Origin of the sequence: Sphaerisporangium melleum, assembly GCF_014646695.1 — a bacterium.
GTDB classification, from domain to species: domain Bacteria; phylum Actinomycetota; class Actinomycetes; order Streptosporangiales; family Streptosporangiaceae; genus Sphaerisporangium; species Sphaerisporangium melleum.
This window is the reverse complement of record NZ_BMNT01000025.1, coordinates 77,603-134,270: the sequence shown is the minus strand read 5'-3', so window position 1 is coordinate 134,270 and position 56,668 is coordinate 77,603. Positions and strand designations below refer to the sequence as shown.

At 72.1% G+C, this 56,668-nt stretch carries 50 protein-coding genes (2 of these 50 cut by a window edge); 18 read left to right on the top strand and 32 right to left on the bottom strand.

The window, feature by feature from the left end:
• Positions 1 to 319 carry the beginning of a helix-turn-helix domain-containing protein gene (locus IEY93_RS22500; protein ID WP_189165086.1) on the bottom strand. The gene continues 521 nt to the left of window position 1, outside the view, so the window shows 319 of its 840 coding nt (coding positions 1-319); its start codon is at positions 317 to 319; its stop codon lies off the left edge, out of view.
• 257 nt (positions 320 to 576) lie between these two features.
• On the opposite strand from IEY93_RS22500, the gene IEY93_RS22495 reads away from it, so the two are divergent.
• Both IEY93_RS22495 and IEY93_RS22490 read left to right on the top strand, forming a co-directional pair.
• Positions 577 to 903 (top strand): hypothetical protein, encoded by a 327-nt coding sequence (locus IEY93_RS22495; protein ID WP_189165085.1) that lies wholly within the window; start codon positions 577 to 579, stop codon positions 901 to 903.
• The gene (locus tag IEY93_RS22490) at positions 900 to 1,406 is read left to right on the top strand and encodes an ATP-binding protein (RefSeq protein ID WP_189165084.1); all 507 of its coding nucleotides are present in this window, start codon (positions 900 to 902) and stop codon (positions 1,404 to 1,406) included. The genes IEY93_RS22495 and IEY93_RS22490 overlap by 4 nt, the downstream gene beginning before the upstream one ends.
• Here the strand turns inward: IEY93_RS22490 and IEY93_RS22485 are convergent.
• A complete protein-coding gene (locus tag IEY93_RS22485) occupies positions 1,376 to 2,533 on the bottom strand; it encodes an alkaline phosphatase PhoX (protein ID WP_189165083.1) in 1,158 nt (385 codons plus the stop codon). The two genes, IEY93_RS22490 and IEY93_RS22485, sit on opposite strands and share 31 nt — an antisense overlap.
• 334 nt (positions 2,534 to 2,867) lie before the next feature.
• Here IEY93_RS22485 and IEY93_RS22480 point away from each other — a divergent pair, with 334 nt between their 5' ends.
• Complete coding sequence (locus IEY93_RS22480) at positions 2,868 to 3,707, top strand: alpha/beta fold hydrolase (protein ID WP_189165082.1); 840 nt, start codon at positions 2,868 to 2,870, stop codon at positions 3,705 to 3,707.
• A gap of 66 nt (positions 3,708 to 3,773) precedes the next feature.
• On the opposite strand, the gene dnaE is transcribed toward IEY93_RS22480, so the two are convergent.
• Together dnaE and IEY93_RS22470 are read right to left on the bottom strand one after the other, a co-directional pair.
• A complete protein-coding gene (gene dnaE, locus IEY93_RS22475) occupies positions 3,774 to 7,295 on the bottom strand; it encodes a DNA polymerase III subunit alpha (RefSeq protein ID WP_189165081.1) in 3,522 nt (1,173 codons plus the stop codon).
• Positions 7,296 to 7,385: 90 nt separating this feature from the next.
• Positions 7,386 to 8,525: a chorismate mutase gene (locus IEY93_RS22470; protein WP_189165080.1), complete on the bottom strand. Its 1,140-nt coding sequence runs from the start codon at positions 8,523 to 8,525 to the stop codon at positions 7,386 to 7,388.
• 305 nt (positions 8,526 to 8,830) lie between these two features.
• On the opposite strand from IEY93_RS22470, the gene IEY93_RS22465 reads away from it, so the two are divergent.
• The 3 genes from IEY93_RS22465 to IEY93_RS22455 all read left to right on the top strand — a co-directional run bounded on the left by IEY93_RS22465 (position 8,831) and on the right by IEY93_RS22455 (position 14,639).
• A complete protein-coding gene (locus IEY93_RS22465) occupies positions 8,831 to 11,281 on the top strand; it encodes a serine/threonine-protein kinase (protein WP_189165079.1) in 2,451 nt (816 codons plus the stop codon).
• Between the two features lie 201 nt (positions 11,282 to 11,482).
• The gene (locus IEY93_RS22460) at positions 11,483 to 13,090 is read left to right on the top strand and encodes a serine/threonine-protein kinase (protein WP_189165078.1); all 1,608 of its coding nucleotides are present in this window, start codon (positions 11,483 to 11,485) and stop codon (positions 13,088 to 13,090) included.
• A gap of 37 nt (positions 13,091 to 13,127) precedes the next feature.
• On the top strand, positions 13,128 to 14,639 hold the full coding sequence (locus IEY93_RS22455; protein ID WP_189165077.1) for a serine/threonine-protein kinase: 1,512 nt from the start codon (positions 13,128 to 13,130) through the stop codon (positions 14,637 to 14,639).
• Between the two features lie 225 nt (positions 14,640 to 14,864).
• On the opposite strand, the gene IEY93_RS22450 is transcribed toward IEY93_RS22455, so the two are convergent.
• The 4 genes from IEY93_RS22450 to IEY93_RS22435 all read right to left on the bottom strand — a co-directional run bounded on the left by IEY93_RS22450 (position 14,865) and on the right by IEY93_RS22435 (position 17,313).
• The gene (locus IEY93_RS22450; protein WP_189165076.1) at positions 14,865 to 15,794 is read right to left on the bottom strand and encodes an RluA family pseudouridine synthase; all 930 of its coding nucleotides are present in this window, start codon (positions 15,792 to 15,794) and stop codon (positions 14,865 to 14,867) included.
• Positions 15,787 to 16,461, bottom strand: coding sequence for a signal peptidase II (gene lspA / locus IEY93_RS22445; protein ID WP_229691363.1), 675 nt, complete (start codon positions 16,459 to 16,461; stop codon positions 15,787 to 15,789). Before lspA ends, IEY93_RS22450 begins: the two co-directional genes overlap by 8 nt.
• A gap of 86 nt (positions 16,462 to 16,547) precedes the next feature.
• Positions 16,548 to 16,958, bottom strand: a complete 411-nt coding sequence (locus tag IEY93_RS22440) for a TraR/DksA family transcriptional regulator (RefSeq protein ID WP_189165099.1) — start codon at positions 16,956 to 16,958, stop codon at positions 16,548 to 16,550.
• Between the two features lie 85 nt (positions 16,959 to 17,043).
• Positions 17,044 to 17,313 (bottom strand): DUF167 domain-containing protein, encoded by a 270-nt coding sequence (locus IEY93_RS22435; RefSeq protein WP_189165075.1) that lies wholly within the window; start codon positions 17,311 to 17,313, stop codon positions 17,044 to 17,046.
• A 350-nt stretch (positions 17,314 to 17,663) separates the two neighbouring features.
• On the opposite strand from IEY93_RS22435, the gene ileS reads away from it, so the two are divergent.
• Positions 17,664 to 20,822, top strand: coding sequence for an isoleucine--tRNA ligase (gene ileS / locus IEY93_RS22430; protein WP_189165074.1), 3,159 nt, complete (start codon positions 17,664 to 17,666; stop codon positions 20,820 to 20,822).
• Between the two features lie 356 nt (positions 20,823 to 21,178).
• Here the strand turns inward: ileS and IEY93_RS22425 are convergent, their stop codons facing one another.
• Both IEY93_RS22425 and IEY93_RS22420 read right to left on the bottom strand, forming a co-directional pair.
• Positions 21,179 to 21,382 carry a DUF397 domain-containing protein gene (locus IEY93_RS22425; protein WP_189165073.1) on the bottom strand — a complete coding sequence of 68 codons (204 nt, stop codon included), beginning with the start codon at positions 21,380 to 21,382 and terminating at the stop codon, positions 21,179 to 21,181.
• Between the two features lie 13 nt (positions 21,383 to 21,395).
• Positions 21,396 to 22,256: a helix-turn-helix domain-containing protein gene (locus IEY93_RS22420; protein ID WP_189165072.1), complete on the bottom strand. Its 861-nt coding sequence runs from the start codon at positions 22,254 to 22,256 to the stop codon at positions 21,396 to 21,398.
• A gap of 204 nt (positions 22,257 to 22,460) precedes the next feature.
• Between IEY93_RS22420 and IEY93_RS22415 the strand changes: the two genes are divergently transcribed.
• The 6 genes from IEY93_RS22415 (at position 22,461) to IEY93_RS22390 (ending at position 25,301) form a co-directional block, all read left to right on the top strand.
• On the top strand, positions 22,461 to 22,895 hold the full coding sequence (locus tag IEY93_RS22415) for an ATP-binding protein (protein ID WP_189165071.1): 435 nt from the start codon (positions 22,461 to 22,463) through the stop codon (positions 22,893 to 22,895).
• Between the two features lie 37 nt (positions 22,896 to 22,932).
• A complete protein-coding gene (locus tag IEY93_RS22410) occupies positions 22,933 to 23,142 on the top strand; it encodes a hypothetical protein (protein WP_189165070.1) in 210 nt (69 codons plus the stop codon).
• Positions 23,143 to 23,172: 30 nt separating this feature from the next.
• Positions 23,173 to 23,541 (top strand): hypothetical protein, encoded by a 369-nt coding sequence (locus IEY93_RS22405; RefSeq protein ID WP_189165069.1) that lies wholly within the window; start codon positions 23,173 to 23,175, stop codon positions 23,539 to 23,541.
• A 176-nt stretch (positions 23,542 to 23,717) separates the two neighbouring features.
• Positions 23,718 to 23,906 (top strand): hypothetical protein, encoded by a 189-nt coding sequence (locus IEY93_RS22400; protein WP_189165068.1) that lies wholly within the window; start codon positions 23,718 to 23,720, stop codon positions 23,904 to 23,906.
• Between the two features lie 328 nt (positions 23,907 to 24,234).
• A complete protein-coding gene (locus IEY93_RS22395) occupies positions 24,235 to 24,516 on the top strand; it encodes a hypothetical protein (protein WP_189165100.1) in 282 nt (93 codons plus the stop codon).
• Positions 24,517 to 24,692: 176 nt separating this feature from the next.
• On the top strand, positions 24,693 to 25,301 hold the full coding sequence (locus IEY93_RS22390; RefSeq protein ID WP_189165067.1) for a hypothetical protein: 609 nt from the start codon (positions 24,693 to 24,695) through the stop codon (positions 25,299 to 25,301).
• A gap of 73 nt (positions 25,302 to 25,374) precedes the next feature.
• Here the strand turns inward: IEY93_RS22390 and IEY93_RS22385 are convergent, their stop codons facing one another.
• Both IEY93_RS22385 and IEY93_RS22380 read right to left on the bottom strand, forming a co-directional pair.
• Positions 25,375 to 26,601, bottom strand: a complete 1,227-nt coding sequence (locus tag IEY93_RS22385; RefSeq protein ID WP_189165066.1) for a beta-ketoacyl-[acyl-carrier-protein] synthase family protein — start codon at positions 26,599 to 26,601, stop codon at positions 25,375 to 25,377.
• Positions 26,602 to 26,753: 152 nt separating this feature from the next.
• Entirely contained in the window at positions 26,754 to 28,274 is a 1,521-nt protein-coding gene (locus IEY93_RS22380) for an alpha/beta fold hydrolase (RefSeq protein ID WP_189165065.1), read from the bottom strand.
• A 288-nt stretch (positions 28,275 to 28,562) separates the two neighbouring features.
• On the opposite strand from IEY93_RS22380, the gene IEY93_RS22375 reads away from it, so the two are divergent.
• Positions 28,563 to 29,366 (top strand): SAM-dependent methyltransferase, encoded by an 804-nt coding sequence (locus tag IEY93_RS22375; protein WP_203968786.1) that lies wholly within the window; start codon positions 28,563 to 28,565, stop codon positions 29,364 to 29,366.
• A gap of 184 nt (positions 29,367 to 29,550) precedes the next feature.
• Here the strand turns inward: IEY93_RS22375 and IEY93_RS22370 are convergent, their stop codons facing one another.
• Positions 29,551 to 29,958, bottom strand: a complete 408-nt coding sequence (locus tag IEY93_RS22370; protein WP_189165063.1) for an amino acid-binding ACT domain-containing protein — start codon at positions 29,956 to 29,958, stop codon at positions 29,551 to 29,553.
• 127 nt (positions 29,959 to 30,085) lie between these two features.
• Positions 30,086 to 30,430, bottom strand: a complete 345-nt coding sequence (locus tag IEY93_RS22365) for an antibiotic biosynthesis monooxygenase family protein (protein ID WP_203968785.1) — start codon at positions 30,428 to 30,430, stop codon at positions 30,086 to 30,088.
• A 150-nt stretch (positions 30,431 to 30,580) separates the two neighbouring features.
• On the opposite strand from IEY93_RS22365, the gene IEY93_RS22360 reads away from it, so the two are divergent.
• Positions 30,581 to 31,282 (top strand): ArsR/SmtB family transcription factor, encoded by a 702-nt coding sequence (locus tag IEY93_RS22360; protein ID WP_189165061.1) that lies wholly within the window; start codon positions 30,581 to 30,583, stop codon positions 31,280 to 31,282.
• Positions 31,283 to 31,426: 144 nt separating this feature from the next.
• On the opposite strand, the gene IEY93_RS22355 is transcribed toward IEY93_RS22360, so the two are convergent.
• The 18 genes from IEY93_RS22355 to mraZ all read right to left on the bottom strand — a co-directional run bounded on the left by IEY93_RS22355 (position 31,427) and on the right by mraZ (position 53,006).
• Entirely contained in the window at positions 31,427 to 33,889 is a 2,463-nt protein-coding gene (locus IEY93_RS22355) for a hypothetical protein (protein WP_189165060.1), read from the bottom strand.
• 44 nt (positions 33,890 to 33,933) lie between these two features.
• On the bottom strand, positions 33,934 to 34,806 hold the full coding sequence (locus IEY93_RS22350) for a DivIVA domain-containing protein (RefSeq protein WP_189165059.1): 873 nt from the start codon (positions 34,804 to 34,806) through the stop codon (positions 33,934 to 33,936).
• A 48-nt stretch (positions 34,807 to 34,854) separates the two neighbouring features.
• Positions 34,855 to 35,145 (bottom strand): YggT family protein, encoded by a 291-nt coding sequence (locus tag IEY93_RS22345; RefSeq protein WP_189165058.1) that lies wholly within the window; start codon positions 35,143 to 35,145, stop codon positions 34,855 to 34,857.
• An 85-nt stretch (positions 35,146 to 35,230) separates the two neighbouring features.
• The gene (locus IEY93_RS22340; RefSeq protein WP_189165057.1) at positions 35,231 to 35,740 is read right to left on the bottom strand and encodes a cell division protein SepF; all 510 of its coding nucleotides are present in this window, start codon (positions 35,738 to 35,740) and stop codon (positions 35,231 to 35,233) included.
• 105 nt (positions 35,741 to 35,845) lie between these two features.
• A complete protein-coding gene (locus IEY93_RS22335; protein ID WP_189165056.1) occupies positions 35,846 to 36,556 on the bottom strand; it encodes a YggS family pyridoxal phosphate-dependent enzyme in 711 nt (236 codons plus the stop codon).
• A gap of 67 nt (positions 36,557 to 36,623) precedes the next feature.
• Positions 36,624 to 38,087, bottom strand: coding sequence for a cell division protein FtsZ (ftsZ, locus tag IEY93_RS22330; RefSeq protein WP_189165055.1), 1,464 nt, complete (start codon positions 38,085 to 38,087; stop codon positions 36,624 to 36,626).
• Between the two features lie 236 nt (positions 38,088 to 38,323).
• Positions 38,324 to 38,995, bottom strand: coding sequence for a cell division protein FtsQ/DivIB (locus tag IEY93_RS22325; protein ID WP_189165054.1), 672 nt, complete (start codon positions 38,993 to 38,995; stop codon positions 38,324 to 38,326).
• Between the two features lie 7 nt (positions 38,996 to 39,002).
• On the bottom strand, positions 39,003 to 40,412 hold the full coding sequence (gene murC / locus IEY93_RS22320; RefSeq protein ID WP_189165053.1) for a UDP-N-acetylmuramate--L-alanine ligase: 1,410 nt from the start codon (positions 40,410 to 40,412) through the stop codon (positions 39,003 to 39,005).
• A complete protein-coding gene (gene murG / locus IEY93_RS22315) occupies positions 40,409 to 41,500 on the bottom strand; it encodes an undecaprenyldiphospho-muramoylpentapeptide beta-N-acetylglucosaminyltransferase (RefSeq protein ID WP_189165052.1) in 1,092 nt (363 codons plus the stop codon). The genes murC and murG overlap by 4 nt, the downstream gene beginning before the upstream one ends.
• Positions 41,497 to 42,834 (bottom strand): putative lipid II flippase FtsW, encoded by a 1,338-nt coding sequence (gene ftsW / locus IEY93_RS22310; RefSeq protein ID WP_189165051.1) that lies wholly within the window; start codon positions 42,832 to 42,834, stop codon positions 41,497 to 41,499. The genes murG and ftsW overlap by 4 nt, the downstream gene beginning before the upstream one ends.
• Complete coding sequence (gene murD, locus IEY93_RS22305) at positions 42,831 to 44,216, bottom strand: UDP-N-acetylmuramoyl-L-alanine--D-glutamate ligase (protein ID WP_203968784.1); 1,386 nt, start codon at positions 44,214 to 44,216, stop codon at positions 42,831 to 42,833. Before murD ends, ftsW begins: the two co-directional genes overlap by 4 nt.
• A complete protein-coding gene (gene mraY / locus IEY93_RS22300; RefSeq protein WP_189165049.1) occupies positions 44,213 to 45,271 on the bottom strand; it encodes a phospho-N-acetylmuramoyl-pentapeptide-transferase in 1,059 nt (352 codons plus the stop codon). Before mraY ends, murD begins: the two co-directional genes overlap by 4 nt.
• Positions 45,268 to 46,641 carry a UDP-N-acetylmuramoyl-tripeptide--D-alanyl-D-alanine ligase gene (locus IEY93_RS22295; RefSeq protein ID WP_189165048.1) on the bottom strand — a complete coding sequence of 458 codons (1,374 nt, stop codon included), beginning with the start codon at positions 46,639 to 46,641 and terminating at the stop codon, positions 45,268 to 45,270. The genes mraY and IEY93_RS22295 overlap by 4 nt, the downstream gene beginning before the upstream one ends.
• Before the next feature lie 108 nt (positions 46,642 to 46,749).
• Positions 46,750 to 48,267: a UDP-N-acetylmuramoyl-L-alanyl-D-glutamate--2,6-diaminopimelate ligase gene (locus tag IEY93_RS22290; protein WP_189165098.1), complete on the bottom strand. Its 1,518-nt coding sequence runs from the start codon at positions 48,265 to 48,267 to the stop codon at positions 46,750 to 46,752.
• Between the two features lie 41 nt (positions 48,268 to 48,308).
• The gene (locus tag IEY93_RS22285) at positions 48,309 to 49,988 is read right to left on the bottom strand and encodes a peptidoglycan D,D-transpeptidase FtsI family protein (RefSeq protein ID WP_189165047.1); all 1,680 of its coding nucleotides are present in this window, start codon (positions 49,986 to 49,988) and stop codon (positions 48,309 to 48,311) included.
• 743 nt (positions 49,989 to 50,731) lie between these two features.
• Positions 50,732 to 51,313: a cell division protein FtsL gene (gene ftsL / locus IEY93_RS22280; protein WP_189165046.1), complete on the bottom strand. Its 582-nt coding sequence runs from the start codon at positions 51,311 to 51,313 to the stop codon at positions 50,732 to 50,734.
• Entirely contained in the window at positions 51,310 to 52,281 is a 972-nt protein-coding gene (rsmH, locus tag IEY93_RS22275; RefSeq protein WP_189165045.1) for a 16S rRNA (cytosine(1402)-N(4))-methyltransferase RsmH, read from the bottom strand. The genes ftsL and rsmH overlap by 4 nt, the downstream gene beginning before the upstream one ends.
• 293 nt (positions 52,282 to 52,574) lie before the next feature.
• Positions 52,575 to 53,006, bottom strand: coding sequence for a division/cell wall cluster transcriptional repressor MraZ (gene mraZ, locus IEY93_RS22270; RefSeq protein WP_189165044.1), 432 nt, complete (start codon positions 53,004 to 53,006; stop codon positions 52,575 to 52,577).
• A gap of 674 nt (positions 53,007 to 53,680) precedes the next feature.
• Between mraZ and IEY93_RS22265 the strand changes: the two genes are divergently transcribed.
• The 3 genes in view from IEY93_RS22265 to IEY93_RS22255 are tightly spaced (each overlapping or abutting the next) and all read left to right on the top strand, a layout consistent with a single transcriptional unit that may run on beyond the window.
• Entirely contained in the window at positions 53,681 to 54,685 is a 1,005-nt protein-coding gene (locus IEY93_RS22265; protein ID WP_189165043.1) for an AAA family ATPase, read from the top strand.
• Positions 54,685 to 55,965: a DUF58 domain-containing protein gene (locus IEY93_RS22260; protein ID WP_229691361.1), complete on the top strand. Its 1,281-nt coding sequence runs from the start codon at positions 54,685 to 54,687 to the stop codon at positions 55,963 to 55,965. The genes IEY93_RS22265 and IEY93_RS22260 overlap by 1 nt, the downstream gene beginning before the upstream one ends.
• Positions 55,962 to 56,668, top strand: partial view of a transglutaminase TgpA family protein gene (locus tag IEY93_RS22255; RefSeq protein ID WP_189165041.1) — the beginning only. Its footprint extends 1,771 nt past the window's final position; only the first 707 of its 2,478 coding nucleotides appear in the window; the start codon lies at positions 55,962 to 55,964; its stop codon lies beyond the right edge, outside the window. Before IEY93_RS22260 ends, IEY93_RS22255 begins: the two co-directional genes overlap by 4 nt.

The window sequence follows — 56,668 nt, the reverse complement described above, 5'->3', positions numbered from 1 at the left end:
GCAGAACATCTGCCTCCGGCTCGATCTCCTCTACCCAACGCAGATACCAACCCGGCCCGCTCGAGCGTGCGGTCATTCGCTCACGTAGACCAACAAAGTGCTTGCTATCGGTCAATCCGAAGAGCTGATCCAAGATTTCAGCCTGATCGGCCTGCGGTGTCCGCTTTCCCATCTCCAGACGAGATATGTGAGTTTGTGTCACTTCAAGCCTCGTCGCTATCGCATTCTGCGACAAGCCTGCCGCCTCGCGCAGACGCCGCAGCTCAGCACCGAATTTCCGCTTGGAGGAATTCACCTCGCAGACCGCCTCGTCCCTCACGCTTCCTCCCGCGCTGCGATTCCAGCCTTCCGACAGGGTCAATATATGCCAGCCTCAGTCCCGGCAGCCCAGGTTTCAGACATGATTTGACCTTGCAGGGACTCGCGTACGGCATCCCAATCGCCTGCAATACCGGCAGTCTGATGGTGCTCGCACGAACCACCTGGGGCATGCATGACCCGCATAGTCCTTTAAGCGGACAGCGGCACGCATAGCAATATCGTGAGTTCCTTCACTTCGGGCGGATCGGAGCCCATATGAGCGACAACACCCGTTCACGCAGTCACGGTGGACGGAACGGGAAGGCGACCGACGGCATCACACGTACTCCTCACCGCGAAACGCAGTACATCCATTTGGTGCGGTTGGCGTGGGACCTGCATCGCCGCGGGCTGGGAGCGGCGGTGGAGCTGGCAAGCGGACTGGAGCCGGTTCTGCTGGTTCACCGGCCGAACGACGCGCTGCGGGTGATGGCGCTGGCACGGGAGGGCACGTGGTTCTTCACCTGGGGACGGGGACGCGACCATCGGGTACGTGCCCTGGCGAACGACGCCGCCGAGCGGATCTGGGAGGTCGCGCGATGAGGGCACAGGCCGCGAGCCTCCTCGGCGCCGTGGACCTGCTCGGCACGGACGCCTCGGTCCCGCTCGCCCGGGCGTACGTGCGCGGGCTACTGCTGGCGGCCGGGCGGCAGGAACCCGGGGACGCCGAACTGCTGGTGGGTGAGCTGGTCGCGAACGCGATCAGGTACTCGGAGTCGGGACGCAGACCGGGCGGCATGGTGGGCCTGCGCGTGTACGACGACGGGGCGGCGGTGCGCGTCGAGGTGATCGACGAGGGGTCGCCGGAGCCACTCCCGCGGATCCCCGCACAGGTCGACCCGTTCAGCGAGAGCGGTCGCTGCCTGTGGCTGGTCCGGGAGCTGTCCTCGGCCTGGGGATCGACGCAGGACGAGAGAAGCCGGACCGTCTGGTTCGAGATGGAGCCGGTGGGTTCTGGGCTGGACGAAAGCGAGACGGCCCGCCACCTGGATGGCGGGCCGTCCTTGGGAGGAGGTCAGACGCGGAAGGGGCCGGTGACGCAGTAGGTGATGCCGCCGGAGGAGGAGCCGCTGGTGCCGCGCTGGGAGGAGAAGTACAGGCGGTCGCCCGCGGGGTTGAAGGCGGGGCCGGTGATCTCCGAGGAGCTCTGGCCGGTGACGCGCAGGAACGGGGAGATCTTGTCGTCCGGGGTGATCAGGCAGATCTCCATGTTGCCGCCGTCCTCGGCGACGTACAGGTCTCCGTACCTGGAGCCGGTGATGTTGTCCACCCCGGTCAGCGGGGCGGAGCCCGAGGTGACCAGGTTGTCGTCGTAGGCCAGCTCGTAGGTGCTGCCGGCCAGGTTGACCTGCCACACCCGGTTGTCGCCCTTGGTGGTGAACCACACGGTGTCGCTCGCGTAGTAGCAGCCCTCGCCGCCGTTGAACACCTTGGCGCCGGAGACCTGGCTGCGGGTGTAGGTCGGCGACCCGTCGGGGTCGGGGACGTTCGCCCAGGTGAACGAGCCGGAGGTGGCGGTGCCGGCGACCATCACCTGAAGCGTCCCGGCGGACAGGTCGCCCCAGGTGGCGGGGATGAACCGGTAGAAACGGCCGTCGGTCTCGTCCTCGGTGAGGTAGATGACCTTGCGCACCGGGTCGGCGGCGGCGGCCTCGTGCTTGAACTGGCCCATGGCCGGGCGGCGCACGGCGGTGCCGCCGAAGGGGTAGGTCTCGTAGACGTACCCGCGGCTGACCTCCTCGCAGGACAGCCAGGTGTTCCACGGCGTCGCGCCGCCCGCGCAGTTCTGCCGGGTGCCGGACAGGATCGAGTAGGCCGAGGTGACGGCCCCCGCCGAGGTGAAGCGGATGGCCGAGGCCCCGCCGCCCGGGTTGATCTCGGAGTTGGAGACGTAGATCCAGCCGGTGCCGTCCGCGAAGCAGGCGCCGCCGTCAGGGGCGCTGTGCCAGGTGTGGGAGGTGCCGGCGACCTTCTGGCCGGAACGGGCGACGACCTGGCTGGTGAACCCGGCCGGGAGCTGGATTCCGTTGGCGTCGGCGGAGCCGAGGGGGCCGTAGGGGCCGGTCGCGTTCTGGGCGGGCGCGGCCAGGGCGGCGCCCTGCCACAGGCTTCCGGTGAACGCGATGGTGCTCGCCCCGAGCACCGAGGCACGCAGGAATGTACGGCGTTGCATCGACGGACCTCCCTAACAAGGGGTCTTCATGATCAGTTGCCGCGGCCCCCCAAACGTAGGCGCGTAATCGGACCACCCGCTGAACGGCAGATGAGGCGATGCCGAACGCCCGCCCTCGCCCATCCCCGAATGCCGCATGCCACCGAGCCGCAGTACCGCCCGCGGTGGCCTCGCACGCCGCGGCGCACCCGCCGAAGCGGCGAGCCGGCCGACGTCCCGGTGTGCGGACACAAGGCGGGCGAGATCTTCGGCCGAGAGCCTTCGGACGTGGTGGGCGCCGCTGCGAGCGAAAGCGGGTTGCCCGGGCGGTGAGGGCGTTGACAGGATTCCGGGCATGCCTACCTTCGCCGCCGATGACGGGACCCTGCTCGCCTACCACACGTTCGGGGAGGGGAAGCCGCTGATCTGCCTGCCGGGCGGGCCGATGCGCGCCTCGGCCTATCTCGGCGACCTCGGCGGGCTGTCCGCCCACCGGCGGCTGATCGTGCTCGATCTGCGGGGCACCGGCGGGTCCGCGGCGCCGGCGGACGACACCTCCTACCGTTGCGACCGGCAGGTCGACGACGTCGAGGCGCTGCGCCGGCACCTCGGCCTCGACCAGATCGACCTGCTCGGGCACTCGGCCGGCGCGGCTCTGGCGGTGTTCTACGCGACGCGGCACCCCGGGCTGGTCGGCAGGCTGGCGCTGATCACGCCGAGCACCATGGCGGTGGGCATCCCGGTCACCCAGCCGATGCGTCACGAGGTCGCCCGGCTGCGCAGCGCGGAGCCGTGGTTCCCCGGGGCGTACGCCGCGCTGGAGGCGATCTCGGCGGGCACGGGCGGCGCCGCGGAGTTCACGGCCATCCGGCCGTTCACCTACGGCCGGTGGGACGCGGCGGCCCAGGCGCATTCGGCCGCCGGGGACGGGCAGCGGAACCCGGATGCCGGGGCGATCTACGCCTCCGAGGGCGCCTACCCGCCCGAGGCGGTGCGCGAGGCGCTCGCGACGTTCGGCGCGCCGGCCCTGCTGGTGGCCGGGGATCTGGACGTGTCCACCCCCGAACCGGCCATCGCCGAGCACGCCAAGCTGTTCCCGGACGCCACGTACGTCGTGCTGCCCGGGACCGGCCACTACCCGTGGCTCGACGACCCCGGCCGGTTCGTCGCCACCGTCGCCGCGTTCCTGGACTAGGACGTCAGAGGCGGCACCGGTGTCCACCGGCCCGGCCGGGTTCGGCCCGGCCGGGCCGCGCGGAGGTCAGCCGGCCAGGCAGGCGGGGCCGAGGAGTTGTTTGAGGTCGCCCATCAGGGCCGGGGAGGGGGCGACGCGCAGCCGGTCGTCCAGCCGCATGACCGTGGTCTTGCTGCCGTTGTGCAGTTGCAGGTGGACCTCGGTGGTGCCGCGGTGCGTGGTCAGCACCTCCTTGAGCCGGCCGATCACCGGAGGTGTGCAGCGGGTCAGCGGCATGCTGACGACCAGCGGGCCGCCGGCCTCCTGCGACAGGTCGGGCGCGGTGACCTCCATGGCGACGATCTTGGCGACGTCCTCGCGCTTGTCCAGCCGGCCCTTGACGAAGACGATGGCGTCCTCGGCGAGCACGGTGGCGCAGAGCTGGTAGGCCGACGGGAAGATCATCACCTCGATGGCGCCTTCGAGGTCCTCCAGGGTGGTGAGCACCCAGGTGTCGCCCTTCTTGGTGACCTTGCGCTGCAGGCCGGTGAGGATGCCTCCCACGGTGACGACCTGCCCGTCGGGGCGGTCCTCGGACTGCAGAGAGGCCACCGAGCAGTCGGCGCCGGCCGACAGGATGTGCTCGACGCCGAACAGCGGGTGGTCGGAGACGTACAGGCCGAGCATCTCGCGCTCGAAGACCAGCAGCGTGGACTTGTCCCACTCCCCCGGCGGGATCTGCACGTCGAAGGTCTGGTCCTCGGCGCCCTCGATCGCGCCGAACAGGGAGTCCTGGCCGATGGCCTCGTTCTTCTTGATGTCGATGATGGCGTCGACGGCCTGCTCGTGCACCATGACCAGGCCCTTGCGCTGGTGGCCCAGCGAGTCGAACGCGCCGGCCTTGATCAGCGACTCGATGACCCGCTTGTTGCAGACCAGTGCGGGCACCTTGCGCAGGAAGTCCTTGAAGTCGGCGAAGCGGGTCTTCTCCTTGCGCGCGCCGATGATGCCGTCGACGACGTTGCCGCCGACGTTGCGGATGGCCGACAGGCCGAAGCGGACGTCGGTACCGCGCGGGGTGAAGTCGAAGTCGGAGTCGTTGACGTCCGGCGGCAGCACCTTGATGCCCATGCGGCGGCACTCGTTGAGGTAGAGCGCCGACTTGTCCTTGTCGTCCTTGACCGAGGTGAGCAGCGCGGCCATGTACTCGGCCGGGTAGTTGGCCTTGAGGTAGGCCGTCCAGTACGAGACCAGGCCGTAGGCGGCGCTGTGCGCCTTGTTGAAGGCGTAGTCGGAGAAGGGGACCAGGATGTCCCACAGGGTCTTGATGGCCGCGGCGGAGTAGCCGTTGTCCTTCATGCCCTGCTCGAAGGAGGCGAACTGCTTGTCCAGCTCGGCCTTCTTCTTCTTGCCCATCGCGCGGCGCAGCAGGTCGGCCTTGCCGAGTGAGAACCCGGCGACCTTCTGCGCGATGGCCATGACCTGCTCCTGGTAGACGATCAGGCCGTAGGTCGTGCCGAGGATCTCGGCGAGCGACTCGCGGAACTCCTCGTGGATCGGGGTGATCTCCTGCTGGCCGTTCTTGCGCAGCGCGTAGTTGGTGTGGGAGTTGGCGCCCATCGGGCCCGGGCGGTACAGGGCGCCGACCGCGGAGATGTCCTCGAAGTTGTCGGGCTTCATCAGCCGCAGCAGCGAGCGCATGCCGCCGCCGTCGAGCTGGAACACCCCGAGGGTGTCGCCCCGCCCGAGAAGCTCGTAGGTCTTGGGGTCGTCCAGCGGCAGCTTCAGCAGGTCGATCATGTTGCCGGTGTTGGCCTCGATCATCTTCAGGCAGTCGTCGATGATCGTGAGGTTGCGCAGGCCAAGGAAGTCCATCTTCAGCAGGCCGAGCGTCTCGCAGGTCGGGTAGTCGAACTGCGTGATGATCGCGCCGTCGGAGTCGCGGCGCATGATCGGGATGTAGTCGGTGAGCACCTCGCGGGACATGATGACGCCCGCGGCGTGCACGCCGGTCTGCCGGATCAGGCCCTCCAGGCCGCGGCCGAGGTCCATCGCCGCCTTGACGTCGACGTCCTCCTCGTACAGCTTGCGCAGCTCACCGGCCTCGTTGTAGCGCGGATGATCTTTGTCGAAGATGCCCGACAGCGGGATGTCCTTGCCCATGACGGCGGGCGGGAAGGCCTTGGAGACCTTGTCGCCGAGGGCGTAGGGATAGCCGAGGACGCGGGCGGCGTCCTTGATGGCCGCTTTCGCCTTGATGGTGCCGAAGGTGGCGATCATCGCGACCTTGTCGGCGCCGTACTTCTCGGTGACGTACCGGATGACGTCGGCCCGCCGACGTTCGTCGAAGTCGATGTCGACGTCGGGCATGGAGACACGGTCGGGATTGAGGAACCGTTCGAAGATCAGGCCGTGCGGCAGCGGGTCGAGGTCGGTGATGCCGAGCGCGTACGCCGCCAGCGACCCCGCCGCCGACCCTCGGCCCGGGCCGACGCGGATGCCGTTGTTCTTGGCCCACATGATGAAGTCGGCGACCACGAGGAAGTAGGACGGGAACCCCATCTGCAGGATGACGTTCATCTCGAACTCGATCTGGCGCTGGTGCTCCTCGTCCACCCCCTCGGGGAAGCGGCGGCGCATGCCGGCCTCGATCTCCTTGCGGAACCAGCCCTCCTCGGTCTCCCCCTCGGGCACCGGGAAGGTCGGCATGAGGTTCTTGAAGGTGAACATGCCGGACGGGTCGACCTTCTCGGCGACCAGCAGGGTGTTGCGGCAGCCCTCGGCCCACAGCTCGGAGGAGTCGACGGCGCGCATCTCGTCGGCGGTCTTGATGTAGTAGCCGCTGCCGTCGAAGCGGAAGCGGTCGGGGTCGGACAGCTGCTTGCCGGTCTGGATGCACAGCAGCGCGTCGTGGGAGGTGGAGTCGGACTCGTAGGTGTAGTGCGAGTCGTTGGTCACCAGCGGCGGGATGCCCAGCTCACCGGAGATCTTGGTGAGGCCCTCGCGGACGCGGCGCTCGATGTCGAGCCCGTGGTCCATGATCTCCAGGTAGTAGTTGTCCTTGCCGAAGATCTCCTGGGACCTCGCCGCAGCCGCCAGCGCCTCGTCGTACTGCCCGAGCCGCAGGCGGGTCTGCACCTCGCCGGACGGGCAGCCGGTGGTGGCCATCAGCCCTTCGGCGTGCTCGGCGAGCAGCTCGGCGTCCATGCGGGCCCACTTGCGCACGAACCCCTCGGTGTAGGCGCGCGAGGAGAGCTTCATCAGGTTGCCGAGGCCGGTGGCGTTGCGCGCCCAGATCGTCATGTGCGTGTAGTAGCCGCCCGCGGACACGTCGTCCCGCTTCTGGTGCGGCTCGCCCCACAGCACGGGCTTCTTCTGGTGCCGCGAGGCGGGCGCGACGTACGCCTCGATGCCGATGATCGGCTTGATCTCGGCCGCGGTCGCCTGCCTGTAGAAGTCGTAGGCGCCGTGCATGTTGCCGTGGTCGGTGATCGCGATGGCGGGCATCCCGAGATCGCCGACCTGTTTGAACATCTGCTTCAACCGCGCCGCTCCGTCGAGCATGGAGTACTCGGTGTGAACGTGCAGATGGACGAACGAGTCAGCCATGCGGGCCGTCCCTCTCCCCTCGATCCGGTGCGGCGCAGAAGAGCCTACGCCGTCCCGGCGGCCTCTCGGGGCACAGGCGGCCCGCTGGTCTCAATCGTGATCCGGCGCGGGGGCGGCGAGCGCCTCCATGGCGGTACGCGAGCGGTGTCCACCCTGGTGGGAAGCCTTTTCGGCGCCGTGCGACGCGGGCTTGCCCCCATTGTCGCGCGTGTCGCGGCGTGTCTCCTCCGCGAGGTGCAGACCGGCCTCGATCACGGCGTTCATGATCGGCGCGAGGCGGTGCTCGCCGAGCAGCGGGGCGCGGCGGGCCATCGCGGCGACCAGGCGGCGTTCGCGTTCCATGTCGCGCCCGGCGAAACCGCCGACCGGCTTGAGCCGCTGGACGGTGCCGGCCAGGCGGGCCCGCCGCTCCAGCAGCACGGCGAGCGCCGCGTCCACCCGGTCGATGGCCTGCCGGGCGTCGTCGACCGACCCGGGGGCCTCCTCCCGGATCAGCGCGCCGACCAGCGTCACCGCCTCGCGGGCCGCCGTGAGATCGTCCGGCCCGGCCTCGGGCGCGAGCCAGAGCCCGTCCGCTCCGGCGGCCACGGTGGCGGCGGCGAGGTGGGGATCGTCACCGGGTGCGACCAGGACCGGCAGCCCCGACCTCGTACGGGCCGCGCGGGCGAGCCCCAGATCGGGCCCGGCCACTCCGGAGGGTCCGGAGGACGCGCGGAGCGCGCCGTCCTCGCACAGCACCACACCGGGGGCACCCGCCGCGGCGAAGGCGCCGGCGGCGCGCAGCCAGTCCTCCAGCGCGGCCGCGCCCCTGGCGAGGACGACCGGCAGGGCGAGCGCGCCCGCCACGGTGACCAGCGCGGGGTCGCCGGCCCAGGCGGGGCCGAGCACCAGCGCGTCGGCGTGCGCGGCGAGGGCGGGCAGGTCGTCCGGCGTGGCGGGCTCGGCGAGCAGCGGCCCGTCCCACCAGGCCCTGACCCGGGTCAGCTCGGCCGCGGCCCGGCCCGCGGGCGGGCGCAGCCACACTCCGTCCGCGTGCTTTCCGTCCGGCTCCCTCGCGGGGCCGTCCTGCCCGGCGACCGCACCGGAGGCCGGCCTCGACGCGGAACGCTCCGGGGCGGCCGAGGGTGTCGCAGCGGCGGACGCGCCGCGGAGCACCACGGCGGGCCCCGTGCCCACCGGCAGGCTCCCGATCGCGACGGGGCGCGTACCCTGCTGTCCGGTCGATGACATCTCGGCTCCCTCGCTGGGCGCCGGCCGCGTCACCGCGAGCCGGCGGGGGTGGCAATGACGAAGGGCGAAGACTCGTGGTCTCCGCCCCTGCCGGCTCCGGAAGGTCGCTAGATCGTGTCGGCGACCGGCCCTCCCGGAACCGGCCGGATGACCACGAAATAGCAAGTCATGCGGTTGACGATACCAGAATGCTCCACGTACTGGACATCGCGTCTCACATGCCGGACGGATCATGCGCCGCCGCGTTTGCACGTGCGCATCGCTATGGGACGATTCAGTGGCCTGGAAGGGGGTAGCGGCGGGTGATGTCGGAAGCACGGCCGGACGGACGGCGGCAGGGACGCCGCGTGGCCGACCGCTACCAGCTACTGGAGCCGATCGGCCGTGGCGGCATGGGCATCGTGTGGCGGGCGCACGACGAGCTGCTCGACCGGGCGGTCGCCGTCAAGGAGGTCCGCTATCCCGGTGACCCCCAGGACGACGAGGTCGCCGAGCTCAACCAGCGCACGCTCAGAGAGGCGCGGGCCGCGGGCCGGCTGGCCCACCCGAACGTCGTCGTGGTGCACGACGTCATCGAGGAGAACGGCCGCCCGTGGATCGTCATGCAGCTGGTCGACTCGCGATCCCTCGGCCAGGTGCTGCGCGACGACGGCCCGCTGCCGATGCGCATGGTGGCCGAGATCGGCCTGCAGGTGCTGGAGGCGCTGCGCAGCGCGCACGCCGCCGGGGTGCTGCACCGCGACGTCAAGCCCGAGAACGTCCTGCTCACCGATGACGGCCGGGTGGTGCTGACCGACTTCGGCATCGCCCGCATGGAGACCGACACGACGATGACCCGCACGGGGCTGGTGGGCACGCCCGCCTTCATCGCCCCCGAGCGGCTGCGCGGCTACCCGGCGCAGCGCGAGTCGGACCTGTGGTCCCTCGGCGCCACGCTGTACGCCGCCGTCGAGGGCCGGCCGCCGCACGACAAGGGCATGGCGATGGCCACGATGCACGCCGTGCTGAACGAGGAGCCCGAGCCGGCGCTGCGCGCGGGGCGCCTCGGCGCCGTGCTGTCGGGCCTGCTGGAGAAGGACCCGGACAAGCGGCTGGGCGCCGACCAGGCCGAGCGGATGCTGCGCAGCATCGCGCAGGACCGCTCCAGCGTGCCGACGGCCGCGCAGCACACGATGCCGGCGACGCCGCTGCCCGCGCCGCCCACCAGCCCGCCGCGCAAGCAGCCCAAGCCGCCCCGGCGCCCGGCGCAGGAGGAGGCCGCCGAGGCCGCCGCCCCCGCCGTTCCCGAGACCGGCGTGCGCGACCAGGGGGATGCGCTGCGGCAGGTGCGGTCGCTGCGACCGGCCCCCGGGGCCGGCCAGGCGCGGGCCGCAGCGGCCACCGAGCAGGACGACGACGCGCAGGCGAGCCCGGCGGACCCCGCGCCGGAGACGCCGCGCGCCGCGCGCCCGGCGACCGGCGCGGAGGAGCCGGAGCCGAGCGCTCCCGCGCATGAGAGCGAGGACGGCGACGCCCCGGCCGACGCGGGCCGCGCGGCGAGTTCTCCGGCCGGCGCCGGGAAGCCGGCCGGCGAGCGGCCCGAGCGGGGTGCCGGCGCCAAGCCGATCAAGGCACCCGTACAGCCTGTGCGGCCCGCCGCGCGCCCGATCAAGGCGCCGGTGCAGCCCGTCCGGCGCAGCGAACCGGCCGAGCGCACCGACCTCGCGGAGCTCGCGGAGCACGCGGAGCACGCCGGTGAGCGCCCCGCCGCGGCGCTCGCCGGTCAGGACGACCCGCAGCGTCCGACGCACGTTCCCCGGCAGCAGGCGGCGGCGGAGACCGAGGCCCGTACCCGGCCCGAGACCCGCAAACGTCCCTACGGCGGCGCGCCGTACGCCGCGCCGGCCGATCCGGTCGCGGCCTCCTACGAGGGCACCCCGGCCGGTGCCACCACCGTCGGCCCGGCCGTCGCCGGGGACGACGGCGCGGGGGCCTCCGGCGGCTGGTCCGGCTCGGGAACAGGCGGTGGCGAGCGGCCGCCCGCCCTGCGTGTGGCCTTGATCGCCGTGCCCGTGGTCGTCATCGTGGCCGCCGTCGCGCTGTGGCTGGGCACGCAGATGGCGTCCGACGGCTCCAAGGGCGGCGCCGCCTCCACCGGACAGGCCACCGCCCCCTCCAAGGGGTCGGACGCGCCGTCTTCTCCCGCGCCGTCCACCGGTGCGTCGGGTTCCACGGGCTCGGCGAGTCCTGCGGCGTCAGCGACCCCGTCCGCCTCGCCGGACGAGCCCAAGCCCTCTTCCAGCCCCAAGCCCGGCGACGACGCCGTCGGGCCGGGGGACGTCCCGAAGGGCTGGCACAAGTACAAGCACTCCAGCGGCTTCTCCATCGCACTGCCCAAGGGGTGGGACGTGGACGGCAGGGGCAACGGCGAGGTCCGCTTCCGCGGCGACGTGCACACCTACCTGGAGGTCCACCACACCTCCCAGCCGAAGTCCGACGCCCTGGAGACCTGGAAGCGCGACGCACCGGGCATGAGCGGCAACTTCCCCGGCTACAAGCTGATCGCCTACAGGGAGGTCAAGGGGTTCTGGAAGACCGCGGCCGACTGGGAGTTCACCTTCGGCGACAGCCGCTACCGTTCCCGCGTGATCGACCGCGGCTTCGTCACCGACAAGAACAACGGCTACGCGCTGCTCTTCAAGACCCAGGAGAAGGGCTGGAAGAAGAAGAAGGCCATGTTCGAGACGATGGCCGCGACCTTCGAACCCGCCAAGTAGGCGACGGGGCCGGGCCGCCCCTGGGCTCCCGGCCACCCGTCACCTCCTCCTGCCGGGAGCACGCGCCTCACCTCCGCGCCGCGGCGACCGTCCGGACGCCCCGCCGCTCCGGTGGGACGTCCGGTCTGGGCGGGCGGGCTCCCCGTGTCGTCCGGATATGGGACGATGCGGGGGCGAGAATGGAGGGGTGGGTGGGTCGAGGTGACCGCTGAGACGCAGCGCCGGGTCGCCGGCAGGTATCTCCTGCTCGAGCCGATCGGCCGCGGCGGCATGGGCGTGGTCTGGCGGGCCCACGACGAGCTCCTGGACCGCACGGTCGCGGTCAAAGAGGTCCTCTACCACGCGATGAGCGAGGAGGACCGCGTCGCCTTCAACCGGCGCACCATCCGCGAGGCCCGCGCCGCGGGGCGGCTGGATCATCCTTCGGTGGTCGTCGTGCACGACGTCATCGAGGAGGACGGCCGCCCGTGGATCGTCATGCAGCTCGTGCGGGCGCGCTCGCTGGGCGAGATGATCAGGTCGGCCGGGCCCTTCGAGGCGCGGCGGGTGGCCGAGATCGGCACGCAGGTGCTGGACGCCCTGCGCTCCGCGCACGCCGCCGGAGTGCTGCACCGCGACGTCAAGCCGGAGAACGTCCTGCTCACCGAGAGCGGCAGGGTGGTGCTGACCGATTTCGGCATCGCCACGATGCCCGAGGAGACGGCGCTGACCACGACCGGCAACCTGTCGGGCACTCCGGCCTTCATGCCGCCCGAGCGGCTCAAGGGCCGTCCCGCCGCTCCCGAGTCCGACCTGTGGTCACTCGGCGCGACGCTGTACGCCGCCGTGGAGGGCCGGCCGCCGTTCGACCGGGGTGCCCCGGTGCCCACCATGGCGGCCGTCCTCAACGACCGGCCCGAGCCCATGCGGCGGGCCGGGCCGCTGGCCCCGGTGATCGACGGGCTGCTGCACAAGGAGCCCGAGCAGCGCATGCCGGCCGCCGAGGCCGCCGAGGCGCTGCGTCAGGTGGCCGCGGGCGGCTCGGCCCGAGGGCCGCGCGGCAGGGCCAGACGCGCCCCCGCGCCGGGGTCTCCCGTCCCGCCCATGACACTGGCCGGGCAGGCGCCCTGGACGACGCTCGACCACCATCCGGCGCCGGCCGCGGGCGGTGGCCGGCCTGGCCCGGCCCGCGCCGGCCTGCTCGTGGGCGTGCCGCTGCTCGTGGCCGTGCTCGGCGTGGGCGGCTGGCTCGGCTACCGGCAGGTCGCCGGTGGCGTGACCGTCTCGCGGGACGGTCACGCCGGGGCCACCGCGTCGGCGGTGGTGTCGAATCCGCCGTCTCCCTCCGCCACGCCCAGCCCGTCGGGCTCCTCCTCCGGCCTGCCGGCGGGCTGGAGCACCCACGTGGATCGCCTGGGCTTCACCATCGGCCTGCCGGAGCGTGCGACCGAGTTCAACCGCGAGCCGTCGAGGGTGAGCTTCCGGCTACCGGGTTCACGCGGCTACCTGCTGGTGGACACCACCGCCTGGACGGCGCGCGACCCGCTTCTCGCACTGCGGGACGTCGAGGTGCAGGCTGTGGCGAAACGGCGGCTGCCCGGCTACGAGCTGCTGAGCCTGCGCGCGGTGACCTACCGCGCGCGCCCGGCCGCCGACTGGGAGTTCACCTGGCAGACCAAGGACGGGCGCGTGCACGTGCTGGACCGCGCGTTCGCCACGGCGGACGGGCGGCACTTCGCCATCTACTGGCAGACGACGGACGACCGATGGAAAGAGGAATATCCACTTTTCGAGGCGTTCGCCAGGACTTTTCGGCCATCCAAACCATAGAGGCATGTGACCGATTTTTCGGGGTAGCCCGCTTCACATGCCGGATTCCTCCCAGGTCACAGACCGAGTCGTGGCAGGCAGATACCGTCTGCTGAACCCCATCGGCCGAGGTGGAATGGGCACCGTCTGGCGCGCCCATGACAAGGTCCTCGGCCGCGAGATCGCCGTCAAGGAGCTGATCGCGCCACCGGAGCTCACCGGCCCCGAACGGGAGATCTTCGCAGCAAGAACGTTCCGCGAGGCGCGCGCCGCCGGCAGGGTGAGCCACCCGGGCGTGGCCACGGTCTACGACGTGTTCGACGAGGGCGGCCATCCCTGGATCGTGATGCAGCTGGTGCCCTCCGACACGCTCGGCGCCGTCGTCCGCGACCACGGCCCGCTGGACCCCGTCCGCGCCGCCGAGATCGGTCTGCAGGTGCTCGCCGGGCTGCGCGCCGCCCACCAGGCCGGCGTGCTGCACCGCGACGTCAAGCCGGACAACGTGCTGCTGGCCAAGGACGGCGGCCGGGCGGTGCTCACCGACTTCGGCATCGCCACCCTCGAAGACGACTCCCCGGTGACCCGCACCGGCACGCTCATCGGCACCCCGGCGTTCATCGCCCCCGAACGCGCCGCCGGCGGGCAGGCCACCCGGGCCTCCGACCTGTGGTCGCTCGGCGTCACCCTGTACGTCGCGGTGGAGGGCCGCTCGCCGTTCCAGCGCGGAAACCCGCTGGCCACGCTCGGCGCCGTCATGCACGACCCGCCCGCGCCGATGCGCCTGGCCGGGCCGCTGGCGCCGGTGCTGGCCGGGCTGCTGCGCAAGGACCCGGCCGAACGGCTCACCGCGACCGAGGCCGAGCGCTACCTGCGCATGGTCGCCGCCGGCATCCAGCCGGAGCCGACCGCACCGGTCCCCGCCGGCGAGCCGGCCAGGGTGCCCGCACAGGCACCCTCCCCATCCCGGGAACGGATGGCCGGCCCGCCGATCACCGAACCGGACGCACAGCCGCCGCAGGTGCGCCCGGCGGGCGGGCGCGGCATCGCGCTGGCCGGTCTGACGTCGCTGATCCTGTCGGTCGGGCTGGTCGCCGGCGGGCTCGCCTGGGTCACCGCCCGGAACTCCGGGCCCGCGACCCCGGCCACCTCCCCCACCGTCCGGGTCACGGTGTCGGTCACCCCGACCGCCGAACCGGTCACCCGGCGCACTGGCCAGGAGGGCCGCCCGCCCAGCGAGCAGCCGTCCTGGCAGGGGTCGCAGAGCGGCGGCGAGCCCGGGCCCACCGGCGACCGTCCGACGCCGGACCGCAGCAAGGACGCGCGGGACGGCGGCAAGTCGCCCGAACCCCGGCCCTCGCCCAAGCCGACCAAGACCAGGACCGACCGCTCGGAGGACAACACCGTCCCGCCCTCCAGGGACGAGAACGACGACCCGGGCGGCGGCAAGAAGGACCAGGACGGCCAGGACGACCAGAACCGCGTCAGCAACAGCGACGATGCCACCAGCGACCAGGGCGAGACCGGCGGCGCGGGGATGGTCCTCGACGGCGGCCCCATGCCCGGCGCCTGACGCCTCGCCCCGGGCACCCCGCCCGGCGGAGGCGATGAGGCCCCGTACGGCACGATACGACCTGGACCGATCTAGGTGCAGGACACGGCCTGGACCGCACGCGGCACGACCAGGTCCGGGACGCCACCCGCAAGGCAGGTGGTACACGACCCGAACCGGAGCGCGGCCGGCGCCGGGACCCCCGGCCGAGACCACGAGGGATCGGGAGCCGGGCGCGGGGTGTGGTCAGGACTCGGCGCGGACGATCTCCAGCGCCCGGGCCAGATCGGCGGGGTAGTCGCTGGTGAAGGTCACCCACTCGCCGCTCGACGGATGCTCGAACGACAGCGAGACGGCGTGCAGCCACTGGCGGGTGAGGCCGAGCCGGGCCGCGAGCGTGGGGTCGGCGCCGTAGGCGAGGTCGCCCACGCAGGGGTGGCGGGTGGCCGACATGTGGACCCTGATCTGGTGGGTGCGGCCGGTCTCCAGCTTGATGTCCAGCAGGGACGCCGCCCGGAAGGCCTCGATCGTGTCGTAGTGGGTGATCGAGGGCTTGCCCCCGGCCACGACCGCGAACCTGCCGTCGCCGGCCGGATGCCGGTCGATGGGCGCGTCGATGGTGCCGCGCAGCGGGTCGGGGTGTCCCTGGACGAGCGCGTGGTAGCGCTTGTCGACCGTGCGCTCCTTGAAGGCCCGCTTGAGGCGGGAGTAGGCCGTCTCGCTCTTGGCCACGACCATGACGCCGGTGGTGTTGGCGTCCAGGCGGTGGACGATGCCCTGGCGCTCGGCGGCACCGCTGGTGGCCACCCGGTGCCCGGCGCCGAGCAGACCGCCGAGGACGGTCGGGCCGGTCCACCCCACGGTGGGGTGCGCCGCCACGCCGATCGGCTTGTCCACCACGACGATGTCGTCGTCCTCGTACCGGATGCCCATGCCGGGCACCGGCTCGGCCACCGGCACAGGCGCGGCGGGCGGCGGCGGGATCACGACCTCCAGCCACGCGCCCGCGTGCACACGGTCGGACTTGGCGGTGGCGGCGCCGTCCACCTGGACGTCGCCGGCGGCGATCAGCTCGGCGGCCCGGGTGCGGGAGAAACCGAACAACCGGGCCAGGGCGGCGTCCAGGCGCTCGCCCTCCAGGCCGTCCGGGACGAAGAGGCTGCGCTGTTCACCCATGGCTGCGGCCCTCCCGCTCGCGGCCGCCCACGGTGCCCGGCGCGGGCTCGTGGTCATCGGTCTCGCCCGGGGCGCGCTCTCCGTCGCCCGAATGCCGGACCGCCTGCGCGGCCTGGGACTCGTGCGCGGTCTCGGACGCCTGCGCGGGCCGGGATTCCTGAACGGCTCCGGACGCCTCGGCGGCCGGCTCCTCGCCGGCGCGCGTGCCGTCGATCTGGTAGCCCCGCCAGGCGAGGAGGACGGCGAGGATGCCGCCGCACACGATCGCCGAGTCGGCGACGTTGAAGACCGGGAACCTGGTGACCGGGAAGACCTCGATCCAGTCGACGACATGCCCCTGGAACGGCGCGGGAGCGCGGAAGAGACGGTCGGTGAGGTTGCCGAGCGCCCCGCCGAGCAGCAGCCCCAGAGTGACCGCCCACGGCAGGCTGCGGAGCTGCCGCGCCGTACGCAGGATCGCGATGACCACGCCGACCGCGATGACGGTGAAGACGATCGTCATGCCGGTGCCGATGCTGAACGCCGCGCCGGAGTTGCGGATCACCCGCAGCCGCAGCACGTCGCCGATCACGGTGACCGGCTCGCGGCCCTCCAGCGTGCTCACCACGATCGTCTTGCTCACGAGGTCGAGCGCGTAGACCACCGCCGCGAGGACCGCGAGTGCCACGATGCGCTTCGAGCGAGTGGTCTCGTGCCCCTCATGTGCCGCCAGGCCGGTCGAGGCGGTCGTCTCCGGCTCACCTGACGAGTGGCTCAGCGGCGTTCCTCCCGCTGCTTGCACGACACGCACAGCGTCGCCCTCGGGAACGCCTGCAGCCGCTCCTTGCCGATCGGCTTGTGGCACGATTCGCACTCTCCGTAGGTTCCTGCGTCGATGCGGGCGATCGCCCGCTCGTTCTGCGCGATGAGGTCGCGCGCATTCAGGGTAAGGGCGATCTCACGTTCCCGCTCATACGTCTTGGCCCCGGCGTCGGCCTGGTCGTCGCCCGCGCTGTCGCTGATGTCGCCGGAGGCGATCTGCGACTCCGCGCGCGCGACCTCGGCGGTAAGTTCCTCGGTCTCGCCGAGCAGCCGGCGGCGGACCTCGGAGAGCTCCTCCGCGGTCCAGCCGGCGGCACCGCTCGCCTGAGTGGCGGTCTTGTCCGCCCGCGTAACTCCGGCCATGAAGGTCTCCTCGCAGATCCACCTGATGAGCAGTGCGGGAAGCATAGGTCGGCCATATCCGAAGAACAAACGACGCGCCGACCGTTTACGCCATCCGTAACGCCGCAGCCCTTTCGGTCAATTCCTGCTCGTTACCGGTTATCTCCACGACCTTGTCCCTGCTTGTCGCGCCGGTTACGAGGCGGACGTCGGCGCGCCGCACACCGAACGCCTCGGCCACCGCGCGGAGCGCCGCCTCGGTGGCCCGGCCGTCCACCGCGCGCGCGTTCACCCGCACCACGATGGCGTCCTCGCCGTAGGCGCCGCCGACGGACTCACGGGACGCGCCCGGCCGTACCCTGATGCCCAGCCTCATCAATGTGTCGGTCCTCTCCCCGTCGTCGGCTATCGTGTCAGTTTGCAAGGCGTTGATGGGGACGAGTAGCTCCGATCCCCCTCGCAGGAGCGACCCGGGGGCGGTGCGAGCCCGGGGCGGGGGCCGAAGCGAAGATCACCCCGGAGCCGCCGGAGGAACGGCCGCGCCCCTCAAGGTCACGCGGTCCAGTAGAACCGGCAGCAAAGACAAGAGTGGGCCTCTTTTCCGGAGATCCTTCCTCCTTTTCCGGGAGGAGGGCTTCCGCGGAGGCCAAGGAGGGTGGTACCGCGGGGCCTCGGCCTCGTCCCTCCACGCCATGGAGGAACACTCGCGTGGAGGCTGCCCCTACGATGTCCGCACCCTATTTCCGCCCGCTCCCCGCCCAGGTGAGCCTGCCCGCCCTGGAGGCGGAGGTCCTCGACCGCTGGCGCGACGGCAAGGTCTTCGAGCGCTCGCTGGAGCAGAACGCCGGCGGGCCGTCCTGGGTGTTCTACGAGGGCCCGCCCACCGCTAACGGCATGCCCGGCGTGCACCACATCGAGGCCCGGGTCTTCAAGGACGTCTTCCCACGCTACAAGTCCATGCGCGGCTTCCACGTGCCGCGCAAGGCCGGCTGGGACTGCCACGGCCTGCCGGTCGAGGTCGCGGTCGAGCGTGAGCTCGGCCTGTCCGGCAAGCCGGAGATCGAGGCGTACGGCATCGCCGCGTTCAACGAGCGCTGCCGCGAGTCGGTCGAGCGCCACGTGGACGCGTTCGAGGAGATGACCGAGCGCATGGGCTACTGGGTCGACATGTCCCAGGCCTACCGCACCATGGACCCCTCCTACGTGGAGGCCGTCTGGTGGTCGCTCAAGGTGATCTGGGACAAGGACCTGCTGTTCCGCGACTTCCGGATCACTCCCTACTGCCCGCGCTGCGGCACCGGGCTGTCCGACCACGAGCTCGGCCAGCCCGGCGGGTACGAGACCATCACCAGCCCGTCGGTGTACGTGCGGATGCCGGTCACCTCCGGGCGGTTCGAGGGCGCCGACCTGCTCATCTGGACCACCACCCCCTGGACGCTGGTGTCCAACACCGCGGTCGCCGTGCACCCCGAGGTGACCTACGTCGTGGCGTCCAAGGAGGGTGAGCGGCCGGTGATCGTGGCCGAGCCGCTCCTTGCGAGCGCGCTCGGCGAGGGCTGGACCGCCGGCGAGCGCTTCCCCGGCGCCGAGCTGGAGTACACCCCGTACGCGCGGCCGTTCGAGCTGGTCGACATCCCCGGCGCGCACTACGTGGTGCTCGCCGACTACGTCACCGTCGAGGACGGCACCGGCCTGGTCCACCAGGCCCCGGCGTTCGGCGCCGACGACATGACCGTGTGCAAGCGCTACGGCCTGCCGATCGTCAACCCGATCGGCCCGGACGGGCGGTTCCTGGCGTCCGTGCCCATGGTGGGCGGGAAGTTCTTCAAGGACGCCGACGAGGAGCTGACCGAGGACCTCCGCGCCCGCGGCGTGCTGATGCGCGGCGGCCACTTCGACCACTCCTACCCGCACTGCTGGCGCTGCCACACATCGCTGCTGTACTACGCGCTGCCCTCCTGGTACATCCGCACCACCGCGATCAAGGACCGCCTGCTCGCCGAGAACGAGCGCACCGCCTGGTACCCGGCCACCATCAAGGAGGGCCGCTACGGCGAGTGGCTGCGCAACAACGTCGACTGGGCGCTGTCGCGGTCGCGCTACTGGGGCACCCCGCTGCCGCTGTGGGTGTGCACCAACGACGAGTCGCATGTGACCTGCGTCGGCTCGCTGAAGGAGCTCGGCGCGCACGCCGGGCGCGACCTGTCGGCGCTCGACCCGCACCGGCCGTTCGTCGACGACGTCACCTTCCCCTGCCCGACCTGCGGCAACGAGGCCCGCCGCGTGCCCGACGTCATCGACGCCTGGTACGACTCCGGCGCGATGCCGTTCGCCCAGTGGGGCGCCCCGCACGTCGGGAAGGAGACCTTCGAGGCGTCCTACCCCGCGCAGTTCATCTGCGAGGCGCTCGACCAGACCCGCGGCTGGTTCTACTCGCTGATGGCCGTCGGCACGCTGGTGTTCGACAGGTCCAGCTACGAGAACGTGCTGTGCCTGGGGCTGATCCTCGCCGAGGACGGCCGCAAGATGAGCAAGCACCTCGGCAACGTGCTGCAGCCGATCCCGCTGATGGAGCGGCACGGCGCCGACGCGCTGCGCTGGTTCATGGCCAACTCCGGCTCGCCCTGGGCGCCGCGGCGGGTGGGCCACGCCTCGCTGGAGGAGATCGTCCGCAAGGTCCTGCTGACCTACTGGAACACCACCTCCTTCTTCACGCTGTACGCGGGCGCCGAGTCCTGGTCGCCGGCCGCGCTCGCCGAGGCCCCGGCGCCGGCCGACCGGCCGCTGATCGACCGCTGGGCGCTGGCGGAGCTGAACCGCACCGTGGCCGAGGTCACCGACGCCATGGAGTCGTTCGACACCACCCGGGCGGGCCGGCGGCTGACCGACTTCCTCGACGACCTGTCCAACTGGTACGTCCGCAGGTCCCGCCGCCGCTTCTGGTCGGGCGACACCTCGGCGTTCGCGACCCTGTACGAGTGCCTGGAGACGCTGACCCGGCTGATGGCGCCGTTCGTCCCGTTCGTCACCGACTACGTCTGGGACGTGCTGCGCGCCCCGGACGCGCCGGCGTCGGTGCACCTGGCCACCTGGCCGCAGGTGCGCGAGGAGCTGCTGGACCCCGCGCTGTCGGAGCAGATGGCCCTGGTGCGCCGCCTGGTCGAGCTGGGCAGGTCGGCCCGCGCCGGAAGCGGGGTCAAGACCCGCCAGCCGCTCGGCCGCGCGCTCGTCGGCGCGCCCGGATGGGCGTCAATGCCCGCCTCGCTGCGCGATCTGATCGCCGACGAGCTGAACGTGCAGGCGCTGGAGGACCTGTCGTCGTTCTCCTCCGACCTGGTCTCCTTCACCGTCAAGCCGAACTTCCGCACCCTCGGCAAGCGGTTCGGCGGCGCCACCAAGGACGTCGCCGCCGCGATCACCGCGGCCGACCCGGCCGAGCTGGCTCACCTCATCCGCGACGGCCGGACCGCGACCGTCCAGGTGCACGGCGAGCCCGCCGAGCTCGGGCCGGACGATGTGATCATCAGCGAGCAGCCGCGGGCCGGCTGGGCGGTGGAGAGCGGTGCGGCCGGCACGGGCACCGGCGAGACCGTGGCGCTGGACCTGACGGTGACGCCCGAGCTCATGCGCGCCGGCCTGATCCGCGAGGTCGTCCGCCTGGTGCAGGACGCCCGCAAGTCCAGCGGCCTGTCCATCACCGACCGCATCGACCTGTGGTGGACGGCCTCCGGCGACCTCGCCGACGCGCTGCGCGCGGACGGCGGCAAGGTGGCCGAGGAGGTTCTGGCCACCTCCATGACCGAGGGCACTCCGGGGACCGACCTCCCCGCCCACCACGACCCCGACCTCGGCCTGACCTTCCACCTCACCCGCGCCACCGCCTGACCACGGGCCGGCACGGGCGCCCGAAATGGTCCGAAGGGCCCTGGGAATCATCCCGGGGCCCTTTACAACGTAGATTCCGTACACGGCCCGTGCGGAGCTCGAGAGGGTGTTCAGCGCCCCAAGAAGAAGTCGAACCCAAGAAGGCGGCCGCCGATCGTACAAGGGGGAACTCGGCGAACGCGCCCGAGCCGGCCTCCTCGCTCATGGCCGCCAGTACAGGAGCGGAAGCCGGGCATGAGGAAGTCTTCGGCGACGGCCTGCTCCCGCCTGAAGGCGCGTTGTTCTAACAGGGCGGAAGAGGAAAAGAGCGGAGACCCTGACGTACAAGCCTCCGCTCTTACTGTCGATCAGGCCATTTACTTCAGGCCGCCGGCCTTCAAGCCTCCGACGAACGAGCGCCATTCACTGACACCGAAGGCCACCGCGGCACCACCAGGGTCCTTGCTGTCTCGAACGGCGATCATGTTGCCTATCGCGGCCACCTCAACGCATGCACCGTTGGCTCCGCTTCGTCGACTCTTTCGCCAGATGGCGTGGGACAGGTCGGGGATCTCTGGCATCTTGCGGTTCCTCTCACTCGAGCTCCGCTTTGAGCACGGCTTCCACCAGGCCGCGGGTGGACTCCGGACTCACGGCGACGGCCCGGAGGTGCTCAAATACCAGGCTATACCGCCGAATGTCGCTCTCGTTCTCCAAGAACACGTCGGCCGTCATGCCCTCGATGTAGATAACGTCCTCATTCCCCTCACCGAACTGCATGAGGATGAAGCTTCCATGCATGCCCGCATGCGCTCCACCGCCGTAGGGCACCACCTGTAGCGTGATGTTCGGCTCTTCGGAGACCTCGCGAAGCCGTTGAAGCTGAGCGCGCATCACATCCCGTCCGCCCACGTGGCGGTGGAGTACCGCCTCGTCGAAGATGGCCCAGAGATGCAAGGGCCGCTCACCGGTGAGCAGAGACTGTCGTCTCCGCCGCGCTTCGACCCTCGCTTCCATCTCCTCAGGGGTCGCCATCGGCGGCATGCAGCGGATGACGGCCCGGGCGTAGTCCTCCGTCTGCAGAAGCCCCGGCACGAACAGCGATTCGTAGTTGAGCAGCCTTCGGGCTTCCTGCTCGAAACCGATGTACGCCGTGTACTGATCAGGGAGCGGCGGCTCAAAGGCATGCAGCCAGCCACGCTCAGCGGACTCCTTCAGTACCGCCAGAAGCTCGTCCCGGAGCGGACCTTCGACGCCATAGAGATCAAGAAGCGCCTTCAGAGTTCTCACCTGAGGACGTGAGCGGGCGGCCTCGATCCGATAGAGCGTCACACCGTTGATGCCAGTGGCCTCAGCGACCTCGTCCCTGGTCATGTTCGAGGCCGCCCGGAGTTTTCGCAGCTGGGAAGCCAGCCGCCGAAGCCGGACGGTAGGGGTGACAGCTCGATGTGACATACGTGACCCTCCCTGCGCTGTGGCTACGCATGCAGTCGTTGCGTTCTTCTTGACTACAACTGAAAGTAGTCGTTAGATTACCCACCGTTGCCAGGTGGCGCAGGCGAAGCCGAAGATCGAGCGCTTCGATTCCAGCGCCGCCGTCCTGTCCAAGATCTCTCCCTGATTGGGGCAGCACTGTTGAACACAACGAGCGTCCAGGCGATGGAGCCATCCCCCACCAGCCGCCTCGCGCTGGCGGCGCTTCCCGGCTCGGTACGCGCCGCTCGCCGGCACGTCCACGACCACCTGCGGTTGTGGGGGCTCCCCCACCTCATCGAGACCGCCGAGCTGGTGGTGTCCGAGCTGAGCACGAACGCCGTCAAGGCGACGGGCTTCCCCACCGACAGCCCGAGCTACGGCGAGTTGTCCAACGGCCTGAACGCCATCTGCGTCGGCCTCTACGTCGCCGGCGCCTGCGCCGTGATCGAGGTGTGGGACTCCAGCGACGAACCCCCACTGCGCGGAGACGCCGACCTCGACGATGAGGGAGGGCGTGGCCTTCTGCTGGTCGAGGCCCTCGCCACCCGGTGGGGATTCCGCCGAGTGGAGGGCGGAGGCAAGGTCGTCTGGGCGGAACTCAAGGTCGAGACGCAGTGATCGACGTGATGCCCGTGACCGGCCACGGGGCCATGCTGTGAGGTACGACGCCGAGTTCCATCAGGTCGCCGACACGCTCCAGCATGACAACCCCGGCTGGGTGATCATGTGGGCGACCTGGCGGCGGAAGTTCTGCGCATTCTCCCGCGAGCCCTTGACGGCCAGCCTGGTGGTGGAAGCGACGACCCAAGAGAAGTTGATCGCGCTCCTCCGCCAGGTCGAGGCCGAGTTGAGGAGAACTCTGTAACCCCTGCGATCCCGTTCTACAGGGACGGTCATGGGCTGGTTGCGCGAGACGACGGCACAGTGGATCCGCATTCTGACGGTGACGGGCGACCGATCGCTGTCGATGCACGAACAGTCACATCTGATCTCCGAAGTGAACGGCCCGATCCAGCTCAAGATCAGGCTGCGCCCCTACCGCCGGCGCTGGCAACGGGCCGTGGCCGGCGAGGTGCTCGACGCCACCGAGGTCTCCACACGCACCACGCTCAACCGATATCTCCTGGCCTCCACGCTCACCACGGGGCATCTGATCGGCCGTCTCCACGAGGCCACCGGTGAATCCCGCGAGCAGATCCTGCAGACAATGTCGATCACCCTCGACCGACTCATCGCCGAGGAGGACGACGACCCCGACGCCTGACGGGCATACCACCACACCACGCGGGTCACCCGGCCGCCCTCTTCTGACACGGCCCCGGGGCCTCCTGGTCCGCGCCGTACCAGTGCTCACGGTCTCGGAAGAGACTCTCGTATCTGGCGGCCTCCGCGCGCTCCCGCTGCACGGCCCGGGTCGTCCTCTTGATCAGGAGGGTCTCCATGGCGCTGACCGCGCCAGAGGACCGGCTCCTCCCGGCTCTCCCCGTCCTTGGTGTTCTTTATGACCTCGAACCGGCCGGCGATCCGCCGGTCAACGGGACGGTTACGCAGGTCTTAACCAGCATCCTCCCCTGGAGGGTGACCTCCTCCAGGCGCTCCGGTGCCAAGTGGGACGCCGATCGGCTGTGAGATGAGGTCCGGTCTACCTGATCGAGCACCTGGGCTCCAGTGACGGGACGCTCTCGCCGATTCCGGATACGGTCGCAATCCGGCCTTGCGAGCCCTTTTCCATCAGCGGGGTCCGTACTAAGTGATGGCGGTTCCGATTGATCTGCTTACATACGTCCCCATTCTCTTCGGACTGGGATCGAGTTCAAGCTCGCCACGGAGGGATGCCAGATCCAGCAGGGGACCTGACCTAGCTCAAGACGATCGCGGGCTGACGCGCGACACCGTATCTGCAGTACCTGATCAATACCCCAAGCCGACCAGCCACGACCGGGAAGTCTGCTCCATCATGCCCGCCCTCACCCAGTACAAGGATAACAAGGGCCGGCTTCCCCTATGGGACCAGGAGCTTCTCGGTGACGAGGGCAAACGGCTCGGCGTCGTTCGATGGGGACAGGGCATACCCAGCAACAGCCTGTGGTCACCCAGCTACCGCTGCGACTGGAAGCAACTCGGTTTCGGCAAGAACGAGGAGAAGAACACCGGTGGTTGCATATACATCAGAGCCGACCGGGTCTTCACTATGTCCAAGACCAGCGACAGCCCGTTCTGGGTACAGATCGTAGAGTAAACGGGGGAAGTTCGGGGTTGCCGAGACGCCACCGCAAGACGATCGGCTCGACCTGGCGCCGCCTCAACCCCGGTCGACAGGCGCTGCCGGTGCTGGTCCATGAACTAATCGCGGTGACATGCGGGGCCGCCGGCGCGGCCCCGCATTTCCATTCGATGTAAGGATGACAGAGAACAATGAAAGCAGAACAGGCGCTTCCTGTGGACGACCAGTGGGACCTGCTGGTCCAGTACGGGCACTGGCTGGAGCTTGGATTCCACGCCCTCTGGGTGGAAAGCGAAGATCAAGAAGAACTGGCACGGCTACTCAAGGTAGATCCGGGCTCGCGCCTAGAATGCGACCTGGAAACGTTGGGGAAAACCTACAAAGGCCCGCCGGCGAGGGGCATCTGGATGGGCCCGCACTCCCCCGGATGGACACACATCTTCGCTGTCGATCTGTATTCCTTCCACCCCGCGATCCGCAATCTGGGAAAGCGACGCGTCTTCGAAATCTACTTTGCAGGGGAAGTGGGTGAAGGGCTTGAGCCGCTGTACCTCAACTATGACGGAGAACAGCTCGGTGACGTCACCCCACCGGACGAGGAGGGCGGGGGAATGGAGCTCGACGACTACCTGCCCTATACGGCAGGGCTGGCACTCGGTACGGAAAGAAACTACAAGCGAGATATGCACCTCATGTTCTGCATGGTAGGCCGCATCACGGGGCGCTTCGCCGACCCGGACTGGTGGACGTCAACGCGAACCTTCTATCGCATCCCCGAGGGAGTGTGGAAGGACATGTGACATCTCCCAGGCGCGACAAAAGCGTCCACTGCAGGCGCCCTTCCTGCGTCGAGGAGGCGGAGAGGGCCGGGGGTCAGGGGGCGGTGAAGGCGAGGCAGGCGTTGTGGCCGCCGAAGCCGAAGGCGTTGACCAGCCCCGCCGCCCACCGGCCCTGCCGGGGACGGCCGGTGACCACGTCCAGTTTGATCCGCCCGTCCTGGTCGTCCAGGTTGCGGGTGGCCGGGACGACGCCGTCGCGGAGGGCGAGCACCGTGGCGATCGCGCCGAGCGCCCCGGCCGCCCCGCACAGGTGCCCGGTCATCGACTTGACCGCGGTGACCGCGGGGTGCGTCCCCACCGCCTCGGCGATCGACTCCGCCTCGGCCAGGTCGCCGAGCGGGGTGGAGGTCGCGTGGGCGTTCACATGCCCGATGTCCAGCGGGTCCAGGCCGGCCGCGGCCAGGGCGAGCCGGATCGCGCGCACCTGCCCGGCGGTGTCGGCGGCGGTGATGTGATGGGCGTCGGAGGTCATGCCCGCGCCGGCCAGCGTCGCGTGCACCCGCGCGCCACGCGCGGCGGCGAAGTCCGCGCGCTCCAGGACGACCAGCGCGGCGCCCTCGGCGAGGACGAACCCGTCCCGTGCGGCGTCGAAGGGCCGGGACGCCGCGGCGGGGGCGTCGTTCCGGGTGGACAGCGCCCTGGCCTGGGCGAATCCCGCGAAGGTCAGCGGATGCAGGCACGCTTCGGCGCCGCCCGCCACCACCACGTCGGCGCGGCCGAGCCGGATCAGGTCCAGCCCCATGGCGATCGCCTCGGCACCCGAGGCGCAGGCGCTCACCGGCGTGTGGGCGCCCGCCCGCGCGCCCAGCTCCATGCTGACCACGGCCGCCGGTCCGTTCGGCATCATCATCGGGACGGTGTACGGCGAGACCCTGCGGGCGCCGGACGCCTCCAGGAGGTCGTCCTGGCCGAGCGTGGTGAGAAGGCCACCGGTTCCGGTGCCGACGACCACGGCCAGCCGCTCGGGTGCCACGCCTGGCGCACCGGCGTCCGCCCAGGCCTCCCGGGCGGCCACGAGCGCGGCCTGCTGGCAGCGGTCCAGGCGCCGGGCCGTCACCCGCCCGAGCACCTCGGCGGGGTCGGACGCCATCCGCCCGGCGATGCGGACCGGCAGATCGCCGGCCCAATCCTCCTCGATCGGCCCGATGCCGGACCGCCCTGCCACCATGGCGTTCCACGTGCCCGGCACGTCGCCGCCGAGCGGCGTGGTCGCGCCGAGCCCCGTGACCGACGCTCCGATGCCCACGGTCCTGTCCTGCATGGCACGACCCCTTCCGTCGCCGCTGACCCAACGGGGACGCGGCGCCGTCCGGCGCGTCCCCGCCCAACGCTGCCAGCGGTCGCGACCGGCCACGGATGGGCGTGATCAACGAAAAGCGGTGCGGAGTTTTGTCCGTTCGCCGGGTGGTCAGATCAGGTCAGAGCGCGCTCCGGCGCCGGTACGGGGACGGGCGGGATGTGGCGCAGGCACTCCGTCCCGGAGACGCGTCCCTGCAGGATGAAGCGGGTCTGCAGCGAGATCACGCAGGCGGCCGCCCGCGGGTCCTGTTCGGCGACGTGACCGGCGCTCGGCACCTCCACCACCTTGGCGTGCCGGTAGGACCGGGCGGCCAGCAGCGCCTCCTCCGTCGGTGTCCCGGTGTCCAGTTCGCCGGAGACCACCAGCACGGGCACGTCCGGCGGCCGGCCGAGCCGGTGCCGCTCAGGGGCCCGCCGCGCCGGCCAGGCTATGCACAGGTCGCCGAGGTCGGTGATGCCGCCGATCCACGCACGCGGCCGGAACGGCCGGTAGTCGCGGGGGGCGAGCCGGGCGAGCCGCGCGGCGTACTGCCGGGCCCGCACGCGCAGCGGCGCGTCGCGGTCCCACAGCGCCGGATAGTCGTTGCACGCGACGGTGACGAACATCGGCATGCTGAAACCCGTGCGCCCGGCGGCGTACCCGCTGATCGGCCGCACCTGCGCCACCAGGTGCACCAGCGGGCCCATGTCCCGGTGGACGGCCGCGTGCAGGGCCGCGGGCAGCCTGCCCAGCAGTTCCACGTGGCCGGAGGCCAGTTTGTACACCGTGCCCGCGAGCGCCGTTTCGTCCAGCACGGCACCGTCGCCGTAGCGCAGCGGCCGGGCGTCCAGCCGGGCGGCGAGCACCGCCAGGTCGTCCAGCACCTCTTCCCCGTCACACGCCCCGCCCGACCGGTGGCAGAGCAGGCGCAAGGCCCGGCGCGCGGCGCGCGCGGCCGGACGGCCCAGCATGTCGAACTCTCGGGGGTAGGCGCCGGACAGGACCACCGAGCGGACGTGGCGCGGGTGCCGCCGGGCGTAGACGTTCATCAGGTAGGAGCCGTAGGACTGGCCGAGCAGGTCGAGCCGGCCGATGCCCAGGTGGGCCCGCACGTCGTCGATGTCGTCCGCGACGGCTTCGGTGGTGTAGAACCGGCGCCCGGCCCCGAGCTCCCTGCCGCAGGCGGCGGCCGCCGCGATCGCCCGGGCCCGCGAGGCGTGCAGGTCCGCCCACCCGGCCGTCCGGCAGGTCACCGGCCCGGACGCGCCGACGCCTCGCGGGTCGACCAGCAGCAGGTCGTGCGTGGCCAGCAGGTCGTGGTACTTGCGGGCGTAGTCCCGGTGACCGATGACCGGCAGCCCCGGCCCGCCGGGGTTCGGCAGCAGGGTCCCCTCGGCCGGCCGTGAGCGGTCCCGCCGGTACACCAGCCGGAACGCCACGCTCGTCGTTCCCGCCGACCGGTCGCCCCGGTCCAGCGGGACGCGCAGCCTCCCGCACACGGCGCCCGCCGGGCACCCCTCCGGCCCGGAGGCCACCGCCGTCCCGGCATCCGCGTCGCCGTCCGCATGCGCGGGCGCCAGGGACGGCGACCACGGCCCGGACAGGATCAGGGCCCCGGCGGCCAGCACGCTCAGGACGGCTCTCACTTCGCGCATGTGCCGATCTTCCGTCGCCGGCGGCCACTCCCCCGGCGCGACGCCCGGCACCGTACGGCAACAACGGAGAATCAACGGCCGCCCGTTACGTCCGCGGCCCCCGTGTGGACCCGTCCTCACTCGCCGTCAAGATTGCCTGTCCCGAGGAGGTGAAACGGGCCTCGGCAAGATCCGCCGGGTCCTAAGGTATGAACCATCGTCATATTTCTGGACGCGGAAGCCCGCCGGCATGGGCACATCGGCTCAAACATGCCCACCGGCCCCCGCACGACCATCGACGGAGGAACCGTGGCGGACCTGGAAGCGTCCATCCCCCAGGGCATCGACACCACCAGGCCGAGCGTCGCCCGGATGTACGACTACTACCTCGGCGGCAAGGACAACTACGCGGTGGACCGCGCGGCCGTGGACCGCGTCGAGCAGGCGATGCCGGAGATCCGCCTGCTCGCCCAGGAGAACCGCGCGTTCCTGCGCCGCGCGGTGCGCTACATGGCCCGCCAGGGCATCCGCCAGTTCATCGACATCGGCTCGGGCCTGCCCACCGCGGGCAACACCCACGAGATCGCCCAGTCGGTCATCCCCGACGCCCGCGTCGTCTACGTGGACCACGACCCGATCGTGCTCGCCCACGGCCGCGCCCTGCTCGCCACCGACGGCAACACCCGCGTGGCCGGCGCCGACATGCGCCGCCCCGAAGACGTCCTCCGCCACCGCGACACCCGCGCCCTGATCGACTTCGACCAGCCGGTCGGCGTACTGCTCATCGCCATGGTGCACTTCCTGACGATGGAGGAGCAGGAGGGCATCATGGGCACCCTGCACGACGCCCTGGCTCCCGGCAGCCACATCGCCGCCACCCACGTCACCCGGGACGACCAGCCCGTGAAGGCGGTGGAGAAGATCGAGTCGGTCTACGCCTCCACCCCGACCCCGATCTACTTCCGGGAGCACGCCGAGGTCGCCCGGTTCTTCGACCACTTCACCCTCGTCGACCCCGGCCTGGTCACCATCGACGCCTGGCACCCCGACCCCGACGACCCCGCCCCCGCCGCCACCAAGTGGCTCTACGGCGCCGTCGCCCGCAAGGGCTGAGCGGTACTCTTCGGGAATCGGGCTGTCAGCAGCCGTACGGACTTCTGACGCCCCATTCCACGAACGGTCCCGAGGCGCGCACCTCTCGGCCGGCGCGATCGCGGTCGCACACGCGGGGCATGGCATCGGCCTGCACGACGCCGTCGCCTCGTCGGCCGCCTGGTGGATCAGGACCGGTCGTGTATCACGGGCTCGTACGGGCGGGACCGCCGCTGGTCCAGGCGTCCGACACCCGCGAGCCCGTTTCCTGGTCGTCCACGACGAGAATGAGCCGGTTGTCGTGGTCGCTGTACATGGTCTCGATGTTGACCCCGGCGTCGGCCATCAGCCGGGTGATCCTGCCGAGTTGCCCCGGAGTCTCCTGGTCCAGGCGCTGGACCAGCGGTGTCCGGCAGCCCTCGACCGGGAAACCCGCCTCTTCCAGCACAGACCGGGCCGCGGCCCCGTCGTGGAAGAGGAAGTGGGCGACGGCCCTGCCGTCCACGACGAACACGCCGCCGCCTTCGATGCTGATCCCGGCCCCGCCGAGGGCCTCACCCATCGCGGCGAGGGTGCCCGGCCGGTTGTCGAGGTGGATCGTCAGATCATGCATGAGTGACTCGTCTTTCGTCGTCGCCGGAGCACGCCTGCGGGGCCGTGATCCGTGAACATGTGGCCTGGGTCGCCGTGCGATCGCCCGCGGAGTGGCGGAGAAGCGTTCCGGCGGACGTCCGTCCCGGTCACCGGTGGAAGGCCCTGCTGTCAGCGGGCGCCTGGGCACGGTCGTCTCCGCCGTAGTCCCTGACCACCTCCGCCATTCGCAGCCGGTAGCGGGTGAAGAAGCGACGGCGGCCCAGTTCCTGGGCCCGGCGGTGCGCCGGGGTGTTCCGCCAGGCCGCCACGGCGTCCTCGTCCCGGAAGAACCCGATCGCGATGAATTTGCCCGGTTCACTGACGCTGGTGAACCGTTCGATCCCCGCGAAGCCGTCGACGGCAGGGAGCGCTTCACGAAGCCGCGTCGCTTCGGCCAGATACTCCTCGAAGGTCTCCTGGTCGTCGGGGTCGAACCAGAATTCGAAGATCATGGCGATCACGATCGCGGTTCCCTTCGCGCTGTCGCAGGCACCCCGCGCGGGCGAGGAGGGCTGGGCGGCGGCGTGGTGGCCACCGTGACCTGAGGTTGTCGGCACATGAAGGAGAAACTACGGCGCCGACAGTTGGGTTAGGGTCGAAATATGGATGTGGACGTGGCCGCGGCAGCAGGTCTGTTCTCCGATCGCACCCGCGCCGACGTCGTGGCGGCGCTGCTGGACGGGCGGGCGCTGACCGCCGGCGAGTTGGCCCGGCTGGCGGGCGTGTCCGCCCCCACCGTCAGCAGCCACCTGCGCCGCCTGCTGGACGCCGGGCTGTTGGCCGTCGAGACGCAGGGACGGCACCGGTACTACCGCCTCTCCGACGAACGGGTGGGTCGCGCCTTCGAGGCCCTGGCTGCCCTGGCCCCCGTCCGCCCGGTCCGCTCCCTGCGCCAGTCGCGGGGAGCCGAGGCCCTGCGCACGGCCCGCACCTGCTATGACCACCTGGCCGGCCGGGTCGCCGTGCTTCTGGCCGAGGCTCTCATCGAGGAGGCCGTCCTCGTCCGGCACGCGGACGGGTACACGCTGGGCGCCGCCGGCGAGGAGCGGCTCACCGCCTTCGGCCTGGACGTCGCGGCGCTCGGCCGGAGCAGGCGGTCCTTCGCCCATCCGTGCCTGGACTGGAGCGAGCGCCGCCACCACGTGGCCGGCGCGCTCGGCGCCGCGTTGCTCACCCACATGATCGACCTCGGCTGGCTCGACCGGCACCCCCGCAACCGGGCGGTACGCATCCGCCCGGCCGCGCGTCAGGGACTGTCGCAGGCCTTCGGCTGCGACCTGCCGGACCAGCCCGTGGTCGCCTGACCCGTTCCCGTCTCCACCCCGCGCGGGTTGAGCGAAGCCCCGCATCGGCCGCCGCGCGGGGAATCCGCGACCACACCGGACGCGGCGATGACATCCAGAAGCGCCGCTCTTCCGCCTTCGGACCGTCTCGGGCGGGAAGGACGGTCAGTGGTGTTCGCAGACGGCGCAGTGGGTGAGACCGGTGGCCTCGGCGTCGGCCTGGGACATGGTCTCCAAGGTCGCGGGGTCGGAGCCCTTGATCAGCGGACAGGCCGTGCTGTGGTAGCGGCGGGTGCCGGGGATGACCTTGACGATGGCCGGGCGCGGGCGGTCGCCCGACGATCCGGACGTCGTGCCGGAGGAACCGGAGACCGGCTTGTCGGGCGCCCCGGAGGCCTTGGCCGATGTTCCCGGGGTGGACGTGGCCCCCGTCTTGCCGGATGCGGTGTCCCGCCCGCCCGATGCGCCGCCGGTGGCGGTCTTGCCTGACGTGCCGGAGGAGGCGCGGGATGGGCCCGCGGCGCCGGGCGGCGGGGCGTCGAAGTCGATGGCGGGGAACATGGCGGTGTCGGCCGCCTCATCGTCGAGCCCGGAGTCCTCGGCGGGCGCGGCACCGCTCTTGCCCGCGGCCGGAGCAGTCCCGGACGGGGGCGCGGCGGACGAGGCCGTACCGGAGGGCTTGGCCTCGGCGGGCCGGGGCCCAGAGGCGGGCTTCGCCCCGCTCGCCCGGTCGGCGGCGGCCGTGGAGCCGGTGTCCTTGCCGGGAACGGTTTCCTTACCGGGACGGGTGCTCGCAGCGGTGGAGGAGTCGCCGGGGCGGGTGGCGCTACCGGACCCGGAGGCGCCGGAGCGGGCGGCGCCTCTGTCCTTCGCGGAACCCGTGGAGCCCTTGGCCTCCTTGGCGGAGTCGGGTCCCTCGGTGCCCTTGCGCTGGTCGCTCGCGCCCGCCTTGTCGTCGTCCGGGGAAGATGCCGCGTCGGGCGAGGAGGCGGGATCGGGACGCTTGAACGCCTGGAAGGGCGAGGATGCCTCCGGCACCACTGGCGGGGTCGGCAGGGAGATGGACGGCCGGGACGGCGCCCCGGACGCGCGCGAGGAGGAGGAAGAAGCGGCCGAGCCCGGCGACCCGGCTCCAGCGGGAGTGGAAGAGCCCGAGGTGGTGGAGGCGCGCGAAGACCCCGCCGGTCCAGAAGATCCCGCCGGCCGAACGGAGCCGGACGGATTCGACGACCCGGCAGAACCCGAAGAGCCGGATCCGCCTGACGAGCCGGAGGCAGGCGTACCAGAGCCACTCGACGAGCCGGAGGTGCCGGCTCCCGAAGAGGTGGAGCCGCCCGGCGAGGCGTCAGGGCCCGAGGAGGCGGAGGTGCCAGGCCTGCCGGAGGTGGAGGCGCCCGAAGTAGCGGAGGTGCCCGAGGAGGCGGGTCGGAGGGCGGACCCGGCGCGCCCGGGAGCCTTCTCGTCCGCATCGTCCGCATCGTCCGCCGGCTCGTCCTTCGGGCGGGACACCGGACGCGTCTCGTCGGAGCGGTAGCCCGGCGCAGGTCGCCCCGAACCACCGGAAGCCGTGTCGCGGTCGCGCTCGGTGCTGCCGGAGGTGGATGCCGAGGGACGCCCCGTCGACGCCGACGAGCGGCCCTGCTCGGAGGTCGCGTCGGAAGCGCGGTCGCTTTCGGTACGGGAGTCCGCGCCGGCACCGGAACGGGTGGCCGTACCGGAGGAGGAGCGGCCGGTTTCGGACCGCGAGGACGAACCAGAGGGCGAATCGCTGGAGCGCGGCCACGAGGACACGCCGGACGCGCGGTCGGACTCGGACCGCGACGAGGTCTCGGCGGCGCCGGGCTCCGGGCGGGTGGCGGGCGAGCCGCCGGGTCGCGCCTCCGGAACAGTGCGGGACGAGGCGGGCTCGGCGCGAGCGGCAGAGGAAGCGCCCGGCTCGGAGCGGGTCGCCGAAGATGTGCCGGACTCGGAGCGAGCGGCGGAAGAGTCGCCGGGCTCGGAGCGGGTGGCGGTGGGCTCCGGCCGGGGGGAGGCCGTCGTGGCGGAAAGGCCCGAGGTGGGGGGTGCTGAGGGCTTGAAGCCGTCGGGGAGGCAGGTGGTGCAGGCGGTGAAGCCTTCCTCACGCGCCTCCTCGTAAGTCAGCTCCTCGGTGTCACGGCCGGCGAGCTGGCGGCAGCCAGGGAGGTGGAATCGCTTGCGCCCCGGCACGACCAGGACGATCACATCCGGGGACGGGCCGCCCCGCGCGCCCGCGGCGGCCGGGCCCCGGACCGGCCCTGGCGCGGGGAAGCCCCGCGGCGGAGCCAGGGTGGTCGTCTGGTGCGCCAGGTGCGACGCGCCCATGGGGTGCAGGAGGGGCGAGGACGGGCCCGCTGAGCCGGCCACCGTCGTGGTTCGCCCCGTCGCGCCGACGGCCGCCCCCACCGGGGGCATCGCCGACGCCTTGTCCACCACCCCGCCCGAGGGGAACAGCTCGTGACGCCGCAGCAGCGCCCCGATCATCAGGAAGAGCGCGGACAGCACGCTGACCACGATCGACCACATGACCAGAACCGCTGTCCCGGTCACCACGCCCGCGACCAGCAGGCCGAAGGCGAGGACGACCAGAATGGCGCTGACGTAGATCACTGATGCTCCCGGACGCGGGTCGGCGGCTGCCTTGACCCGTTACCTTATCGGCGGTCGTTGTGCGGGCCGTCGACACCCTGGAAGGCACCGGAGTGCTGCGGGGGCTCGGACGCGAACGGGTTGTTCGGAGCGCCCTGCAGCTGCTGCTGACCGCCGGGGGCGACGGAGTGGGACATGGCGGGGGCCCCGCCCATCTGCGCGCCGACCACGGGGAACGCGCCGCTGCCCTCGGCCGCGACGTTGAGCTCGGCGAGCTGGTTCTCGAGGTAGAGCTTGAGCCTGCTGCGGTACTCGCGCTCGAAGCTGCGCAGCTCCTCCACCTTGCGCTCGAGCTCGTCGCGGGTCTGCACCAGCGAGCCCATCGCCTGGCGGTGGCGCTCCTGGGCGTCACGCTCAAGGGTCTCGGCGCGAGCGCGCGCGTCACCGATGATCTGCTCAGCCTGGCGGCGGGCCTTGCCGAGGATCTCGTCGGCCTCACGGCGGGCACGGGTCACCGTCTCGTCCGCCTCACGGCGGGCGTCGGCGATCGCCTGGTCGGCGGTCTGCTGCGCCAGCGCGAGCACGCGGGCCGCGGTGTCCATGTTGTCCTCGGCCGGGGGCATCCCCATGCCGACGGGCACCGGCTCGGGCCTGATCGGCTCCGGCGGCTTCATCGGCTCGGGCTGCGGCGGCATCATCATCTCGGGCTTGGGCTCGGCCACCGGGGCCGGCGCCATGCTCATGCCCATGCCACCGGGAACCTTGCCACGCAGGCACTCGGTGAGCTTCGCGCGAAGCTCCTCGTTCTCCTGGATGAGGCGGTCGAGCTCGGCCTCCACCTCGTCCAGGAAGGCGTCAACCTCTTCCTCGTCGTACCCCGGCCTCAGCCGGGTCGTACTGAACTGCTTGTTCCGCACATCGGCGGGCGTCAGCGGCATTTCGGTCTCCTTGGCGCGCTCGGAGTCTGTCCGGAGGACGGTACCCGATCAAAAACGAAGCGCGGACACGATTTGGATCATGACCAAGACCACAATGAACAGCACTGTGAAGCTTAGGTCAAAGGCCACCGTACCCAACCGGAGGGGCGGAATGAAACGGCGGAGGAACTTGAGAGGCGGATCGGTCGCCGTGTAGGTCGCCTCCGCCAGCACCAGGACGACCCCTCGGGGGTGCCAGGAGCGGGCGAACGCCTGCACCGCATCGAAGATCATCCTACCGATCAGCAGCACCAGATAGATGCCCAGGACGGTGACCAAGATGTTGCTAACGATCCCCACGGTCGCGTCCTGCCTCCTCCATCCCGATCTGCCGACCTCGGTCCGGGTGGGCCATGTCTGGCCGTTCACTGCTCATGGTGGAACTCTAGCTCTGGTTGAAGAACCCGCGTTCCGCGATTCGGGCCTTGTCCTCGGCGGTCACCTCGACATTGGCAGGGGACAACAGGAACACCTTGTTGGTAACACGTTCAATGCTGCCATGTAGGCCAAAGACCAGACCTGCCGCGAAATCGACAAGACGCTTCGCGTCACTGTCGACCATTTCTGTCAGATTCATGATGACAGGAGTGCCCTCGCGGAAGTGCTCTCCGATCGTGCGCGCCTCATTGTACGTGCGAGGATGCAGGGTCGTGATGCGCGCCAGATCGGTCGTGCGGCGCTCGGCGACCGCCGCGCCCGCACGGGGAGCCGGAACCGCCGCCTCGGTCTCCTCCGGGCCGTCTTGGGGCGTTCCAACGACCCGCTCGTCGCCGCGACGACGCTCGACGTAGTCGTCGGCGTAGTCGTCGTCATCGGCGTAACCGCCGTAGTCGGGGTAGCGGTCGTCCTCCACGAGACCGAGGTAGACCGCCATCTTGCGCATCGCGCCGGCCATCGCTACGTCGTCCTCCTGCTCATGGTCGCCGCACCCAGGGCAACCTGAGGCACCGCTGTCGACCGCTGCTCGGATACATGGACATCAAGGTCCACTCGGGGGACATTACCTGACGAAGGGCTTCCGGCGACCGAGCAACGCCGTACCGACACGCACGAGTGTCGAACCATGGGCGATCGCATGGTCGAGATCTCCGCTCATGCCCGCCGAGATGACCGTCGCCGCCGGATGGTCGGCCCGCAGGCGGGCGGCGAGCTCCGCCAGGCGGGCGAAGGCCCGTGCGGGGTCGCCGCCCAGCGGCGCGACGGCCATGACGCCGCCGAGGACCAGCCCCTCGGCGGTGGCCACCGTGTCGGCCACCCCGGCCAGATCGGCCGGGGCCACGCCGCCGCGGCCCGGGTCGTCGTCCAGCGCCACCTGCACCAGGCAGGTGACCCGCCGCCCGGCCCTGACCGCCTCACGGGAGAGCGCCTCGACCAGGCGGGAGCGGTCCACAGAGTGGATCACGTCGGCGTAGGAGACCACCGACCGGGCCTTGTTGGTCTGCATCTGACCGACGAAGTGCCAGGTGAGCCCCAGGCCGGCGCACTCGGCGGCCTTGGGCGCGGCCTCCTGGTCGCGGTTCTCCCCGACGTGCGCGACGCCGAGATCGGCAAGGATGCGCACGTCGGAGGCGGGGTAGGTCTTGGTCACCGCGACGAGGGTGACCTCCTGCCGGGCGCGTCCCGCCGCCGCGCAGGCGGCGGCGACGCGGCGCTCGACGGCGGCCAGGCCCGCCGCGATCTCGTCACGGCGCGAGGGGTGCTGGTGGTTCACGAGGGGGGTTCGATCGCTCAGGGCGCGACACCGCTTCCGCGGGCGCCGCGCGCGGGACTCACAGGGCTCACTTCAGGAAGTCGGGAACGTCGAGTTCCTCTTCCTGCTCCTCGAAGACCACCGGGCGGCGGCGGCCCGGCTCGGAGACCCGGGAGGTGATCGGCGTGGGCGGCTCGGGAGCGGGCCGCGGGATCGACACCGGCCCGGACGGCTGCTGCTCGGCGTGCGCGCCCTGACCCGTCTGGCCCGCGGGGGAAGCCTGGGCGGGCTCGGCGGCGGCGCTCTCACGGGCGAACGGGGCCGGGGCGGGCGCGGGCTCGGCGACCGGCGCCGGCTCGGGCACCGCGGCCGGTACGGCCGGAGCCTGCTGCACGGTGGGCAGCGGGCGGACCGGGGCGGGGCGCTGCTCGGCCCGCGGCGGCTCGCTCTTGTGCGGCGTGAAGGCCGAGGGGGCGGAACGGGCCGGCTGCGCGGGCTGCGTCGCGGGCGCCTGCTGCGGGGCGGGCTGGGCGGGGGCGCCCTGACTCGCGGGACGCGAGGCGGGGCGGCCGCGCTCGACCGGCTGGGCGGCGGGTTTCTCGGGCTCCGGGTCGTCGAACCCGGCGGCGATCACGGTGACCCGCACCTCGTCACCGAGGGCGTCGTCGATGACCGTGCCGAAGATGATGTTCGCGTCCATCGCGGCGGCGTTGGACACCAACTGCGCGGCCTCGTTGATCTCGAACAGGCCGAGGTCGGAGCCGCCCGCGATGGACAGCAGCACACCGTGGGCGCCGTCGATGCTGGCCTCCAGCAGCGGGCTGGACACGGCCATCTCGGCGGCGGCGACCGAGCGGTCGTCGCCGCGGGCGTGGCCGATGCCCATCAGGGCCGACCCGGCGCCGGACATGACGGACTTGACGTCGGCGAAGTCGAGGTTGATCAGACCGGGAGTGGTGATGAGATCGGTTATGCCCTGCACACCGGACAGCAGCACCTGGTCGGCCGCCTTGAAGGCGTCCAGCACGCTCACCTGCCGGTCGGAGATCGACAGCAGGCGGTCGTTCGGGATGACGATGAGGGTGTCGACCTCGTCGCGCAGGGTCTCGATGCCCGCCTCGGCCTGCATCGCCCGGCGGCGCCCCTCGAAGCTGAACGGCCGGGTGACCACGCCGATGGTCAGCGCGCCGAGCGAGCGGGCGATGTTGGCCACGACGGGCGCGCCGCCGGTGCCGGTGCCGCCGCCCTCACCCGCCGTGACGAAGACCATGTCGGCCCCCTTGAGGACCTCCTCGATCTCCTCACGGTGGTCCTCGGCGGCCTTGCGCCCGACCTCGGGGTTGGCCCCCGCGCCGAGGCCGCGCGTGAGCTCGCGGCCCACGTCCAGCTTGACGTCGGCGTCACTCATCAGCAGCGCCTGGGCGTCGGTGTTGATGGCGATGAACTCGACGCCCTTGAGTCCCTCCTCGATCATCCGGTTCACGGCGTTGACTCCGCCGCCGCCGATGCCGACGACCTTGATGACCGCGAGGTAGTTCTGCGGTGCTGCCACGACGAGGGGCCTTTCCGCTCGTTTACTTGCATTACGTGAAGCCCGAAACGGTGCCGGACCTTCTTGTTTAACTCTCACCCTCAAGTTGAGATTTAGAGTTATGTCAACCTGAGGAATGATACGGACAGTAGGGTTGCCCCTCCCCCAGGGTCAACTCACCGCGCCGCAAGCTCGCCCGGCGTGTCGCGGGCTGTCCCTTTCGCTCCCGTCCGGGCCGCCCCGGCCGCAGGTCCCGTTCACCGGATCGCCACGACGTCCGGCGAGCTCACGTCGTACGCCTCGCCCGGACGTCCCAGCAGCGTGAGCGCGACACGGGCCTTGTCCCTGGTGCGCTCGGACCCACCCCACATGATCGTACGGCCGTCGGCCAGACGCAACGACACGTCGCGTGCCGTCGTGGCGCGGATGGTGCGCACCATCTGCCGCAGATCGGCCGGCAGCCCGGCCGCGACGGCGAGCGCGGCGCCGGTGGCGGGGTCCCCCGGGGCGAAGCGGTCGACGTGCAGCGAGGGCAGCCCGGCCGGAGCCTCGCTGCCGGACTCGACGACCACGCCGTGCCGGTCGACCACGTCGGCCCGGCCCGCCGCGGGCACCACGGCCACCGCCCGGCGCTGCACGACGCGCACCCGCAGCGTGCCCGGCCATACTCGTTCGACGCGCGCCGACTCGATCTGGCGCAGCGCGGCGACGCGGGCCCTGACCTGCTCGAGGTCGACGGTGGCCAGCGGCTGGCGGTCGGGCACCGCCGCGGCCCGGCGCACCAGGTCGGCGGCCCGGCCGTTCGCGCCGGAGACCGCGACCCGCTGGACGCCGAGCACGGGCGAGAAGAACACCAGCCACGCCGCGGCCGCCACCACCCCGATGGACAGCAGGACGACGAAGGCCGTCCGCCAGGCCGGCGTGCTCACCGCGCCCTCAATGGGCGGCCAGCTCGGCGACGATGCGCGGGCCGAGCTCGGTCACGTCGCCGGCTCCCATGGTGAGCACGATGTCGCCGGGCCGGGCCCGCTCGGCCACCAGGCCCGCGACCGCCGCGCGGTCGGGCGCGTAGACGACCCGCCCGGCCGGCAGCGGCACCTTGCCGGCCACCAGCGCGCCGGACACGCCGGGCTCGGGATCCTCACGGGCGCCGTACACGTCGAGCACGACCGCCTCGTCGGCCAGGCCGAGCGCGGCGCCGAACTCGTCGGCGAAGAAGCGGGTGCGGGAGTACAGATGGGGCTGGAACACCGCGATCACCCGGCCCGAGGGACCGGAGAACGACGCGACCACGTCGCGGGCGGCGCGCAGGTCGGCGGCCAGCTCGGTCGGGTGGTGGGCGTAGCTGTCGTAGACGGCCACCCCGGCGGCCTCGCCCTTGGCCTCGAAGCGGCGCTTGGCGCCGGTGAAGGCGGCCAGCCCGTCCCGGAACTCGGCGAACGGGACGCCGAGCTCCTCGGCGACCGCCAGGGCCGCCGTGGCGTTCAGCGCGTTGTGCCGGCCGGGCACGACCAGGCGGACCTCGCCGCGCCCCTCCACTGTGAAGGCGACGCCGAACCCGTCGGGGACGATGCCGGAGACGCGCAGGTCGGCCTCCTGCGACTCGCCGTAGGTGCGCACGCGCAGGCCCCTGGCCCGGGCGATCGGCACCAGCGCCGCGGCCCCCGGGTCGTCGGCGCACACCACCAGCAGCGTCCCGATCCGCTCGACGAACCGGGCGAAGCTGTCGTACACCGCCTGCGGGTCGCCGTAGTTGTCCAGGTGGTCGGCCTCGACGTTGGTGACCACGGCCACGCCGGGGGCGAGCATGAGGAACGAGCCGTCGCTCTCGTCGGCCTCGGCCACGAAGACCTCTCCGGCGCCCTCGTCGGCCCCGAGGCCGGTGGTGACGAGCTGGCCGCCCACGCAGTAGGACGGGTCGCGCCCGCACTTCTGCAGCGCGACGGTGAGCATCGAGGTCGTGGTGGTCTTGCCGTGGGTGCCGGCGACGGCGATGCCCGTGCGCCCGACCATGACCGCGGCCAGCGCGGCCGCCCGGGGGATGACGCGCAGCCCCTGGCGCAGCGCCTCGCCGAGCTCCGGATTGGAGTCGCGGATGGCGGTGGACACCACGACGGTGTCGACGTTCTTGATGTGCGAGGCGGCGTGGCCGATGTGCACCGCGGCGCCCAGCTCGCGAAGCTCGGTCACCATCTGGGAGCTGCGGGCGTCGCTGCCGGAGACCGCCACACCGCGCTTGAGCAGGATGCGCGCGATGCCGGACATGCCGGCGCCGCCGATGCCGATGAAGTGCACCCGTCCGAGGTCTTCCGCGGCGACCGGCTCGATCAGCTTGACCAGGCTCATCGGCGGCCTCCCGCGGAGACGATCTGCATGACCTTGTGCGCCAGCACCGTGTCGGCGTCCTTGCGGCCCATGCGGGAGGCGGCCTCGGACATGCGCACCACCCGCTCGGGGTCGCGCAGGACGGGCAGCACGTGCTGGATGATCCAGTCGGCGGTCAGGTCGGCGTTGTCGACCATCATGCCTCCCCCGGCCGCGACGATGGGCGCGGCGTTGAGCCTCTGCTCGCCGTTGCCGTGCGGCAGCGGAACGTAGGCGGCGGGAAGGCCGACGGCGGTCAGCTCGGCGCAGGTGAGGGCGCCGCTGCGGCACAGCACGAAGTCGGCGGCGGCGTAGGCGAGGTCCATGCGGTCGACGTAGGGCAGCACGACGTACTGCGGGTCGCCGGGCGGGGGCTCCTCGATGACGGTGTTCTTCGGGCCGATGACGTGGAGCACCTGGACGCCCGCCTGGCGCAGCACAGGAGCGCTGGCCAGCGCCGCCTCGTTCAGCGCCCGCGCCCCCTGCGAGCCGCCGAACACCAGCAGGGTCGGCCGGTCGTTCTCCAGGCCGAAGTAGGACCGGGCCTTGTCACCGGTGGACAGCCGGTCCAGGGCGACGATCTCGTTGCGCAGCGGGATGCCGACGTACTCGGCGTGCGGCAGCGACGCGTCGGGATGGCCGGTGAACACGTGCTCGGTGAGCCGTGCGCCCAGGCGGTTGGCCAGGCCGGGCCGCGGGTTGGCCTCGTGCACCACGATGGGCACCCCGCGCCGGCGGGCGCCCAGGTAGGCCGGGGTGGCGACGTAGCCGCCGAAGCCGACCAGCACGTCGGCCTGGACGCGGTCCATGATGCCCGCGGCGGCGTTGATCGCCCCCGCCAGCCTGCCGGGCACCGTCAGCAACTGCGGCGTGATGGCGCGCGGCAGCGGGACCGCCGGCACCAGCGCCAGCTCATACCCTCGCGCGGGCACCAGCCTGCTCTCCAGCCCGCGCTCGGTGCCCAGGCAGGTGATCCCGATGCCCGGGTCCAGCCTGCGCAGCGCGTCTGCGAGCGCCAGAGCGGGTTCGATGTGGCCGGCCGTACCGCCGCCTGCGAGGACCACCCTCATGTCGGTCCTTTCACGTCCGCGTGCCTCGTTGTCGGTCTGCGCCGCGCCGGACGGCGGATCCCCGCCGGGCGGCCCAGGCCAAGCCAGCTTAGAGCCCTCGCCGCCGGGCCGGGGCCACGAGCCGCCAGGGCCTCGGCCGCGCCGGGCTCGCGCTTGGCGAACGACAGCAGCATGCCGAGCGCCGCCAGCGTGGGCAACAGCGCCGAACCACCGTACGACACCAGCGGCAGCGGAATGCCCGTGATGGGCAGCGCGCCGATCACCGCGCCGATGTTGACGATGGCCTGGCCGGTGATCCAGGCCACGGCGGCCGAGGCCGCCAGCCGGATGAACGGGTCCTTCACCCGGGAGGCGACGCGCAGCCCGGCGTACCCGAGCAGGGCGAACAGGGCGACCACCACCAGGGTGCCCATCAGGCCGAGCTCCTCGCCCAGGATGGAGAAGATGAAGTCGCTCTCGGCGTGCGGCACCCGGCCCCATTTCTGCCGGCTGCTGCCCAGGCCCAGGCCGAACCACCCGCCGGTGCCCATCGCGATCTGGCCCATGGCGGCCTGGTAACCCGGCCCCGAGACGGTGCCCCACACGTCCAGCCAGCCCTCGATGCGGGCCGAGCGGTAGCCTTCGACGCTGATCATGATGACCGTGGCCATCGACAGCAGGGCGAGGATGCCGCCGAACAGCCGCAGCGGCGCGCCCACGACCCACAGCAGCGCGAGGAAGATGAGCATGAGCACGACCGTGGTGCCGAGGTCGCGGCCGAGCATGACCAGGATCGCGATGATGGCGGTGCCGGGCATCAGCGGCAGCAAAAGCTGCCGCCACTCGATCAGCCCGCCCCTGGCGCGGCGGGCCAGCAGGTCGGCGCCCCACAGCATCAGGCCGAGCTTGGCCGGCTCGGACGCCTGGATGCTGAAGCCGCCGAAGTCCAGCCAGCGCTGCGCGCCGAGCTCGGTGCGGCCGAGGAACACCGTCATGATCAGTAGAATGATCGACACGGCCATCAGCGGGTAACCGGCCAGCCGGAAGAAGCGTGGCGGCAGCCGCGAGCAGATCCACATCACCGGCAGGCCGATGGCCACCGACGTCGACTGCCGCAGGAACCAGTAGAACGGGTTGCCGGTGTCCTGCAGTGCCTTGATGCTGGAGGCCGACAGCACCATCATCAGGCCGAGCGAGAGCAGTAGCGCGCTGCAGCCGAGCAGCAGATAGTACGAGGTCAGCGGGCGGTCCAGCAGCCGGCCGAGGGCGGCGAGGCGCACGCGCCACCACCCGCGCCCCTCGGCCTCCCCGGGGGCCGCGACCGTCTCGGCGGCGGTGGTCGCGGTGCCGGTCATCGCACGCCCGAGGTGGCCAGGCGGTGGACGGCTCGCGCGAACGCCTCCCCACGGGCGCCGTAGTCGGTGAAGATGTCCATCGATGCGCCCGCGGGGGCGAGCAGCACGGTGTCCCCCGGGGAGGCCAGCCGGGCGGCTTCGTTGACGACACGGTCCATGACCCCAGTGTCTTGCCCCTCGACCTCCACGACCGGAACATTCGCCGCGTGTCGCGCCAGAGCCTCGCGGATCCGCGCCCGGTCGGCGCCCAGGAGCACCGCCGCGCGCAGCCGCCCGGACGCCGCGCGGACCAGCTCGTCCACCTCGGCGCCCTTGAGCAGGCCCCCGGCGACCCACACGACCGACCGGTAGGCCGCCAGAGAGGCCGCCGCCGCGTGCGGGTTGGTGGCCTTGGAGTCGTCCACGTAGTCGACCTCGGCCACCCGGGCGACGTGGGCGATGCGGTGCGGGTCGGGGACGTGGTCGCGAAGCCCCCGCCGCACGGCGTCGGGGCTCACGCCGTGGGCGCGTGCCAGCGCCGCGGCGGCCAGCGCGTTGGCGACGTTGTGCGGGGCGAACGGCCGCACGTCCTCCAGCGTGGCGAGCTCCTCGGCGGACCTGACCGGGTCGGCGGTGAAGGCGCGGTCGACGAGGATGTCCTCCACCACGCCGATCTGGCCGGGTGCGGGCACCCGCAGCGTGAACGAGACCACCCGCGGCCCGCCGTCCGCGCGGGCGTACGGGGCGGCCAGCCGGGTGGACCAGGCGTCGTCGGCGTTGTACACCACGACCTCGGCCCGTTCGTAGACGCGGCCCTTGGCCCGGGCGTACTCCTCCATGGAGCCGTGCCAGTCGAGGTGGTCGCCGGCGACGTTGAGGACGGCCGCGGCGCGTGGCGCCAGGGTGGCCGACCAGTGGAGCTGGAAGCTGGACAGCTCCACCGCCAGCACGTCGTGGGACCGCTCCACGGCCTCGGTGATGGGGGTGCCGACGTTGCCCACGGCGGCGGCGTCCAGCCCGGCCGCCCTGAGCATGGCGGTGAGCATGCGCACCGCCGTGGTCTTGCCGTTGGTGCCGGTGACCGCCAGCCAGGGCGCCGCGCCGGGCGGGCGCCGCCGCCAGGCGAGCTCGACCTCGCCGATCACCTCGACGCCGCGGGCGGCGGCCTCGGCCAGCAGGGGCTGTCCGGGCCGCCAGCCGGGCGAGGTGACCACCAGGCCGGCGTCGGCGGGCAGAGCGCCGCCGAAGCGGACCTCGGCCCCGAGCGCCTCCAGCTCGGCGGCCGCCGCACGCTGGCGCTCGCCGTCGTGGGTCTCCACGACCACGACCCGCTCCCCGGCGCGCAGCAGGCTGCGCGCCGCCGCCACTCCCGACACGCCGAGACCCGCGACGACGGTGCTCATGCCTTGGGCATCCACTCGACGTAGAACAGGCCGAGGCCGGCCGCGGCGCACAGGCAGGCGATCAGCCAGAAGCGGACCACGATCGTCGTCTCGGCCCAGCCCTTGAGCTCGAAGTGGTGCTGCAGCGGCGCCATGCGGAACACGCGCCTGCGGGTCATCTTGAAGAACCCGACCTGGATGATCACCGAGGCGGTGATGATGACGCACAGGCCGGCCAGGATGAACAGCAGGAACTGCGTGCGGGTGGTGATCGCCAGGCCGGCCAGCACGCCGCCGAGCGCCAGTGAGCCGGTGTCGCCCATGAAGATCTTGGCCGGCGGGGCGTTCCACCACAGGAAGCCGACGAGCGCGCCGAGGACGGCCGCCGCCACCACGGCGAGGTCGAGCGGGTCGCGCACCCAGTAGCAGTTGGGGCCGAGCTGGTTGAGGCAGCTGTTGCGCAGCTGCCAGTTGCCGATCAGCACGTACGCGGTCAGCACGGCGCCGGTGGCGCCGCTGGCCAGGCCGTCGAGGCCGTCGGTGAGGTTGACCGCGTTGGAGAAGCCCACGATGAGGATGAGGACCCAGATCGTGAAGGCCACGATGCCGATGGAGGGCCCGAAGTCGCGCAGGAACGACAGCCGGGTCTCGGCGGGCGTGATCGAGTAGGAGTTCTTGAACTGGACCACCAGCACCGCGAAGATCGCGCCGACGATGAGCTGGCCGAGGGCCTTGGCACCGCTGCGCAGGCCGAGGCTGCGCTGCTTGTAGATCTTGATGAAGTCGTCGAGGAAGCCGACGGTGCCGAGCCCGGTCATCAGGAACAGCACGAGCATGGCCGAGGCGGTGGGCGGGGTCAGCGTGGCCAGGTGCGAGCAGGCGAACCCGATGAGCGCGGCGATCACGATCACCGTGCCGCCCATGGTGGGGGTGCCGCGCTTCTCGTGGTGGCCGGACGGGCCCTCCTCGCGGATGTTCTGCCCGTAGCCCTTGCGGCCGAAGAGCCTGATCGCCAGGGGGGTGCCGAGCATCGACAGCACCAGCGCCACCGCGGCGGCGACGAGAATGTCCCTCATCGGGCGTCACCGCCGAGCAGGGTCTCGGCCACGCGCTCCAGGCCGGCGGCGCGCGGCCCCTTCACCAGCACCACGTCGCCGGGGGCCAGCCGGGCCGACAGCTCGGCCGCCGCCGCGGCGGCGTCGGGCACATGGACGGCCGGCGCGCCCTTGGCGCCGGCCAGCACCGGCCAGGGGTTCTCCCCGACCACCCACAGCCCGGAAAGGCCCACCTCGGCGGCCACCCGGCCGACCTCCTCGTTCAGCTCGTCGCTCTCGTCCCCGAGCTCGCGCAGGGAGGCGATCACGGCGTACTTGCGGCGGTCCTTCCCGAGCACGCCGAGCGTCCGCAGCGCCGCGCGCATGGAGTCGGGGTTGGCGTTGTAGGCGTCGTTGACGACGGTCACGCCGTCGGGACGGTCGGTGACCTCCATGCGCCAGCGGCTGCGCGGCTCGGCCGCCGACAGCTCTTCGGCGATGGTGGCCACCGGCAGGCCCAGCTCGTAGGCGGCCGCCGCGGCGGCCAGGGCGTTGGCGACGGCGTGCGCGCCGTACAGGCGCAGCCGCACCGGCGCGGCGCCCGAGGGGGTGCGCAGGGTGAAGCGGGCACGCCCGCGCTCGTCCAGCGTCTCGTCCTCGGCCCGAACCCCCGCCTCGGCGGAACGGCCGTACCAGCTCACCCGGGCCTGCGTGCGGCCGGACATCGAGCGCACGTACGGGTCGTCGGCGTTGAGCACGGCGACCCCGTCGGCGGGCAGCGCCTCGACCAGCTCGCCCTTGGCCTTGGCGATCTGCTCACGCCCGCCGAACACGCCCAGGTGCGCGGTGCCGACGTTGAGCACCACGCCGATCTTGGGCGGGGCGATGCGCGTCAGATAGGCGATGTGCCCCTCCTCGCGTGCGCTCAGCTCCAGCACCAGGAAACGGGTGCCGGCGTCGGCCCGCAGCACGGTGAGCGGGTGGCCGATCTCGTTGTTCAGGCTGCCGGGCGGGGCGATGGTGGGGCCGACGCGGGCGGTGAGCCCGGCCAGCAGGTCCTTGGTGGTGGTCTTGCCGGCCGATCCGGTGATGCCGAGCACGGTGGTGCCCGGCAGCCCGGCCACCGACGCGGTCGCCAGGTCGGCGAGCGCCGCCACGACGTCGGGCACGATCACGCAGGGGGCTTCCACCGGCCTGCTCGCCAGCACCGCCACGGCGCCGGACTCGTGCGCGCGGGCCGCGAAGTCGTGCCCGTCGGCGCACGCTCCCTTGATCGCCACGAACAGCGACCCGGGCTCGGCGGCGCGTGAGTCGATCACGACGGGCCCGCGGACCACGGCGCGGGGGTCGGCCATGCCCGCGAGGGCGCCCGAGGTGATCTCGGCGATCCTCCCCAGCGGCAACGGGATCATTCGTCTTCCCTACTCTCCATACAAGTGTCCGTGCGTGTCGGGGGGAGCCGGCGCCTCGCACGCGGCGCCCGGCCCGGCCGGCGGATCAGCCTCGCACAAGCACATCGGTCACAGGTGGTCCCGTCTGCGGATGGCCTCGGCCACCACCTGCCTGTCGTCGAACGGCAGCACCTCACCGCCGACGTACTGACCCTGTTCGTGGCCCTTGCCGGCGACGACCACGACGTCTCCGGGCCCGGCCCGGCCGATGGCCAGGTCGATGGCGGCGGCGCGGTCGGGCTCGACCACGACGTGGGCCCGCTCGCCCTGCGGGACCCGCAAAGCCCCCTCGACCATGGCGGCGAGGATGCCGAGAGGGTCCTCAGAGCGCGGGTTGTCGCTGGTGAGGACGGCGACGTCGGCCAGCCGCGCCGCGGCCTCGCCCATCATGGGGCGCTTGCCGCGGTCGCGGTCGCCGCCGCATCCGAGGACGATGGTGAGGCTGCCCGAGGTGACCTCGCGCAGCGCCCGCAGCACCGACTCCACGGCGCCGGGCTTGTGAGAGTAGTCGACGATGGCCTGGAAGCCCCGCGCCCCGGGCACGCGCTCCATGCGGCCGGGGACGCCGGTGACCGTCCCGACGCCGTGCACGGCGCTCTGCAGGGGCACGCCGGCCTCGACCAGGGCGACGAGCGCGCCGAGGGTGTTGGCGACGTTGAACGGGCCGGGCAGGGCCACCGAGACGTCGGCCTCGACCCCGCCGGGGCCGACCACGCGGAAGGCGCTGCCGTCGGAGCCGAGGCGCACGTCGCAGGCGCGCCAGTCGGCCTCGGCGGCGCCCGCGGCCGAGAACGTCGTCATCGGCACCTTGGCGATGCCCAGCAGCTCCCTGCCGTGCTCGTCGTCGATGTTGACGACCCCGAGGCGGCACATCTCGGGCGTGAACAGCCGGGCCTTGGTCAGGAAGTAGTCCTGAAGGTCGCTGTGGAAGTCGAGGTGGTCCTGGGAGAGGTTGGTGAACAGCGCCACGTCGAACGACACGCCGTCGACCCGGCCGAGGGCCAGGGCGTGGCTGGAGACCTCCATGGCGGCGGCGGTGACGCCGTCCTCGCGCATGAGGGCCAGCAGCCCCTGCAGGTCGCTGGCCTCGGGGGTGGTCAGCCCGGGCGGGAAGGTCCTGGCCCCGGCGCGGATCTGGACCCCGCCGATCAGCCCGGTGGTGTGGCCCGCGGCCCGCAGCCCGGCCTCCAGCAGGAACGTGGTGGTCGACTTGCCGCTGGTGCCGGTGACGCCGAGCAGCAGCAGACCGGCGGCCGGCCGGCCGTACACCCAGGCGGCCACCCGGCCGAGCACCGCGCGCGGGTCGGGCACCACCAGCACCGGCACCCCGGTCGCGACCGCCGTCGCACGGCCCGCCGGGTCGGTCAGGATCGCCACGGCGCCGCCCGCGACGGCGGCCGCGGCGAACTCGGCGCCGTGGGCCGCGGTGCCGGGCAGGGCGACGTACAGGTCGCCCTGCCGCACCTGGCGCGAGTCGATGGTGATGCCGGTCACGGCGGCCAGCGGCGCGCGCGGGCCGGCGGACGGCGCGCCGAGCATGGCGGCCAGGCCGGACAGCGGGCGGACCGGGCAGGCGTTCGGACGCATCGAGGACGGGGGACGCACGGGCGAGAGCGTACCTTCCCCCGTCACCCTCCGGTGCCGGTGCGCACCGGAGGAGCGGTCGTGCCGGTCGGCGGGATCTTACGGCTCTTCAACGCGAAGGTCATGACTTCCTTGAACACGGGCGCGGCGATCTCCCCGCCGAAGTGGCCGTTCTCCGGTGCCTGGAGCACGGCCAGCGCCACCAGCCGGGGCGCGTCGGCGGGAGTGAACCCCACAAACGTAGCGGTATATCCGCAATACCCTCGGCAACTTTCGTCGTATCGCTGGGCGGTACCGGTTTTACCCGCCACGCGGTAACCCTTGATGGCGGCCAGGGACCCGGTGCCCTCGGCGCTCACCGCGGCCTCCAGCATGCGGGTGATGTCCTTGGCGGTGCGCGTGCCGACGACGCGGGTCTGCTTGGGCGCCTTGGCCGGGACGAACCTGCCGTGCTGGTCGACCGTGCCGGCGACGATCTGCGGGGTGAGGCGCACCCCGCCGTTGGCGATGGTCTGGTAGACGCTGGCCATCTGCAGTGCCGTCACCGAGACGCCCTGGCCGAAGGCGATGGTGCACCGCTGGCTGCCCGACCAGGTCTCGCGCCTGGGCAGCAGCCCGGCCTCCTCGCCGTACAGGCCGGCGCCGGTCTTGGCGCCGAAGCCGAAGGCCTTGAGCATGGTGTACAGCGGCTGGTCGCCCACCCTGTCGGCGGCCATGATGGTGCCGACGTTGCTGGACTCGGCGATGATGCCGGTGAAGGTCAGGTTCTCGGGCGGGTGCGGGTGGGCGTCGCCGAGCACCCGGTCGGCGCAGCGGTACTTGTCGGCGACCTGGAACACCGTCTCGGGCCGCACCACGCCGGCCTCCAGGGCCGCCGCGGCCGTGATGACCTTGTTGGTGCTGCCCGGCTCGAAGACCTCCGACACCGCGCGGTTGCCCACATCGGGGGTGCGCTGCCAGGCGTTCAGATCGACCTCGGGGGCGTTGGCCATGGCGACCAGCTGTCCGGTGCGCACGTCCATGACGATGACGCTGCCGCTCCGGGCGCCGGTGGCCGCGACCTGCCGGGTGATGGCCCGCTCGGCGGCCCACTGGATGTCGCGGTCGAGGGTCAGCCGCAGGCCCCGCCCGGCGACCGGCTCCTGCTTGGTGGTGCGGGTCATCGGGATGCGCTGCCCGGTGCCGCTGGTCTCGACGGTCTGCCGGCCGTCCTGCCCGGCGAGCAGCTTGTCGTAGGCCTGCTCGAAGCCGGTCAGCCCGTGGCCCTCGTCGCCCACGTAGCCGATGACCCCGCCGGCCAGGCTGCCACCGGGGTACCAGCGCTCGTAGTGCGGCGTGGCCACCACGCCGCCGATCTTCAGGGCCAGGACCTTGGCGGTGGTGGCGGTGGGCACGTTGCTCGCCAGCAGGGTGTACCGCGTCCCGGTCTGCGCGAGCTTGGCGGCGATCTTGGCCTTGTCGGCGCCGAGCACCGCGGCCAGGGAGCCCGCCACGCGGTCGCGGTCGGCCGGCTTCACCTTCGTGGGGTCGGCGGAGATCTCGCGCGCCTCGACGGTGAGGGCGAGCTCGTTGCCGTTGATGTCGGTGATCGGCCCGCGGCGCGCGGTCAGGGTCTCCTCGTGGACGCGCAGCGTCGCGGCCTTGGCCTCGAACACCTTGGAGTCCAGGCCCTGGAGCTGGACGAGCCGGCCGGCGAACAGCGACATCACCACGGCCATGCCCATCAGGCCGATGTTGATGCGGCGCGCGGGGTTGCCCAGGCGCAGCGGCGCGGCCGGGCGGGGCGTCCAGGTGATGCGCAGGCCGGGGCGCGGACGCTCGGGGTCGCCGGCGGCATCCGGACCGGAGCGTCGGCGTACGCGCCGCGGCCCCTGACCGGTGCCGAGCAGGCGGCGCGGACCCGGGCCGGGCTCACGGCCGGGGTCCTGCCGCCGCGCGCGTCCCGGCCGGCCGGGGCCGCCGCGTGCCCCGCCGTCGCCGGGCGCGGGCCTGGGCGGACGGCCGGAACGGCCCTCCGGCCGCCCCTCGGACCGCGAGGGACGACCGGAGGCGCCGTCGGCACGGCCGGAACCACCCGCACGCCGCCCCGCGGCGCCGTCCGCACGGCCCTGGCCCGTGCCGCCCGTACGGCCACCGGCCCCCTCTGGACGAGCGGGGCCACCCGTGCGGCCCTCGGAGTTACCGGGGCGGCCGTCGGGCCGAGGAGGACGCCCCGCGCCTCCGGTGCCCTCGGGACGGCCGGAACCGCCCGCGCCCCTCGGGCCGGACGCGCCGGGAGGCCCCTGACCGTCGGGGCGCCCCTGCCCGTCGGGACGGCCCTGCCGGCCTCCTGGACCGCGCTTGCCCGGGCCGCCGGGGCGACCACCGGAACCGCGTCCCCCCGAACCGCCGCCGGGGCCGCCGCGTCCGCCGGAGCCGCCGCCCGGGCCGCTCCGCCCGGGCCCGCCGGGGCGGCCACCGCCGTCCCTCACCGGCTCGGGACCTCCGTCTGCGCCCGGTCGGCGGTCGTGCCCGCGGGGACCCGGCTCTGGCTCGCCCGGGCGTCTCCGGGCACGAGGAACTGCGGCGCCCCATCGTCCGGCTTCTCACCGAGCTCGCCGGCCCGCCGGGAGAGCTGCTCCGGCTGCGACTTCAGCAGCACCTCGTTGCGCTTGTCCTGCTCCTGCTGGCGCAGGCGCTGGGTGCTCTTCTGCAGCTCGTTGGCCCGGAAGGAGTCCTTGGCCAGGACCGTGTTGAGCAGCAGCAGGCTCACCAGTCCGCCGCACATCAGGCCCACGACGAGCAGCACGAACGGCGTGCGCGGCGCCAGGCGCCGCGCCGGCGCGGCCCCGCTGGGCCGCGCGGTCTCCTCCCGCCGCACCTCCTGCGGGGCCTCGGGCCTCCTCGGCGGGGCCTCGGGCCTCCTCGGCGGGGCCGGCCGCGGCGCCCTTCTGGGCCGGGGCGGCGCGTCCGCCGTCCGGGCGCCGCGCGGCGGGCGCGCGGGCCGTTCCTCGACGGCGATCCCGGTGGTGGCGCCGTCCTCGCGCGATGTCTCGTTGTCGATGGTCATTCCGGCTCCCGGATCCTCTCTGCCGCCCGCAACCTGGCCGAGGCAGCGCGCGGGTTGCGCGCGACCTCCTCCTCGTCGGGGAGCTCGGCTCCCCTCGTCACCAGACGGAACCGCGGCTGGTGCGCCGGCAGCGGGACGGGCAGCCCCGGAGGGCTGGTGTCCCTGGTTCGCGCCGTCAGGACCTGCTTGGTCAGCCGGTCCTCCAGTGAGTGGTAAGAGAGCACGACCACACGCCCTCCGACCTTCAGTGCGTCAAGTGCTTCGGGGAGCGCCCGTTCGAGAGCGGTCAACTCCCCGTTCACCTCGATGCGTAACCCCTGGAACGTTCTCTTTGCGGGATTTCCCCCGGTACGGCGGGTGGCGGCCGGGATCGCGTCACGGACGATCTCGGCCAGCCGCTTCGTCGAGGTGATGGGCCTCGACGCCCGCTCCCGGACGATCAGGCGCGCGACGCGGGCGGCGAAGCGCTCTTCGCCGTAGTCGCGAAGAACGCGGGCCAACTCCCCCTCGGAGTAGGTGTTGACCACGACGTCGGCGGTGAGCTCCTGCTCGGGATCCATGCGCATGTCGAGCGGAGCGTCGTAGGAGTAGGCGAACCCGCGCTCGGCCTCGTCGAGCTGCGGGGAGGACACCCCGAGGTCGAACAGCACGCCGTCGACACGGGGGTGGCCGGCGCGCGCCAGCACATCGGGGAGCTCGTCGGAGACCGCCCGCACGAGGGTGGTGCGGCCGGCGTAGGGCGCGAGGCGCGCGGTGGACCGCTCTATGGCGGTGGGATCGCGGTCGATGCCGATCAGGTGGAGATCGGGGTGCGCGGCGAGCAACGCCTCGGCGTGACCGCCCAGGCCGAGATTGGCGTCGACCAGCACGGGGTGCGGACCGGAGAGCGCGGGAGCCAACAGCTCGAGGACACGCCGCAGCATCACCGGCACGTGCCCGCCCGGCTCGGCGTGATCGTCGACATGCATGGTCAAACCCCCTTGTTCGCCGCCTCGGTCGTGTCCTTCGAAGCCCCCGGACATCGCCCTTGCTCGCGGAATTCGCGGCCTTTCCCGGTCGTGTCGCCGGCGGGTTTCCCCCACCCGTCAACGGCTCGCCCGGCCAGGTCCCCATCCGCGTCCCCTCGTCACGCCCCGCCACCTGACACCGGGGAAGGTGCATCAGCTGGCGGTGGCGCCGCGGCGGCCGGGATCGGTCCCGGGCCATGGGAGCGGGTGGAGACCTCGCCGAACGACGTTTCACCGACGAGTCGACCTGTTGATCAAAGAACCCCTGGCAGCACCTCCTCCGACAGCTCGGAGAACGCCTGCTCTTGGTCGGCCAGATAGGTGTCCCAGGCCTTGGCGTCCCAGATCTCCAACCGGGTGTTGGCCCCGATGACCACACAGTCGCGGCGGAGCCCGGCGTACTCGCGCAGGCCCGGGGGAATGGTGATCCGCCCCTGCTTGTCGGGCGTCTCGTCAGAAGCGCTGGCGAAGAAGACACGACTGTAATCGCGGACGGCCTTGGCAGTCACGGGTGCGGTGCGCAGCGCCTCGGTGATGCGCTGGAACTCCTCCACGGGGAAGACGTAGAGGCACCGCTCCTGGCCCTTGGTGATCACAAGACCCTCCGCCAGCTCCTCACGGTACTTCGCCGGCAGGAACAGTCGTCCTTTCTCGTCCAGGCGCGGGCTGTGAGTGCCGAGGAACATCGGCCCCACCTCCCGTGCCGAGTGGAAAGACTGGTCTCTATTACCCCAGCCCCTCCACTGCGCACCACCATACTCCACTTCTCCCCACCGTCAACCGACAACACGCGTTTCAGGCGATCGCGGAGCGCGCGTTCACGCAGGTCAGCGCCGGTGGAGCGAAGTGGAGCGCCGTGAGCCGCCCACCACGCCCACGGGCGTGTCGCAAGCCCCGCACGCGGGCCCCCCGGGCGCCTTCCACGGAGCCCCGCCGTACGGGCGCAGGATCGCGGCGGGAAAGGCGCGGCCCGCGGTGGAGGAAAGTGGAGCGGGAAAACGCGGGCGGCCCTTTCCGTGCGTCATCCATGGGCGGGTGAAGCCCTCTGGAGGAAGGCCGCCCGGCCGGGACACGAGAGGCCGCGCCCGCCCGCACCGGGGCGGTACCCGTGGGGCCCGGGGTGACGCCGGGAATGCCGGGGAGCAGGGAACGGCGGGGCGTTCGTGTCACGGATCGCGGACGATGACGGGATCGGAACGCGACCTCAGAGCGGAACACTAGGGACGTTCATCCCCAATTCGAGGGAAAGTCGCCCCGGAACCGCGAGCACCGTAGTGTCGGTACGCACAATGAAAAAGGAAAGCAAAGTCCCCCGCATGACATCCCCGGCGCGGGGCTGCCACACCCTCATGGAGGCCCGGTGGGAATAACCCACGATGTCGGACAGGAGCTTGAAGGTCTGGTCGCCACGGCGCACCGGATCCGTGAGGCGATCGAATCGGTCATCGAGGGTAAGGACGACGTCGTCCGGCTCACCCTCACGGTGCTGCTCGCCGAGGGGCACCTGCTCATCGAGGACGTGCCGGGCGTCGGCAAGACGATGCTCGCCAAGGCGCTGGCCAGGTCCATCGACTGCCCCGTGCGCCGTGTCCAGTTCACCCCCGATCTGCTTCCCAGCGACATCACGGGCGTCAGCGCCTTCAACCAGCAGTCGCGCGAGTTCGAGTTCAAACCCGGGCCCATCTTCGCCAGCATCGTCGTCGGCGACGAGATCAACCGTGCCTCCCCCAAGACCCAGTCGGCGCTGCTGGAGTGCATGGAGGAACACCAGGTCACCGTCGACGGCGTCACCTATCCGCTCGAGACGCCTTTCATGGTCATCGCGACCCAGAACCCGATCGAGATGGAGGGCACCTATCCCCTCCCCGAGGCCCAGCGCGACCGCTTCACCGCCCGCATCGCCATGGGCTATCCCGGGCCGGCCGCCGAGCTGGAGATGCTCGACGTGCACGGCGCCGCCTCGCCGCTGGACAAGCTGGAGCCGGTCGCCACGACCGCCGAGGTCAAGGCCCTGATCGACGCCGTGCGGGCCGTGTACGTCTCCCAGGCGGTGAAGAAGTACGCGGTCGACCTGGTGGCCGCCACCCGCGAGTCCCCCGACCTGCGGCTCGGCGCGTCCCCGCGCGCCACCCTCCACCTGGTGCGCGCCGCCCGCGCGCACGCGGCCATGTCCGGCCGCGACTACGTCATCCCCGACGACCTGCAGGACCTCGCCGTCCCGGTGCTGGCGCACCGCCTGCTCCCGAGCCTGGAGGCCCAGGGCCGGCGCCGCCGCCCCGAGCACGTCCTGGCCGAACTGGTCCGCCGTGTCCCCGTGCCGGAGAGCCGGGAGAGGGGGGTCGACGGGGCGGGACCGGACCGGTGATGGCCGGCCTTCGGGCGCTCACCTCACGTGGCCGCTCGTTCCTGGCCTCGGGCTTGGCGGCGCTGCTGTGCGCGATCCTCCTCGGCGAGCACGACCTGCTGCGGGTCGCCGTACTGATCATCACGCTGCCGTTGCTCGCCGCCCTGGTCGTCGCGCGCACCCGCTACCGCCTGAGCTGCGCGCGGCGGCTGGACCCCGCGCGGGTCGAGGTCGGCGCCGACAGCACGGTCACCATCCGGCTGGAGAACGTCACCCGCCTGCCGACCGGGCTGCTGCTGGTCGAGGACACCGTCCCCTACGCCGTGGGCACCCGTCCCCGGTTCGTCCTGGACCGGGTGGAGTCCCGGGGCATCCGGGAGATCGACTACAAGGTGCGCTCCGACCTGCGCGGCAGGTTCCCCATCGGGCCGCTGTCGGTGCGCATCGCCGACCCCTTCGGCCTGGTGGAGCTCACCCGCGACTTCACCGCCGGCGACACGCTGATGGTCCTCCCCCAGGTCGTGCCGCTCCCCCACGTGCGCCTGTCGGGCGAGCTGACCGGTGGCGGGGACAGCCGCAGCACCAGCGTCGCGGCGGCGGGCGACGACGACGTCGGCCCGCGCGAGTACCGCCAGGGCGACGACCTGCGCCGCGTCCACTGGCGGTCCACCGCCCGGTACGGCGAGCTGATGGTGCGCCGTGAGGAGCAGCAGTGGCAGAGCCGCGGGGCGCTGCTGCTGGACACGCGCAGGCACGCGCACCGCGGGGAGGGTCCCCGTTCGTCGTTCGAGGTGGCGGTCTCGGCCGCGGCCTCGATCGGGATGCAGCTCGCCCGCGACGGCCTCGGGCTGCGCCTGGTCACCGACCAGGGCGCCCAGCACCTGCCCGACACCGGCGCCGGGCACGCCCTGCTCGACGCGCTCGCCGTCGTCCGGCAGAGCACGGCCCGCTCGCTGGAGTCCGGCGTCGCCGCGCTGCGCCAGGGCGGCGGAGACGGCCTGGTCGTCGCCGTCCTCGGCGAGCTGGACCTGGAAGAGGCCCAGGCGCTGGCCCGGCTGCGCGGCGGCGGGGTCACCGGCGTCGCGGTGATGCTGGAGACGCGCACCTGGCAGCAGTCCCCGGCCCACCATTCCCAGGTGGACGAGACGTTCGAACGGGCGCGCACCGTGCTGGCCGGAGCCGGCTGGCGCGTCGTACGGCTACCCGCCGGCACCTCGCCGGCCGAGGTGTGGCAGGACGCCGGGCAGAGCTCCCGGTTCACCGGCCCGCCGGAGACGATCACGGCAGGAGACGCGGCATGAGACTACCGATCGCGGCCGGCCTCGCCACGGCCGCGACCTCGATCACCCTCTACCCGCTGTTCCATGGCGGCCTGTGGTTCTGGGCCGGCATGGGAGCGGTCACCGTGGTCGTCACCGTCTCGGTGCTCACCACCCGCGACGGCGTGCCGCGCTGGGCCGGCCCGCCGGCCGAGCTGCTCGCCCTGCTGGTCTACCTCGGCGTGGTGTTCACCCGGCCGGACAACTGGGCCTGGCTCGTCCCCACCAGGGACTCGGTCGCCAGCCTGCTGGACCTGCTCGACCAGGGCTTCACCGACATCCAGCGCTACGCCGCCCCGGTGCCGGCCAACTCGCCGATCTCGCTGCTCACCGTGGGCGGCATCGGCCTGATCGCCGTCCTGGTCGACCTGCTGGCCGTACGGCTGCGCCGGGCGGCGCTGGCGGGGCTGCCTCTGCTGGCCCTGTTCACCGTGCCCGCCGCGGTGCTGGCCGACCCCATCGGCTGGCCGGTGTTCATCATCGGCGCGCTCGGCTACCTGGGCCTGCTCGCCGCGGACGGGCGCGAGCGACTCGGCCGGTGGGGGCGGGCCGTGCTGGTGCGCCAGTCGCGCGCCGCCGGGGCGCGCACGCAGATGGACACCGGCCAGATCTCGCTGAACGGCAAGCGCATCGGCGTCGCCGCCATCGCGCTCGCCGTGGTGCTGCCCGCGCTGCTGCCCACGCT

Coding starts and splice junctions, on each gene's coding strand:
- IEY93_RS22495 (WP_189165085.1), top strand. CDS start 577: ATGAGCGACAACACCCGTTCACGCAGTCACGGTGGACGGAACGGGAAG.
- IEY93_RS22490 (WP_189165084.1), top strand. CDS start 900: ATGAGGGCACAGGCCGCGAGCCTCCTCGGCGCCGTGGACCTGCTCGGC.
- IEY93_RS22485 (WP_189165083.1), bottom strand. CDS start 2,533: ATGCAACGCCGTACATTCCTGCGTGCCTCGGTGCTCGGGGCGAGCACC.
- IEY93_RS22480 (WP_189165082.1), top strand. CDS start 2,868: ATGCCTACCTTCGCCGCCGATGACGGGACCCTGCTCGCCTACCACACG.
- dnaE (WP_189165081.1), bottom strand. CDS start 7,295: ATGGCTGACTCGTTCGTCCATCTGCACGTTCACACCGAGTACTCCATG.
- IEY93_RS22470 (WP_189165080.1), bottom strand. CDS start 8,525: ATGTCATCGACCGGACAGCAGGGTACGCGCCCCGTCGCGATCGGGAGC.
- IEY93_RS22465 (WP_189165079.1), top strand. CDS start 8,831: ATGTCGGAAGCACGGCCGGACGGACGGCGGCAGGGACGCCGCGTGGCC.
- IEY93_RS22455 (WP_189165077.1), top strand. CDS start 13,128: ATGCCGGATTCCTCCCAGGTCACAGACCGAGTCGTGGCAGGCAGATAC.
- IEY93_RS22450 (WP_189165076.1), bottom strand. CDS start 15,794: ATGGGTGAACAGCGCAGCCTCTTCGTCCCGGACGGCCTGGAGGGCGAG.
- IEY93_RS22440 (WP_189165099.1), bottom strand. CDS start 16,958: ATGGCCGGAGTTACGCGGGCGGACAAGACCGCCACTCAGGCGAGCGGT.
- IEY93_RS22435 (WP_189165075.1), bottom strand. CDS start 17,313: ATGAGGCTGGGCATCAGGGTACGGCCGGGCGCGTCCCGTGAGTCCGTC.
- ileS (WP_189165074.1), top strand. CDS start 17,664: ATGTCCGCACCCTATTTCCGCCCGCTCCCCGCCCAGGTGAGCCTGCCC.
- IEY93_RS22425 (WP_189165073.1), bottom strand. CDS start 21,382: ATGCCAGAGATCCCCGACCTGTCCCACGCCATCTGGCGAAAGAGTCGA.
- IEY93_RS22420 (WP_189165072.1), bottom strand. CDS start 22,256: ATGTCACATCGAGCTGTCACCCCTACCGTCCGGCTTCGGCGGCTGGCT.
- IEY93_RS22415 (WP_189165071.1), top strand. CDS start 22,461: ATGGAGCCATCCCCCACCAGCCGCCTCGCGCTGGCGGCGCTTCCCGGC.
- IEY93_RS22405 (WP_189165069.1), top strand. CDS start 23,173: ATGGGCTGGTTGCGCGAGACGACGGCACAGTGGATCCGCATTCTGACG.
- IEY93_RS22400 (WP_189165068.1), top strand. CDS start 23,718: ATGGCGCTGACCGCGCCAGAGGACCGGCTCCTCCCGGCTCTCCCCGTC.
- IEY93_RS22395 (WP_189165100.1), top strand. CDS start 24,235: ATGCCCGCCCTCACCCAGTACAAGGATAACAAGGGCCGGCTTCCCCTA.
- IEY93_RS22390 (WP_189165067.1), top strand. CDS start 24,693: ATGAAAGCAGAACAGGCGCTTCCTGTGGACGACCAGTGGGACCTGCTG.
- IEY93_RS22385 (WP_189165066.1), bottom strand. CDS start 26,601: ATGCAGGACAGGACCGTGGGCATCGGAGCGTCGGTCACGGGGCTCGGC.
- IEY93_RS22380 (WP_189165065.1), bottom strand. CDS start 28,274: ATGCGCGAAGTGAGAGCCGTCCTGAGCGTGCTGGCCGCCGGGGCCCTG.
- IEY93_RS22370 (WP_189165063.1), bottom strand. CDS start 29,958: ATGCATGATCTGACGATCCACCTCGACAACCGGCCGGGCACCCTCGCC.
- IEY93_RS22365 (WP_203968785.1), bottom strand. CDS start 30,430: ATGATCTTCGAATTCTGGTTCGACCCCGACGACCAGGAGACCTTCGAG.
- IEY93_RS22360 (WP_189165061.1), top strand. CDS start 30,581: ATGGATGTGGACGTGGCCGCGGCAGCAGGTCTGTTCTCCGATCGCACC.
- IEY93_RS22350 (WP_189165059.1), bottom strand. CDS start 34,806: ATGCCGCTGACGCCCGCCGATGTGCGGAACAAGCAGTTCAGTACGACC.
- IEY93_RS22340 (WP_189165057.1), bottom strand. CDS start 35,740: ATGGCCGGCGCGATGCGCAAGATGGCGGTCTACCTCGGTCTCGTGGAG.
- murC (WP_189165053.1), bottom strand. CDS start 40,412: ATGAGCCTGGTCAAGCTGATCGAGCCGGTCGCCGCGGAAGACCTCGGA.
- murG (WP_189165052.1), bottom strand. CDS start 41,500: ATGAGGGTGGTCCTCGCAGGCGGCGGTACGGCCGGCCACATCGAACCC.
- ftsW (WP_189165051.1), bottom strand. CDS start 42,834: ATGACCGGCACCGCGACCACCGCCGCCGAGACGGTCGCGGCCCCCGGG.
- murD (WP_203968784.1), bottom strand. CDS start 44,216: ATGAGCACCGTCGTCGCGGGTCTCGGCGTGTCGGGAGTGGCGGCGGCG.
- mraY (WP_189165049.1), bottom strand. CDS start 45,271: ATGAGGGACATTCTCGTCGCCGCCGCGGTGGCGCTGGTGCTGTCGATG.
- IEY93_RS22295 (WP_189165048.1), bottom strand. CDS start 46,641: ATGATCCCGTTGCCGCTGGGGAGGATCGCCGAGATCACCTCGGGCGCC.
- IEY93_RS22290 (WP_189165098.1), bottom strand. CDS start 48,267: ATGCGTCCGAACGCCTGCCCGGTCCGCCCGCTGTCCGGCCTGGCCGCC.
- IEY93_RS22285 (WP_189165047.1), bottom strand. CDS start 49,988: ATGGGCATGGCCGTGGTGATGTCGCTGTTCGCCGGCCGGCTCGTCCAG.
- ftsL (WP_189165046.1), bottom strand. CDS start 51,313: ATGACCATCGACAACGAGACATCGCGCGAGGACGGCGCCACCACCGGG.
- rsmH (WP_189165045.1), bottom strand. CDS start 52,281: ATGCATGTCGACGATCACGCCGAGCCGGGCGGGCACGTGCCGGTGATG.
- mraZ (WP_189165044.1), bottom strand. CDS start 53,006: ATGTTCCTCGGCACTCACAGCCCGCGCCTGGACGAGAAAGGACGACTG.
- IEY93_RS22260 (WP_229691361.1), top strand. CDS start 54,685: ATGGCCGGCCTTCGGGCGCTCACCTCACGTGGCCGCTCGTTCCTGGCC.